Annotated in this window: 44 protein-coding genes and 1 tRNA gene; 19 read left to right on the plus strand and 26 right to left on the minus strand. The window is 60.3% G+C overall.

Features of this window, described 5'->3' with window-relative positions; all coding sequences use genetic code 11:
- A partial coding sequence (locus G5195_RS18150; protein WP_421236368.1) for a hypothetical protein occupies positions 1-216 on the plus strand: 216 nt, incomplete at its 5' end.
- 153 nt (positions 217-369) lie between these two features.
- Positions 370-912 (plus strand): gamma carbonic anhydrase family protein, encoded by a 543-nt coding sequence (locus tag G5195_RS18155; protein WP_421236369.1) that lies wholly within the window; start codon positions 370-372, stop codon positions 910-912.
- An 86-nt stretch (positions 913-998) separates the two neighbouring features.
- Here G5195_RS18155 and polA read toward each other — a convergent pair whose 3' ends face one another.
- Positions 999-3764 (minus strand): DNA polymerase I, encoded by a 2766-nt coding sequence (gene polA, locus G5195_RS18160; protein ID WP_245099245.1) that lies wholly within the window; start codon positions 3762-3764, stop codon positions 999-1001.
- Between the two features lie 400 nt (positions 3765-4164).
- Here polA and elbB point away from each other — a divergent pair, with 400 nt between their 5' ends.
- Positions 4165-4815 (plus strand): isoprenoid biosynthesis glyoxalase ElbB, encoded by a 651-nt coding sequence (elbB, locus tag G5195_RS18165; RefSeq protein ID WP_216976548.1) that lies wholly within the window; start codon positions 4165-4167, stop codon positions 4813-4815.
- Positions 4816-4892: 77 nt separating this feature from the next.
- On the opposite strand, the gene G5195_RS18170 is transcribed toward elbB, so the two are convergent.
- The 4 genes from G5195_RS18170 to G5195_RS18185 all read right to left on the minus strand — a co-directional run bounded on the left by G5195_RS18170 (position 4893) and on the right by G5195_RS18185 (position 8349).
- Complete coding sequence (locus tag G5195_RS18170) at positions 4893-5102, minus strand: cell division protein ZapB (RefSeq protein WP_005342050.1); 210 nt, start codon at positions 5100-5102, stop codon at positions 4893-4895.
- A 246-nt stretch (positions 5103-5348) separates the two neighbouring features.
- The gene (locus G5195_RS18175) at positions 5349-6629 is read right to left on the minus strand and encodes a hypothetical protein (RefSeq protein WP_337073809.1); all 1281 of its coding nucleotides are present in this window, start codon (positions 6627-6629) and stop codon (positions 5349-5351) included.
- 20 nt (positions 6630-6649) lie between these two features.
- Positions 6650-7429 (minus strand): serine O-acetyltransferase, encoded by a 780-nt coding sequence (gene cysE, locus G5195_RS18180; RefSeq protein ID WP_005339552.1) that lies wholly within the window; start codon positions 7427-7429, stop codon positions 6650-6652.
- Positions 7430-7437: 8 nt separating this feature from the next.
- The gene (locus G5195_RS18185; protein WP_216952360.1) at positions 7438-8349 is read right to left on the minus strand and encodes a cation diffusion facilitator family transporter; all 912 of its coding nucleotides are present in this window, start codon (positions 8347-8349) and stop codon (positions 7438-7440) included.
- 85 nt (positions 8350-8434) lie between these two features.
- Here G5195_RS18185 and G5195_RS18190 point away from each other — a divergent pair, with 85 nt between their 5' ends.
- From G5195_RS18190 to trmL, 3 genes are all read left to right on the plus strand, one after another.
- Positions 8435-9130, plus strand: a complete 696-nt coding sequence (locus G5195_RS18190; RefSeq protein WP_227341731.1) for a response regulator — start codon at positions 8435-8437, stop codon at positions 9128-9130.
- On the plus strand, positions 9112-10482 hold the full coding sequence (locus tag G5195_RS18195) for an ATP-binding protein (protein ID WP_408082979.1): 1371 nt from the start codon (positions 9112-9114) through the stop codon (positions 10480-10482). The genes G5195_RS18190 and G5195_RS18195 overlap by 19 nt, the downstream gene beginning before the upstream one ends.
- A gap of 74 nt (positions 10483-10556) precedes the next feature.
- Positions 10557-11021: a tRNA (uridine(34)/cytosine(34)/5-carboxymethylaminomethyluridine(34)-2'-O)-methyltransferase TrmL gene (gene trmL, locus G5195_RS18200; protein ID WP_005339545.1), complete on the plus strand. Its 465-nt coding sequence runs from the start codon at positions 10557-10559 to the stop codon at positions 11019-11021.
- Positions 11022-11034: 13 nt separating this feature from the next.
- On the opposite strand, the gene G5195_RS18205 is transcribed toward trmL, so the two are convergent.
- The 4 genes from G5195_RS18205 to lexA all read right to left on the minus strand — a co-directional run bounded on the left by G5195_RS18205 (position 11035) and on the right by lexA (position 14559).
- The gene (locus G5195_RS18205) at positions 11035-12324 is read right to left on the minus strand and encodes an MATE family efflux transporter (RefSeq protein ID WP_421223737.1); all 1290 of its coding nucleotides are present in this window, start codon (positions 12322-12324) and stop codon (positions 11035-11037) included.
- Between the two features lie 74 nt (positions 12325-12398).
- Positions 12399-13025, minus strand: a complete 627-nt coding sequence (locus G5195_RS18210; RefSeq protein WP_421236370.1) for an SCO family protein — start codon at positions 13023-13025, stop codon at positions 12399-12401.
- 210 nt (positions 13026-13235) lie between these two features.
- Complete coding sequence (locus G5195_RS18215) at positions 13236-13451, minus strand: hypothetical protein (protein ID WP_019446524.1); 216 nt, start codon at positions 13449-13451, stop codon at positions 13236-13238.
- Positions 13452-13935: 484 nt separating this feature from the next.
- Positions 13936-14559 carry a transcriptional repressor LexA gene (lexA, locus tag G5195_RS18220; RefSeq protein WP_005339540.1) on the minus strand — a complete coding sequence of 208 codons (624 nt, stop codon included), beginning with the start codon at positions 14557-14559 and terminating at the stop codon, positions 13936-13938.
- Positions 14560-14763: 204 nt separating this feature from the next.
- Between lexA and plsB the strand changes: the two genes are divergently transcribed.
- Positions 14764-17187, plus strand: coding sequence for a glycerol-3-phosphate 1-O-acyltransferase PlsB (gene plsB / locus G5195_RS18225; RefSeq protein ID WP_107683348.1), 2424 nt, complete (start codon positions 14764-14766; stop codon positions 17185-17187).
- Between the two features lie 69 nt (positions 17188-17256).
- On the opposite strand, the gene ubiA is transcribed toward plsB, so the two are convergent.
- Both ubiA and G5195_RS18235 read right to left on the minus strand, forming a co-directional pair.
- A complete protein-coding gene (gene ubiA, locus G5195_RS18230; protein ID WP_216952367.1) occupies positions 17257-18126 on the minus strand; it encodes a 4-hydroxybenzoate octaprenyltransferase in 870 nt (289 codons plus the stop codon).
- Positions 18123-18659, minus strand: coding sequence for a chorismate--pyruvate lyase family protein (locus tag G5195_RS18235; RefSeq protein WP_005339534.1), 537 nt, complete (start codon positions 18657-18659; stop codon positions 18123-18125). Before G5195_RS18235 ends, ubiA begins: the two co-directional genes overlap by 4 nt.
- A gap of 145 nt (positions 18660-18804) precedes the next feature.
- Between G5195_RS18235 and G5195_RS18240 the strand changes: the two genes are divergently transcribed.
- Together G5195_RS18240 and G5195_RS18245 are read left to right on the plus strand one after the other, a co-directional pair.
- Positions 18805-19245, plus strand: coding sequence for a flagellar basal body-associated FliL family protein (locus tag G5195_RS18240; RefSeq protein WP_216952370.1), 441 nt, complete (start codon positions 18805-18807; stop codon positions 19243-19245).
- Between the two features lie 112 nt (positions 19246-19357).
- Positions 19358-19522 carry a hypothetical protein gene (locus G5195_RS18245; RefSeq protein ID WP_216952372.1) on the plus strand — a complete coding sequence of 55 codons (165 nt, stop codon included), beginning with the start codon at positions 19358-19360 and terminating at the stop codon, positions 19520-19522.
- An 18-nt stretch (positions 19523-19540) separates the two neighbouring features.
- Here the strand turns inward: G5195_RS18245 and G5195_RS18250 are convergent, their stop codons facing one another.
- The 5 genes from G5195_RS18250 to waaF form a co-directional block, all read right to left on the minus strand.
- Positions 19541-19873 carry a DUF2799 domain-containing protein gene (locus G5195_RS18250; protein WP_216952374.1) on the minus strand — a complete coding sequence of 111 codons (333 nt, stop codon included), beginning with the start codon at positions 19871-19873 and terminating at the stop codon, positions 19541-19543.
- 137 nt (positions 19874-20010) lie between these two features.
- Positions 20011-20148: a hypothetical protein gene (locus tag G5195_RS18255; RefSeq protein WP_216952376.1), complete on the minus strand. Its 138-nt coding sequence runs from the start codon at positions 20146-20148 to the stop codon at positions 20011-20013.
- Positions 20149-20222: 74 nt separating this feature from the next.
- On the minus strand, positions 20223-21203 hold the full coding sequence (locus G5195_RS18260) for an MDR family oxidoreductase (RefSeq protein ID WP_216952383.1): 981 nt from the start codon (positions 21201-21203) through the stop codon (positions 20223-20225).
- Between the two features lie 95 nt (positions 21204-21298).
- Positions 21299-22564 carry a lipid IV(A) 3-deoxy-D-manno-octulosonic acid transferase gene (gene waaA, locus G5195_RS18265; protein ID WP_421236371.1) on the minus strand — a complete coding sequence of 422 codons (1266 nt, stop codon included), beginning with the start codon at positions 22562-22564 and terminating at the stop codon, positions 21299-21301.
- Position 22565: 1 nt separating this feature from the next.
- On the minus strand, positions 22566-23600 hold the full coding sequence (gene waaF / locus G5195_RS18270; RefSeq protein ID WP_421236372.1) for a lipopolysaccharide heptosyltransferase II: 1035 nt from the start codon (positions 23598-23600) through the stop codon (positions 22566-22568).
- Positions 23601-23876: 276 nt separating this feature from the next.
- Here waaF and G5195_RS18275 point away from each other — a divergent pair, with 276 nt between their 5' ends.
- Complete coding sequence (locus G5195_RS18275; protein ID WP_421236373.1) at positions 23877-24653, plus strand: glycosyltransferase family 2 protein; 777 nt, start codon at positions 23877-23879, stop codon at positions 24651-24653.
- A 51-nt stretch (positions 24654-24704) separates the two neighbouring features.
- On the opposite strand, the gene G5195_RS18280 is transcribed toward G5195_RS18275, so the two are convergent.
- Complete coding sequence (locus G5195_RS18280) at positions 24705-25742, minus strand: glycosyltransferase family 9 protein (protein ID WP_421236374.1); 1038 nt, start codon at positions 25740-25742, stop codon at positions 24705-24707.
- Between the two features lie 134 nt (positions 25743-25876).
- Here G5195_RS18280 and coaD point away from each other — a divergent pair, with 134 nt between their 5' ends.
- The gene (coaD, locus tag G5195_RS18285) at positions 25877-26359 is read left to right on the plus strand and encodes a pantetheine-phosphate adenylyltransferase (protein ID WP_040069411.1); all 483 of its coding nucleotides are present in this window, start codon (positions 25877-25879) and stop codon (positions 26357-26359) included.
- 106 nt (positions 26360-26465) lie between these two features.
- Here coaD and G5195_RS18290 read toward each other — a convergent pair whose 3' ends face one another.
- The 6 genes from G5195_RS18290 to radC all read right to left on the minus strand — a co-directional run bounded on the left by G5195_RS18290 (position 26466) and on the right by radC (position 30128).
- The gene (locus G5195_RS18290) at positions 26466-27401 is read right to left on the minus strand and encodes a VirK/YbjX family protein (protein WP_421236375.1); all 936 of its coding nucleotides are present in this window, start codon (positions 27399-27401) and stop codon (positions 26466-26468) included.
- Between the two features lie 114 nt (positions 27402-27515).
- Positions 27516-28328, minus strand: a complete 813-nt coding sequence (mutM, locus tag G5195_RS18295; protein ID WP_236563701.1) for a bifunctional DNA-formamidopyrimidine glycosylase/DNA-(apurinic or apyrimidinic site) lyase — start codon at positions 28326-28328, stop codon at positions 27516-27518.
- 24 nt (positions 28329-28352) lie between these two features.
- Complete coding sequence (locus G5195_RS18300; protein ID WP_421207234.1) at positions 28353-28808, minus strand: hypothetical protein; 456 nt, start codon at positions 28806-28808, stop codon at positions 28353-28355.
- A gap of 93 nt (positions 28809-28901) precedes the next feature.
- Positions 28902-29069 (minus strand): 50S ribosomal protein L33, encoded by a 168-nt coding sequence (gene rpmG / locus G5195_RS18305; protein WP_005307500.1) that lies wholly within the window; start codon positions 29067-29069, stop codon positions 28902-28904.
- An 11-nt stretch (positions 29070-29080) separates the two neighbouring features.
- On the minus strand, positions 29081-29317 hold the full coding sequence (gene rpmB / locus G5195_RS18310; RefSeq protein ID WP_005307492.1) for a 50S ribosomal protein L28: 237 nt from the start codon (positions 29315-29317) through the stop codon (positions 29081-29083).
- Positions 29318-29453: 136 nt separating this feature from the next.
- Positions 29454-30128, minus strand: a complete 675-nt coding sequence (radC, locus tag G5195_RS18315; RefSeq protein ID WP_421236376.1) for a RadC family protein — start codon at positions 30126-30128, stop codon at positions 29454-29456.
- 148 nt (positions 30129-30276) lie between these two features.
- On the opposite strand from radC, the gene coaBC reads away from it, so the two are divergent.
- The 5 genes from coaBC (at position 30277) to pgi (ending at position 35674) form a co-directional block, all read left to right on the plus strand.
- Entirely contained in the window at positions 30277-31479 is a 1203-nt protein-coding gene (coaBC, locus tag G5195_RS18320; RefSeq protein ID WP_421236377.1) for a bifunctional phosphopantothenoylcysteine decarboxylase/phosphopantothenate--cysteine ligase CoaBC, read from the plus strand.
- A gap of 81 nt (positions 31480-31560) precedes the next feature.
- Positions 31561-32019, plus strand: coding sequence for a dUTP diphosphatase (dut, locus tag G5195_RS18325; RefSeq protein ID WP_216979843.1), 459 nt, complete (start codon positions 31561-31563; stop codon positions 32017-32019).
- A gap of 68 nt (positions 32020-32087) precedes the next feature.
- Complete coding sequence (slmA, locus tag G5195_RS18330; RefSeq protein ID WP_005339495.1) at positions 32088-32684, plus strand: nucleoid occlusion factor SlmA; 597 nt, start codon at positions 32088-32090, stop codon at positions 32682-32684.
- 165 nt (positions 32685-32849) lie between these two features.
- Positions 32850-33686, plus strand: a complete 837-nt coding sequence (locus tag G5195_RS18335) for a mechanosensitive ion channel domain-containing protein (protein WP_041210774.1) — start codon at positions 32850-32852, stop codon at positions 33684-33686.
- Between the two features lie 338 nt (positions 33687-34024).
- Positions 34025-35674: a glucose-6-phosphate isomerase gene (gene pgi / locus G5195_RS18340; protein ID WP_123174042.1), complete on the plus strand. Its 1650-nt coding sequence runs from the start codon at positions 34025-34027 to the stop codon at positions 35672-35674.
- Positions 35675-35830: 156 nt separating this feature from the next.
- On the opposite strand, the gene ilvC is transcribed toward pgi, so the two are convergent.
- Positions 35831-37312 (minus strand): ketol-acid reductoisomerase, encoded by a 1482-nt coding sequence (gene ilvC / locus G5195_RS18345; RefSeq protein WP_005355979.1) that lies wholly within the window; start codon positions 37310-37312, stop codon positions 35831-35833.
- Positions 37313-37564: 252 nt separating this feature from the next.
- Here ilvC and ilvY point away from each other — a divergent pair, with 252 nt between their 5' ends.
- Complete coding sequence (ilvY, locus tag G5195_RS18350) at positions 37565-38458, plus strand: HTH-type transcriptional activator IlvY (protein ID WP_005342097.1); 894 nt, start codon at positions 37565-37567, stop codon at positions 38456-38458.
- Here ilvY and G5195_RS18355 read toward each other — a convergent pair.
- Positions 38447-39307 (minus strand): hypothetical protein, encoded by an 861-nt coding sequence (locus tag G5195_RS18355; RefSeq protein WP_421236378.1) that lies wholly within the window; start codon positions 39305-39307, stop codon positions 38447-38449. The two genes, ilvY and G5195_RS18355, sit on opposite strands and share 12 nt — an antisense overlap.
- Positions 39308-39496: 189 nt before the next feature.
- On the opposite strand from G5195_RS18355, the gene G5195_RS18360 reads away from it, so the two are divergent.
- Positions 39497-39688, plus strand: coding sequence for a hypothetical protein (locus G5195_RS18360; RefSeq protein WP_005342100.1), 192 nt, complete (start codon positions 39497-39499; stop codon positions 39686-39688).
- A 73-nt stretch (positions 39689-39761) separates the two neighbouring features.
- Positions 39762-42344 carry a GNAT family N-acetyltransferase gene (locus G5195_RS18365; RefSeq protein WP_421236379.1) on the plus strand — a complete coding sequence of 861 codons (2583 nt, stop codon included), beginning with the start codon at positions 39762-39764 and terminating at the stop codon, positions 42342-42344.
- A 265-nt stretch (positions 42345-42609) separates the two neighbouring features.
- On the opposite strand, the gene G5195_RS18370 is transcribed toward G5195_RS18365, so the two are convergent.
- Positions 42610-42686, minus strand: a tRNA-Asp gene (locus tag G5195_RS18370).

A 42686-nucleotide genomic window follows, 5' to 3' on the forward strand; every position in this document is an offset into this window, starting at 1 on the left:
GAAAATCAAAAATTGTTTTTGATGCTCGATGCTGTGAGTGCCCACACAGATTGCTTGATTCAAATTGTTAAAGAGCGACGCAACAGTGTGTTGCTGCGGGAGTGGAATTCTACTCAACCGCCTTCTCGAGTCAAGCCTTATTTTCAAAGGCTTTTCGAGGTTACCGACTTGGCTTTCTGCGTTGCCGCTTGCCCTGTCGATGGAGGCGCATTATAGGGAACAGATTCTTTCTGGCAACCCCTCTCCTGCAATAAAATTGCAAAAAACTGCACTTTTTTAGTTATTCATCTCCAACCACAGCTTTTATACAAACTTATCCACAGAAATGAGTTCCAGGTTGCTAGAATGGCCGAAAACAAGGAGGCCAAGATGGACTTGCGACTGAGACCTTACAAGGAAAAACGCCCACAACTGGGCAAACGGGTGTATGTAGACCCCTGCGCAACACTGGTGGGCGATATCGAGTTGGCCGATGATGCCAGCATCTGGCCCATGGTGGCGGCGCGGGGGGATGTGAACCATATCCGCATCGGCGCCCGCAGCAATATTCAGGACGGCACTGTGCTGCACCTGACTCGCAAGAGCGCCAGCAACCCAACCGGCTATCCGCTGCTGATCGGTGAAGATGTCACTGTGGGTCACAAGGCGATGCTTCACGGCTGCACCATCGGCAACCGGGTGCTGGTCGGCATGGGTGCCATTCTGCTTGATGGCGTCGTGGTTGAAGATGATGTGATGATCGGCGCAGGTTCACTGGTGCCACCGGGCAAGCGACTCGAGTCGGGCTTTCTATATATAGGGAATCCCGTTAAACAGGCTCGCCCGCTCAAACCGGCCGAGCTCGCCTTCCTCAAAACCTCGGCGGACAACTATGTCCTGCTCAAGGATGAGTATCTGCAAGAGACGTTATAGGAACGGCAGAGATGAAGAAGCCCGGCATGATGCCGGGCTTCGCTTCTTATATAGCTATATAGCCGTGCAGAACGGCTGACCGGAAATCAGTGGGCCTGATCCCAGTTGTCACCGGTACCCGCTTCAACCAGCAGCGGCACATGCAGTTCGGCTGCGGCCGACATCTTCTCCTTGATGATGGCGGTGTACTCCTCCAGCTTCTCTTCGCGGATCTCGAACACCAGTTCATCGTGTACCTGCATCAGCATGCGGATCGACTCATCCTCGATACCGCGGATCCAGCTATCCACGTTGATCATGGCGCGCTTGATGATATCGGCGGCCGTGCCCTGCATCGGGGCGTTGATGGCGGCCCGTTCGGCAGCCTTGCGCAGACCGGCGTTGCGGGACTTGATATCCGGCAGATAGAGGCGACGACCAAACAGGGTCTCGACATACCCCTGGGCTTCCGCCTGCTGACGGGTGCGCTCCATATACTCCAGCACGCCCGGGTAGCGCTCGAAGTAGAGATCCATGTACTTCTGCGCTTCGGCACGACCGATCCCCAGCTGCTTGGCCAGACCGAAGGCACTCATGCCGTAGATGAGGCCGAAGTTGATCGCCTTGGCACTGCGGCGCATGTCGCTGGTCACCGCCTCGAGCGCCACCCCGAACACCTCGGCGGCGGTCGCCTTGTGGATGTCCTTGCCTTCGGCGAAAGCGGTCAGCAGACCCTTGTCGCCGGAGAGGTGCGCCATGATGCGCAGCTCGATCTGGGAGTAGTCCGCCGCCACCAGCTTGTAACCGGCGCACGGGATGAAGGCCTGCCGGATGCGGCGCCCCTGTTCGTTGCGTACCGGGATGTTCTGCAAGTTGGGATCGGTGGAGGAGAGCCGGCCGGTCGCCGCCACCGCCTGATGATAGGAGGTGTGCACCCGCCCGGTCTGCGGCTTGATCATCAGCGGCAGCTTGTCGGTGTAGGTGGACTTGAGCTTGGCCAGCCCACGGTGCTCCATCAGCAGTTGCGGCAGCTCATAGGTCTCCGCCAGCTCGGCCAGTACCTCTTCCGCAGTGGATGGGGCACCCTTGGGGGTCTTTTTGATGATCGGCAGCCCCAGCTTGGTGAAGAGGATCTCCCCCAGCTGCTTGGGCGAGGAGAGATTGAACTCCTGCCCTGCCAGCTCGTGAGCCTGTTTCTCCAGCTCTGCCAGACGCACTTCGATCTCCTGGCTCTGCTGATGCAGCAGCTTGGGTTCGATGGTGGTACCGAGCCGCTCCATCCGCGCCAGCACCGGCAGCAGCGGCAGTTCGATCTCGCTGAACACCTTGGCGAGACCCGGCTCGGCAGAGAGCTTGCCCCACAGCGCCTGATGCAGACGCAGGGTGATGTCGGCATCTTCCGCCGCGTAAGGAGCCGCCTGCTCCAGCTCGATCTGGTTGAAGGTGAGCTGCTTGACCCCCTTGCCGGCGATCTCTTCGAACGAGATGGTCTCGGCGTTCAGATACCTGCGGGCCAGTGAATCCATGTCGTGACGGCTGGCGGTGGAGTTGAGCACGTAGGACTCGAGCATGGTGTCGTAGGCGATACCCTGCAGCTCGATACCGTGATTGAGCAGCACGTTGCGGTCGTACTTGAGGTTCTGCCCCACCTTGAGACGGGTCGGGTCTTCCAGCAGCGGTTTGAGCTTGCCCAGTACCACGGCCTCGCTCAGCTGTACCGGTGCCCCCAGATAGTCGTGGCCAAACGGCACATAAGCAGCCTTGCCCGGCTCAACCGCGAAGGAGACACCGACGATCCGCGCCTCCATATAGTCGAGACTGGTGGTTTCGGTATCGAAGGCAAACAACGGTGCCGCTTTCAGCTGTTCCAGCCAGCCGTCAAACTCGGCTTCGTCCAGAATGCAGCGGTAGTCGGTTTCGATGGCGGCAACCGGAGCGGCGCTCTCATCGCCAGCCTCGTCTTGTCCGGCGCTCTCGCTGCCCTCTTCACCACCGGATTCCAGCTCCTTGATCAGGTTGCGCAGCTCGTATTCGCGATAGACCGCCAGCAGGGACTCCTTGTCGACCGGCTTGAGCAACAGCTCTTCCAGACTCTGTTCCAGCTCGACATCGGTCTTGATGGTCGCCAGTCGATAGGAGAGGCGAACCTGCTCCTCCTGCTCGCGGAACTTGTCGGCGAACGCCTTGGAGCCACGGAAGCCGAGCGCAGCTACCTTGTCGAGGTTGGCGGCAATCTCGTCGATGCTGCCAATCCCCTGCAACAGGGCCAGTGCAGTCTTTTCACCGACGCCGGTCATGCCGGGAATGTTGTCGACCTTGTCCCCCATCAGAGCCAGATAGTCGATGATGAGCTCGGGCGGTACGCCAAACTTCTCGATCACCCCTTCCCTATCGGTCTTCACATCTTTCATGGTGTCGATCAGGGTGACATGGTCGGAGACCAGCTGTGCCATATCCTTGTCACCTGTGCTGATCAGTACCGGCAGCTGCTTCTCGGTCGCCTGGCGGGCCAGGGTGCCGATCACGTCGTCAGCCTCCACCCCCTCCACCATCAGGAAGGGGAAGCCCATCGCCTTGATCATCTGGTGGATAGGCGCGACCTGGCTGCGCAGATCGTCCGGCATGCTGGCACGGGTCGCCTTGTACTCGGGATAGATGTCATCGCGGAAGGTCTTGCCCTTGGCATCAAACACCACGGCCACATGACAGTCAGGATATTGCTTGCGCAGGCTGCGCATCATGTTGGCCATGACACGGACGGCGCCGCTTGGCAAACCGGTCGATGTGCGCAGATCGGCCTGCTGGGAGGCGAAGAAGGCGCGGTAAAGATAAGAGGAGCCGTCGACCAGAATAAGGGGGTTGCTAGGGGCCATGAAATCGTCCTGCCAGAGATAAACAGCCGCTAGGATGCCACAGGCCCCCCCTCACACCAAGGGGCGTAGCAACAGTACACAACGCCTGATAAATGGACTCAGCCTGTGGATAACTCTGTGTTCAAAAATGGAGTGCATCAGAGTGAACAGTGACAAAACTGTGCATGAGAATATAAAAAACCATTAAAAACAATATATTGAGATCGCAAAAACCGATCGCAAGACAGTTAGAATGATCTCGATCAATGTGGAAAAAGATTTAAGGGAGTAGGTACGGCAGGATCCAAAACGAAACAATCCTAGCACAGCAAGATGACTTGACCAGCAGATGGCGAGCGATAACCATACAAAAGTACAACAATCCATCTTGGCTCACATTTTCAACAACGAGGAGTTTGCCATGAAAAAAGTGGCCGTGATTTTGAGTGGCTGCGGTGTCTTTGACGGAGCCGAAATCCATGAGGCCGTCATCAGCCTGCTGGCGCTGGCCCGTCAGGGAGCCGCCGTCCAGTGCTTCGCCCCGAACGTGGCGCAGCTCCATGTCATCAACCACCTGACCGGTGAAGTGAGCGAGGGAGAGAGCCGCAACGTGTTGGTCGAAGCGGCCCGCATCTGCCGTGGCCAGATCAAGGATGTGGCCGAGCTGGATGCGGTAGATTATGACGCCCTGCTGGTGCCCGGTGGCTTTGGCGCTGCCAAAAACCTGTGCGACTTCGCAATCAGGGGCGCCGAATGCCAGATCCAGCCCGATGTGCTGAAAGCGTGCCAGAGCTTTGCCAAAGCCAATAAACCGGCCGCCTATATCTGCATCGCGCCCGCCATGATCCCGCTGATATATGGTGCTGGAACGCTGGCGACCATCGGCCATGACGAGGGTACCGCCAACGCCATCGAGGAGATGGGTGGCAGCCATCTCAACTGCCCGGTCAACGAGTTTGTGGTGGATCAGGAGCGCAAGGTGATCTCCACCCCCGCCTACATGCTGGCCAACAACATAGTCGAAGCCGCGGACGGCATCGAGAAGACAGTCAAACAACTGCTGGCGCTGTAATTCCCATCCCGCCAAAACAAAAATAGACGGGCCGCTCATAGAGCGGCCCGTTTTCAATTCTGCCTGAAGGCGATGAATTAGATGGTTTCGCCCATCTGATCCATTTTACCCAGCAGGGCACGCAGACGCTCCTGCCATGCAGCGTGCTCGTTACGCAGCTGATGGTTCTCGTCTTGCAGCTTGCTGTTCTGTTCTTTCAGCTCGTCCAGCTCCATCTTCAGCAGGGAGATGTTGTCGACAGCGGATTGTACTTTGGATTCGAGTTGCTCAAGGACTTCTAGTGACATATGCATACCTGTTTGTTCAATTGCGATGCCCCACAGAGGGCGATTCAAGCGCGTGGAGCCAGCATACCCCGAGCCTATCGGCACAAACAAGCCAGTGCGCTGTAAAATGCGCCTTCCATAGATGTATTGTCTAAATATGCGTCTATTTTTCTCGCATCCTGCGCCAGAGCCGCGACAACACTCTAAACCGTACCTAAAAAGCGCCGCTACCAACGCATCATTGATGCCATCCTGATGGCACGGTCGCTATCCATGCAAGGCGATATAAGCCCCCAGCAACAGACAGGCGACCACATACATCAGCAGGCCGTAAAGCAGGTTCCAGCGCAGGATCAGCCCGGCACTGAGGTTGTAACGGGAGGCCAGCGCCAGATTGGATCCGGAGAGCGGACTGGTGCCGGTGGCAAGCCCCCATCCCAGCAGGAAACACATACCGAGCAGGCTGGGATCCGGCGCCAGCGGCCAGAGCAGTGGCGCCAGCCCGGAGATACTGATGAGCGGATGTACCCCGACGATGGCCACCAGCAGGATCAGCAGCAGAGTGAGGGATGCCTCCAGCCAGCCAAAGTGGTTGAACAGCGGCAGGCCGTGACCGGCACCGAAATCGATGACCGACAGCGCACTGTTGATGCCTGCCGCCAACAAACCGGCCCCCAGAAACAGCACCAGCTGACCGCCGATGGCGGGGAAACGCTCCACCACCTGCCGCTTGAGGGCCGCCTTGCGCCCTGTCCTCGGCATAAAGAGCAGCGCCAGCAGCGGGGCCACCAGTGCGATCACCGCCAGAATGCCGAGCTGGGGCCAGATCTGCTTGATGAGCAGTACCAGCAACGCCAGCGTGACTGGCAACCCCAGTGTCTGCAACCGCAGCGGATAACCGGCAAAGTCGGCCACTCCGGTCCTCTCCACCTGCCAGGCAGTCAGCCCCATCGCCAGCAAGGCGGCGAGGATCCCGAACGGCAGAATATGGGAGAGCTGCAAGCCCGGCGCATAGGTGAGCGCCACCGCCATGGCGACAAAGAAGGGTGACCAGAAGGCGGCGGCACAGAAGATCCGGCTCAGCACCATCACCTGACGCCGCTCCAGGGTGCCATTACGCTCCAGCCGATCGCCGATGATAAAGAGCACCGAGAGATTGATGACCGCCCCCAGCAGATTGAGGCTGGCCATGGTGCTCCACAGCCCTTTGCGCCCGGTCCAGGAGGTGGTGCCGGTCAGCAAGCCGGAAGTGGCAAGGTTGAGGGTGCTCACCGCGGCAAACATGGTGAGCATATTGATATTGGGCAGCAGCCAGTCACCGGCAATGAGGGTCGCGCCCTGCCACCAGGAGAAGATCAACAGCAGCAGGGCGGCACTATACAGGGCCAGCGCCTGCCGCCTGGCGGCCCCTACCAGCCAGGGCCAGGTGAGCAGTGACGCCCCCCAGGCTGCAATGGCCGCGGGCCAGGGGGAGAGACCCAGATAGAGATGAAGCAGGTTGAGCAGCCACATCCCCAAAATCAGATAACCCGACCAGCGTTTGGCCATCGACGCCTCCGGTCAGGAGATCAGAGACACTGATCCATATCCAGTGAAGGCTTGTCGCACTCCGGACGGCCGACGATCTTGGCGGGTACGCCAGCAACCGTGGTATGAGGTGGCACCGGGTTGATCACCACGCTGCCCGCGCCAATTTTGGCACCCACGCCCACTTCGATATTGCCGAGCACCTTGGCGCCCGCCCCTATCATCACCCCTTCGCGGATCTTGGGGTGGCGATCGCCGCTCTCCTTGCCGGTACCACCGAGGGTCACGCTCTGCAGGATGGAGACATCATCTTCAATCACCGCCGTCTCGCCCACCACTATGCCGGTGGCATGGTCAAACATGATCCCCTTGCCGATGCGGGCAGCCGGGTGCACATCCACCCCGAACACCACCGAGATCTGGTTTTGCAGATAAAGGGCCAGCGAGCGGCGCCCCTGACGCCACAGCCAGTTGGCGACCCGATAGCCCTGCAGGGCATGGAACCCCTTGAGGTAAAGCAGCGGGGTGGAGAAGAGATCGACCGCAGGATCGCGCTCCTGCACGGCGCAGATGTCGGCCGCCACTACCGTCAGCAACTCGGGCTCGCTGCGCAGGGCCAGCTCGATCACCTCGCGCAGAGCGATGGCGGGCATGGTGGCGCTGTCGAGTTTGTTGGCCAGCTGGAAGCTGAGGGCCGAACGCAGATTCTTGTGATTTAGAATGGTGGAGTGGAAGAAGCTGGCCAGCATCGGCTCCTGGGCCGCCATGCACTCCGCTTCTTGCTGAATTTTGTGCCAAGTTTTGGCAACCAGTTCATCCATGTTGCAGCCTACTGTTGTTCTGGGTGAGGGCTCTGTTGTTCTTTTGTCAGCACCGAGATGGGGTCCATGTGGATGATGACATCCATCCGCTCGAATGCCTGGCGTACCGCCAGCTCGGCTTCATCGGCGATCTGATGGGCCTTGACCAGGGGGATCTGATCATCCAGTTCCAGATGCAACTGTACGAATCGGGTCGGCCCGGATTGACGGGTGCGCAGGTCATGTACGCCGTGTACACCTTCTACGGCACAGCAGAGCGCCATTATTCTCGCTTGTTCTTCCGCTGGCAACTGACGATCGAGCAGGGCCTGCACCGACTCGTAGCCGATATGTCCCGCCCCCCACAACAGGAACAACCCGATCAGGATGGCAAACAGGCCGTCAGCCCAGTACCACCCCTGCCCCGCCAGCACCAGCGCCAGCAAGACACCGGCGTTGAGCAGCAGATCGGAGCGGTAGTGCAACATGTCCGCCTTGATGGCCACGCTGTTGGTCTTGCGAATAACGAAACTCTGGAAACTGACCAGCAGAAGGGTCAGCACAATGGAACCGCCACTAACCCAGAGACCCGCCTCTAACCGTTCAATAGGTGCCTGTTTGAGCAGGGAGGAGATGCCGTGCATCACCAGCAGCAATGCGGAACCGGAGATAAAGGCCGACTGGATCAGCCCCGCCAGAGACTCCGCCTTGCCGTGACCGAAGCGGTGTTCATCATCGGCGGGGGCCAGCGCATAGCGAATGGCCAGCAGGTTGATGATGGAGGCACTCACATCCATAAAAGAGTCGGTGAGCGACGCCAGCAGGGTCGACGAGTCTGTCATCAGCCAGGCGATCAGTTTGCCGATGATGAGCAGGGTGGCAGTCGTGACGGCCGCCATGCTGGCAAAGGTAACCCAACGGGAATATTGTTGATGGCTCAAAACCGGCTTTCCTCTGGCGATGAAAAACTTATTATACCCTGACCCCGGCGTCAGTTTGGCGCGAAAATCTGCGGAATAACACCCGATGAACAGAATACTCCTGGTCGACGACGATCTTGAATTGACCCAGCTGCTCACCGAAATTCTGACCCTGGAGGGATTTCAGGTCACGGTCGCCGAGGATGGTGAAGAGGGGCTGCAACGGCTGGCGGAGCAGAGCTTCGATCTGGTGTTGCTGGATGTGATGATGCCCAAGCTCAACGGCTTTGCCATGCTGACCAAGCTGCGCAAGACCCATGAAACCCCGGTGCTGATGTTGACCGCTCGTGGCGACAGCCAGGATCGGGTTAACGGTCTGGAAGCGGGTGCCGACGACTATCTGGCCAAGCCGTTCGACGATCGGGAGCTGCTGGCCCGGGTTCGCGCCATCCTGCGTCGTACCCAGAGTGCCCCGCCCCAGCGTGGCAGCTCCTCCGACGAAGTGCACTTCATGGATATCGTGCTGCAACCCGGCCTGCAGCAGGCCCGCTGCGGCGTACAACTGCTGGAGCTGACCGCCACCGAATTCGGGCTGCTGGAGTGCCTGCTGCGCAATCCCGGCCAGATTGTCAGCAAGAGCCACCTCTCCGAACAGGTGCTTGGCAAGAAGCTGGAGCCCTTCGATCGGGCCATCGACATGCACCTGAGCAACCTGCGCAAGAAGCTGCCGGACCGCAGTGATGGCCAGCCCCGCTTCAAAACCGTACGGGGGCGCGGTTACCTGTGGCTAGAGCAAGAATAAAGAGTACCAGCTCCCTCAACGGCATATCGACCCACATCTTCCTCTGGTTCTGGTTCATGCTGCTGGTGATGCTGGCCGCCGTGATCAGCCTGCCCACTCTGGATCCTCGCAACCAGATCCCGCTGCCGACCCATGAGGCGGTGCGAATGCAGAAAAATGTGCAGGCCCTGCTCAACGCTGCCGATCCGAATCAGGATTTCGATCTGGCCAAAACGATGGACAAGATCGCCATGCTCCCGGTGGACAATGTCTACCTGCGCGACGAGAGGGGGCAGATCCAGTCCACCACCCATCCGCGCAAGTTTGTGGTGCGCTTTATGGTGGACGCCGATGACCCGGCCAACCCCATGCTGGGCAACGAGGATCGCAAGGCGATCGCTGGTCCCTTCCTGATGGAACACCGCGGCCATCGCTATCACGTCTATTTCGGCCTCAATGCCGAGAACCCCTACCTGTTCCTGTTCATACAGGTGCTGGATCACCCGATCCGCATTCTGGGCATATCAATGCTGGTCAGCACCCCGCTCTGCCTGCTGCTCGCCTGGCGGCTGACCCGCCCCATCCTGCAGTTGCAGAAGTCGGTCTCCCAACTGGCGGCTGGCAATCTGGAGGTACAGATCCCCAACCTGGGACGGGGCGACGAGATCGGTCAGCTGGCGGATAACGTCAGCCGCATGGTGGAGACACTCAAGAGCATGATCCAGAAGCAGAAACAGCTGCTTTCCGATATCTCCCACGAGCTGCGCAGCCCCCTCACCCGGATGCAACTGGCGCAGGCGCTGATCCGCCGCAAGCAGGGTGACAGCGCCGAGCTGGCGCGGATCGAATCGGAGATCGGACGCCTAGACAAGCTGATCGGCGATCTGCTGGATCTGTCGCGAGTGCAGCAGCATGTGGAGGCGCCGGTGGTACATCCGCTGGCCGACCTGCTGGAACCCATCCTCGAAGATGCCATGTTCGAAGCGAATCAGAGTGGCAAACAGCTCAGACTGCCGCCGCTGCCCGCAGAGTCGATCCAGATGTGGCCCGAGCTGCTGGCCCGGGCCGTGGAGAACCCCCTGCGCAACGCCCTCAAATATGCCCGCGAGTTCATCAAGGTGGACTGGTATCGGGAGGGACTGGAGTGGGTGATGACCATTCGGGATGACGGCCCAGGGGTGCCAGACGAGCAGCAGGCGCTGCTGTTCCAGCCCTTCTTCCGGGTCGATGACGCCCGCAACGCCAAGACTGGCGGCACCGGGCTGGGGCTGGCCATCGCCTCGGAGGCGATCCAGCGCCACGGCGGCACCATTGCGGCCAGCAACAATCACCCGACTGGGCTAACCATCACCATCCGCTTGCCCATCGCCTGATCCTTTTCATCCGGACGGGCGCTGGGTATGCTGGCGCCCCTTCTTGGCTTTACATCTCTTTGCAGGAGCTCGTCATGCTCGATATCGTCCTCTACCAGCCGGAAATTCCGCCCAACACCGGCAATATCATCCGGCTCTGCGCCAATACCGGTTACCGGCTCCATCTGATCGAGCCGCTGGGATTTGAGTGGGATGACAAGCGGGTAAAGCGGGCGGGACTCGACTATCACGAGTTTGCCGAGGTGAAGCGCTGGCCGAGCTATGAGGCCTTTCTGGCCGCCGTGGCGCCCAAGCGGGTATTTGCCTGCACCACCAAGGGGCGCACCGCGCACTCGGCAGCACAATATGCCCTTGGCGACGCCCTGCTGTTTGGCCCGGAGAGTCGCGGCCTGCCCATCGAGATCATCGAGAGTCTGCCATTCGAGCAGCGGCTGCGCATCCCTATGGTGCCCCAGAGCCGCAGCATGAACCTCTCCAACGCGGTGTCTGTCTTTGTCTACGAGAGCTGGCGCCAGCTCGGCTACGACGGCGCCATGTAAGCGCCACCGATGATCAGTGGCGGGCGTCGAGCAGATGCCCGCTGCGCTCCAGCCGCCAGCAAGTGACCCCCAGCGACAGGCCGCGCCCCACCATCAGCGCCGCCATCGCCGCCCATAACGCGGCCACGCCCCACGACTGACAGAGCCACCAGATCGGGAAGAAGCCGCCAAACGCGGCCAGCAACATGCTGTTGCGCATCTCCCGCGCCCGGGTCGCCCCGATAAATACGCCATCCAGCAGGAAGCACCAAACCGCCAGCAAGGGCATGGCGATCAGCCAGGGAAGCTGACGATTTGCCTCCGCCACCACGGCCGGAATGTCGGTGATATAGCCGATAAGGTGGGCACCAAAGAGGGCAAACAGCAGGGTAAAACCACTGGCAATGAGGGAGGCCCAGCCCAGATTGAGCACGATGGCCTCCCGCAGTTTCTGCCGATCCTGCTGACCGATGGCTCGTCCTACCATGGCCTCCACCGCATAGGCAAAACCATCGAGTCCGTAGGAGATGAGCATCAGGAAGTTGAGCAGCACCGCATTGGCGGCCACCGCCACGTCCCCCAATCGTGCCCCTTGCAAGGTCATAAAGGCAAAGCAGAGCTGCAAACAGAGGGAGCGCAGGAAGATATCGCGGTTGAGGCCGAGCAACCGCACCATGGGCGCAAGCTGCCGCCAGCGCTGCCAGCCATCCTGCCACACCATCGGCGCCAGTTGCCGCAGCTGACGGCGTACCAGCCAGATACCGACTGCCAGCGCGCAGTAGTCCGCCATGACCGAGGCCGCTGCCACGCCGCGCACCTGCCAGCCGAGCCCGAGCACAAACAGGGCATCGAGCGCCATATTGACCAGATTGGTGAGGATCAACATCACCATGGGGCTGCGGGCATCCTGCATCCCCAACAGCCAACCCATGATCACCAGATTGCAGAGCGCCGCCGGGACGCTCCAGATCCGCACCGCCACATATTGGCCCGCATAAAGCTGCACCTCGGGCGAGCCGCCACTCAGGGCGATCAGTCGTGGCAACAGGGGGAAGAGCAACAACAGCAGCGCCAGGCCGAGAGCAATGGCCAGCCCCAGCGCCCGCAGCAGGGTATCGAGCTGGGCACGACCGTCGGCGGCGCCGAGCGCCTGCGCCGTCAGGCCGGTGGTCGACATCCGCAAAAAACCGAGCAGCCAGAAGATGAGGTTGATCAGGGTCGCACCGACCGAGACGCCCCCCAGAAACCAGGCCTGACCGAGATGACCGATCACCCAGGTGTCCACCAGCCCCAGCAAGGGGGTGGTGATATTGGAGAATACCATGGGCAGGGCGAGCGCAAAGACGGCGCGGTGGCGAGAGGGATCTCGCCACCAGGGGGCAACAGCTGGGGTCACGCTCAGTTGCCTGTCAGCTTCAGGATGCGGGCGAAATCAGAGAGCATGGTGGCCATCTGCACCCGTGGCACCTGACCCGGCGCCACTTGCGGGCGGAACACCGCCTGCAGCTTGCCCTTGGGATTGATGAGCACGATGGAGGCGGAGTGATCGATCAGGTAATCCTTCTCCCCCTGATTGGCGATGGAGTAGATGAGCCCCAGATTGCGCACGAACGGGAACAGCTTGTCGTGGGGGGCAGTGGCCGCCTTGAACTCGGGATTGAAGAAGGCGGTATAGGTCTTGAGACGTGGAATATCATCACGCTGGGGATCCGCCGAGATAAACACCACCTGACTGTCGGGCGCCATCTTCTTCAGTTGGTCATAGACGGAACGCATATCTGCCAGGGTGGTGGGGCAGATATCGGGGCAGAAGGTGTAGCCGACGAACAGGAAGGTCCAGTGCCCCTTCAGGTTGGCAGGAGTAAACGGCTGGTTGTCCGCATCGGTAAAGACAAAATCGTTGATGTCCCGCCCCGCCGGATAGTAGTCGGCCTGTTCCGGCTGCTCTGGCTGCGTGGCGTAGAACACCAGGATCAGGCAGGCTGTCAGCAGCAGAAAGAGCAGGGGATAGCGGAGCTTCATCATAACAAGAGACCCTTTCAGTTCGAGGCAGATGGCCAGCAGTGACCGGACAAGAGAGGGGCATTGTACCCCAGCGAGCCGCCAAGGTGGTTCAACCTTGTGCAATGCCCTGTCAGGAGTCGACCATTTGGCATAATTAATCGCCAGTTGCGGCCATAAAAAAACCGGCCCCCTCGGGTGCCGGTTATGGATGGATTTGTTTGTCTCTTCTGCTCAGGGGCGAGCGTTACGCCCCTGCTGCAACATCTTGCCGATGGCCCGCACGCCGATGGGAATCACGGGGGCCAGCCAGCCCTCTTCCCCCTGGCGATCGCCATGACCACGCTTGAACAGCAATACCAGACGCACCACCTTCTCTTTCGGGCATCCCAGCCAGAGCGTCCAGTGCGAACCACGATGGTGCAGCCAGAGACCGTAAAACCAGGTCATCCGGCTACCTTTGACGAAACGGGTGATTGACGATTCCGCTGGCGCAGCCCCAGCCTCTGAATCCCATGGCGATCTTGATGCCATACCAGTCCTCCTTGACCGACAGGTCATGTTGCTTCGTCGGCCTGAACTGGGAACAGGCCCGTCACGACTATCTGCAACCATTACGAGTGGTCCCCTTTGCCTGACAAGGTTCGGGATCTCCCCACTCCCCCTTCATATCCCGTGAAGGTGTACTGCCCTATTCTCGTTGTTACCGGCCCTTCCGTACCGACGTATTGTGATGGTCAGAGGGAGGCGCCAAGCCCTGTCTCGGCGACAGGGCACTGATCTGAGCATATATCTGAAATGGATGATTGGTAGCCGGTCGCGCAGGACAAAAATGCCGCCACCGATGATCTGTTTGATATGACAGGGAAAGTGCGCCAGAAACAGCACGGCCTCCCGAAGGAGGCCGTGTGGCAAACGCAGTTGGCGGGGATGATTACATCCAGTCGGCGTTGCGGATCACCCCGACAGCCAGTCCCTCGATGGTGAGCTGCTGGCAGGAGAGGTCCACCTCGATGGGGGAGAGCTCTTCATTTTCCGGCAGCAGCCATACCTGACTGCCCTTGCGCTGGAAGCGCTTGACGGTGACATCCTCATCGAGACGGGCGACCACTACCTGACCGTTGCGCACCTCCTGGGTCTTGTGCACCGCCAGCAAATCGCCATCCAGAATACCGATGTTCTTCATGCTCATCCCCTGTACCCGCAGCAGAAAATCTGCGCGCGGATGGAACAGGGCGGGATCAACCTGATAGTGGCTCTCGATATGCTCCTGAGCCAGAATGGGTTCACCGGCTGCCACCTTGCCGATGAGCGGCAGGCCGCTCTCTTCCAGCACCTCTTCCTCTTCGAGCAACAGGCGAATGCCGCGGGACGTGCCCGGCATGATCTCGATGACCCCTTTTTTGGCCAGGGCCTTCAGATGTTCTTCGGCCGCATTGGCCGACTTGAAACCAAGCTTCTGGGCAATCTCGGCACGAGTCGGCGGCATACCGGTCTCGCTCATGTTCACCTTGATCAGCTCCAGCACTTCGGCCTGGCGGGGGGTAAGGGGTTTCATAGAATTGGCACCTGTCTTTTTATACAGCACACTGGCAGTATATACAGTGCAGTGGCCAAGGCAAGGCGCAGCTGACATTTGTCGCGACCAACCCCTCATTTACTGCTGTTTTGATCCTGCGCAGCCGACTCATCGTACCTCTCGGCGACAAGGGGCTGTCGATTTGCTATGCTCACGCCGCATTTTTTTGGAGAGCAGACGCACATGTCCCTAGGACAGAAGATTTCCAGAGCCATCTTGCAATGGCCGGTCAGCGGCTTGGTCAATCACAAGAGCCTGCCGGAAAATCCCATCACAGAACTCAATCTGGATCCGGCCAGACCCATCGTCTATGCCCTGAAAACCAGTTCGATCACCGACCTGATGACCCTGCAGCAGTGCTGCGAGGATCTCGGTCTGCCCGGTCCCTTCACGCCGCTGGAACTGAACGGCCAGCTGCTGCCGCGCTATGTCTGCCTGGATCGTCCGCCTCCCCTGTTTGGCAAACGCAGCAAACCGCTCCCCTTCCTGCAGGAGTTCCACCAGCTGCTGGATCTGCACAAGCAGGATCCCGAACTCGATATCCAGGTGGTGCCCGTCACCCTGTTCTGGGGCCGCGCTCCGGGTCGGGAAGGGGAAGAAGCCTCCGGCCTCAACATCATCAGCAGCCTGGCGCCGAACCGGCTGAAGAAGGCGCTCATCGTGATCCTCAAGGGTCGCGAGAATCTGGTGCGCTTCTCGCCGCCCCTCTCCCTGCGCTACATGGCGGACAAACACGGCACCGACGAGGCGATCGCCCACAAGCTGGCGCGAGTGGCCCGTACCCACTTCAGCCGTCAACAGCTGGCTGCCACCGGCCCGAAACTGCCGAATCGCAACCTGCTGTTCAAGCAGCTGCTCGACTCCGCGGTGATCCAGCAGGCGATTGAGGAGGAGGCCCAGCGCGAGGGGATCAGCCTCGAGAAGGCGCAAAAGCGTGCCCATGGCTACATGGACGAGATCGCCTCCAACTTCTCTTACCGGCTGATCCGCCTGGGCGAGAGCTTCCTCGGCTGGCTGTGGAACAAGCTCTACCGCGGTTTGTCGGTCAATGGCGCCGAGAAGGTACGCCAGCTGGCGCAGGAGGGTCACGAGATCGTCTACGTGCCCTGCCATCGCAGCCACATGGACTATCTGCTGCTCTCCTACGTCATCTATCACCAGGGGATGGTGCCGCCCCATATCGCGGCAGGCATCAACCTCAACTTCTGGCCGGCAGGCCCCATCTTCCGCCACGGCGGCGCCTTCTTCATTCGCCGCACCTTCAAGGGCAACCCGCTCTACAGCACGGTATTCCGGGAATACCTCAACCTGCTGTTTGCCAAGGGTTACTCGGTGGAGTTCTTCACCGAAGGCGGTCGCTCCCGTACCGGCCGTCTGCTACCGCCCAAGACCGGCATGCTGGCGATGACCCTGCAGGCAATGATGCGCGGGCTGGACAGGCCGGTCACTCTGGTGCCTGTCTATCTGGGTTACGAGCACGTGATGGAGGTGAACACCTACCACAACGAGCTCAAGGGGAGTCGCAAGGAGAAAGAGAGCTTCCTGCAGGTGCTCGGCATCCTGCGCAAGCTGCGCAACTACGGCCGTGGTTTCGTCAACTTCGGCGAGCCGCTGACCCTCAACAGCTACCTGAGCGAACACATCCCCGACTGGAAAAAGCACATCGGGGAAGAGGAGCGTCCGGAGTGGATGGCGGGCACTGTCAACAATCTGGCCGAACTGCTGATGACCCGCATCAACGGCGCGGCCGCTGTCAACGGCCTGACCCTGAGCGCGCTGGCGCTGCTGGCCGCCGAGCGCCACGCCCTGACCCGCGACGAATTGCAGGCCCAGCTCAACACCTATCTGGATCTGCTCAAGGCGGTGCCCTACAGCCCGCAGAGCACCATTCCGGATGAGGATGCCAAGACCCTGCTGGATCAGGCGATGGAGCTCAACAAGTTCGAGGTGAGCGAGGACAAGCTGGGGCAGATCATCAGTCTCGACCGCTATCAGGCGATCCTGCTGACCTACTACCGCAACAACATCCTCCACCTGTTCGCCATGCCCTCTCTGGTGGCGGCACTGATCGAACGGTGCGAGGGGATCTCCCGCAGCGAGATCATGGCCCGCTGCATCGACATCTATCCGCTGCTCAAGACCGAGCTGTTCCTGCGTTATGAAGAGGATGAGTTGCCGGCGCTGGTCGACAGCCTGCTAGACGCCCTGCAGACCCAGCAACTGATCGAGACCCGCGATGACGGCTACTGGGTCAATCCGGCCAACCAGATGCGCCTGCTGCTGCTGGCGGAGAGCATTCAGGAGACCCTGCAACGCTACGCCATCGTGCTGACCCGGGTGCTGGCCCAACCCCATATCGAGGCGGAGCAGCTGGAGGCGGACGGCCTGATGATGGCAGAGCGCCTCGGCACCCTGCACGGCATCAACGCCCCCGAGTTCTTCGACCAGAAGCTGTTCAGCACCCTGATCCACACACTGCGCAAGGAGGGCTACCTCTCTCCCGAGTGCAAGCCGGATCTCGGCCGCTTCCAGGCGCTGGCCGACAACATAGTGCCGCTGCTGAGCAACAAGATCCGCCGCACCATTCAGGCAGGCAATCAGCTCTAATCTGCAACGCAAACAAAGAAGGCCGCATGATGCGGCCTTCATTTTTATCGGAGTCTGCGTGGGAACATGTCACGCCAGCAGGTAATCGAGCACCAGACCGGCAAACACCAGCGCCCCCACATAGTTGTTGTTGAGAAACGCCTGGAAGCAGGCTTCCCGCTGCCGCTCGCGAATAAGCCGCTGCTGATAGACAAACAGCACCGCCGCCCCCAGCAATCCCCAGTAATACCAGCCCCCCAGCGTCATCAGCTGCCCGACCGCCAGCAGCAGCAGCAGAGTCGAGAGTTGCAATGCGCCGATGATCCGTTTGTCGTAACGACCAAACAGGATGGCGCTGGATTTGAGGCCGATCTTGAGGTCGTCATCCCGATCCACCATGGCATACTGGGTGTCGTAAGCCACGGTCCAGAGCAGGTTGGCGAAGAAGAGCAACCAGGCCACCAGCGGCAGGGCATCCGCCTGCGCCGCATAGGCCATCGGGATCGACCAGGAGAAGGCCATCCCGAGCACCAGCTGGGGATTGGAGATAAAGCGCTTCATGAAGGGGTAGCTCACCGCCAGCAGCAGGGCGACAAACGACAGACCGATGGTGAGCGGATTCATGGTCAGCACCAGACCAAACGAAATAAGCGCCAGCACGAAGAAGAGCGCCAGCACTTCCCACGGTTTGACTCTGCCCGTGGGCAAGGGGCGACCGGCGGTGCGCTTGACGTGGCCATCGAAGTTGCGATCCGCATAATCGTTGATCACGCACCCTGCCGAGCGCATCAGAAAGACGCCGACCACAAACACGGCCAGCACCCAGAGATTGGGCAGGCCACCAGCGGCCAGCCAGAGCGCCCACAGGGTTGGCCACAGCAGCAGCAGAGTGCCTATGGGTTTGTCGACGCGGGCCAACTGCATGTAGGCAAGTCCCCGCTCCTTGGTTAACAGATTCACTCCAGCTCCTTGTCACAGACGAGAGAGGGCAGAAACAGCTCGTGCACCAGCAGTGGCCACTGCCCCAGAAACAGACGGGAACGACGCCCCCAGACAGTGGCGGCCGGGCAACGGGGATTGGCGGCAATATCGAAACGGGCCAACTGCAGATGATCGCGGCGGGCAGGCTCATGGCCAAATACCCGCTCACCCAGCGGCTGCTCGCCAAGCTCGGCAATGCCGCTCCCTTGCAATGCGTCATCGGCAAACAGGGTCCAGCCCAGCACGGCGGGCCCACGATCCCCGTGCAGGATCACCTCGCGGCAGGTACCGGCCGGAGAGGCCGAATCCACCAGCCACTGCTCATCGGCAGTAAGGGCGACCGGGTGATTGCCCAGCCACTCCACCGAAAAGTGGCGATTGTGCTGACGCAGCCGCCGGGTCATGGAGCCGGGCTCCAGCAGCCAGGGGCGCAAGCTGGCGGGCAATTCACAACATTCGGGGGCCAGCCACCCGCTTAACGGCGTGAGAGGAACAGTCAACTCGGACTTCACAGCTTCACCATCCAGAGATTTCCGTGTTCAGGTTAAAATCCGGTTTATTATCCGTAAATCAATAGCGAAATGTAAGAACATCCGTGCTTGACGGCCCCGATGGCAACATCAAAAATGGGTTATCTCTTGCTGATGAGCCATCTATATGAAGATCTTCAAAATTCTGCTGGTGTTGTTACTGAGCTGTGGTGCGCTGCATGTACAAGCCTCATCCGAAGAAGAGCCGCCCGCAGAGGGAGAAGAAGCAGCCGCAGCCGCCAAGCCGGGCTTTTCCTACCACGCGCTCGACCCCGACATCATCACCAACTACCTGAGCAACGGCAAAACCCTCGGTTATGTCCGAGTCACGGTGGAGCTAATGGCGGAAAACGAAGCCGACCTCAAGCTGCTGGAGCAGCATGACCCGCTCATCCGAGATACCATCATTCGTTTGATGGGCAGCAAGAGCGCCGAGCAGATCAAATCCCTGGTCAGCCGTGAAGAGTTGCGCAAGGAGTGCGAAACCAAGGTCAACGAACTGCTGGTCAAAGAGACTGGCAAGAAAGCGGTGCGCGAGCTTATCTTCACCAAGTTCCTCTACCAGTAATCCCTCCCGAAACAATCGCTTATTGGCATAACGGCCAATAAGCGAGCTTTACCGATTCACTCGAAATGAAAATCGATTACAATACGGCCGTCGAGTCTTAGAGGTAGTCGTTATGGGCAGCAAGACCCTGTGTGAGTGGCGTCGCCACGAGATCCCCACTGATCTCAAAGCGTTGCGCAAAATTGTTCGCAAGCCGAAATTCGTCTGCGGCAAGTGCGCCCGCAGCGCCAATGACAAGGGTTACCTCTGCCTGCCACTCCGCTTGAAAGAGGAGTAACCCCTCACGGTCAGTGCACTATTGATCGGTCCAACCCTGTCGTCCCTGCTCGAACAATCTGCGCGCCTGGGTATCGTTCGGGCAGACACCGCGATACTCCTCGCCTGAGCGGCCAGCCAGATAGAGATGCTCGGGGCGGCAATACCATGCCAATCCCTTCTGATGTCCCTGCTTCCACAGTTCGGTATCCACCTTCTTGCCACACTGGCCCTGATGGAACTCAACCCGTTCGGTGGTGAAGCCCAGCTTGCCGTCAGCCTCCCCCACTTCGCTCCACACTTTCTCGCAAGGGTCATCGTTGGAGACACAGCCCCCCAGCAGGGCCGCCAGCAATATGATGGAAAGTCGCATAGTCATCCTTGAGTGTCGTTTGAGCTGTTCATTCTTGACCAGCCAGGGGATGACCACAAGCAACTTGCATCCACCCTGTGAGCGCACCAAAAAAATCAGGCGGGCACAATGCCCGCCTGTTCATTCAATGCTATGGATCACGGGTTGTTGAAGGGGTCATCGAAGGGATCATCGTCCTGCCAGCCTTCTTCTTCCCACTGATCCAGCTCTTCTTCCCAGGAATCCGGCTCCCAATCATCATCAGAGGAGTCGTAATCCGGCTTGTGTCCACCCATCTTCACTCTCCTTGGATAGTTCACCCGCACTCCAATTTTATCCGGAATTGTCGGGCTCGCCAGTCAGAGGAAGTTCAAAGTTTGACCAAGGTGCGGCCGGCGATCTGGCCTTGCGTGATGGCCTCGGCGGCCTCCACTACCTGCTCCAGCCCAATCTCGGTGACCGCCTGTTCAAAGAAGCTGGCAGGCAGATCCCGTGCCAGTCGCTGCCACGCCAGTTGACGACGTTCAAACGGGCACATCACCGAATCGACCCCCTGCAACCGCACGTTGCGCAGGATAAAGGGCATCACACTGGTCGGCAGATCGAAACCGCCCGCCAGCCCACAAGCTGCCACAGCGCCGCCATAGTTCATCTGGGCCAGCAGCTTGGCCAGCACCTGACTGCCGACGGTATCGATGGCAGCGGCCCAAAGCTGCTTCTCCAGCGGTTTGGCAGGCACCTGCAGCTCGCTGCGCGGCACGATGCGGCTGGCACCCAGTGCGGTCAGCATGGCGCCCTGCTCTTCGGGACGACCGGTCAGCGCCGCCACCTGATAGCCAAGGGCCGCCAGCAGGGCGACCGAGGTGGCCCCCACACCGCCTGCCGCACCGGTGACCAGCACCTCGCCGCTTTCGGGAGTAATGCCCGCCTCTTCCAGCGCCAGCACGCAGAGCATGGCGGTGAGACCGGCGGTACCGATGCACATGGCCTGCCGTTCATCCAGCCCGGCGGGCAATGGCACCAGCCAGTCCCCCTTGACCCGCGCCTGTTCGGCCATACCGCCCCAATGCCCTTCGCCCACGCCCCAACCGGTCAGCACCACCTTGTCGCCGGGCTTATAGCGGCTGTCGGCAGACTCGAGCACGGTACCGGCGAAGTCGATACCGGGCACCAGCGGCCACTGACGCACAATCTTGCCCTTGCCGGTAATGGCCAGCCCGTCCTTGTAGTTGATGGAGCTGTAAACGACCGCTACCCGCACTTCACCTTCCGGCAACTGGCTCTCGGTCAGTCGGGTCAGGGTTGGAACAGTCTTGCCGTCTTGGTTTTCCAGTAACAGAGCCTTGAACATGGTTGCCTCTTTGATGGGGATTGAAACGGAACGGTTAGCTGCTTTGGCACTTTTGCAGTTGAAAATCCAGAGCCAGTGCGATGCTCGTTATGGGTTCAGTCGTTCTCCAGCGCAGTGAGGCAGTGCGAGAGGGTACGCGCCAGCGCTCCCTGATTGCGCAGCACCACGGCGCGGGCCTGCTCCCCCATCTCGCGGCGGGCGTTGCCGTCGGCAAACAGCTGGTTCACCCGCTCGCCCAGCTCGGCGGCATCGGCCACGATGGCGGCGCCACCCTGAGCCACCAGCTGGCGGGTGATGTCGCTGAAGTTGAAGTAGGCGGGTCCGGTCAGGCAGGGCTTGCCGAGGGCCGCCGGCTCCAGCAGGTTGTGACCGCCAATCTTCACCAGACTGCCGCCAACGAAGGCCACATCGGCCGCAGCCAGCATCAGCGGCAGCTCGCCCATGGTATCGCCGAGATAGACCTTATCCTCCGCATTCACCGCAGCACCATCAGTGCGCCGCACGCAGCCGTAAGGGGCACACAGCTCGGCCACCCGGTCGAACCGCTCGGGGTGGCGCGGCACCAGAATGAGCAGCGCGTCGGGATGGCGTTTGAGCAGCAGATCGAAGGCGGCCAGCACCTGCTCATCCTCACCCAGATGGGTACTGGCGGCGATCCAGACCGGCCGCTCGGCGCCCAGCTGCTGGCGCAGGGCGCGCCCCTTGGTCTGCACCTCGTCACCAAACTGGATATCGAACTTGATGGAGCCGGTCACCGCCAGCCGCGAACGATCGATGCCGAGGCGGGCGAAGCGGTCGGCGTCATCCTGATGCTGGCAGAGCAGATGGGTCAACGGCCGGCTCAGGGCGTCGAAGGCGCCGTGGAAGCGGGCATAACGCTGGCAGGAACGCTCGGAGAGGCGGGCGTTGATGATGGTCACCGGCAGATGGCGCGCCTCGCAGGCGGCCAGCCAGTTCGGCCACAACTCGGTCTCCATCACCCAGAGCGCGCGCGGCTTGAAGGTGTCGAGAAAGGCGGCAATGGCCCAGGGGTAGTCGAGTGGCGCATAGCGATGGATCACCAGATCCCCCAGCCTGGCAGCCTGATCGGCGCCGGTGCGGGTGGTGGTGGTGAGCAGGATAGGCAGATCGGGCCGCTCCGCCTTGAGGGCACGAATGAGCGGCGTGATGGCCAGCGTCTCCCCCACGCTCACCGCATGGATCCAGAGCGGCGCCTCCTGTCCGGTGGCGGGCAGCCGCCCGAGATGCTCGGCCCAGCGCTTGCCAAAGCCGGGCTTGCCTTTCTTCGGCTTGTAGAGGGCCAGCAGCGCCAGCGGTAATCCCAGATGGATCAGCAGGTTGTAGAGCAGACGGTAGGGCATCTTACTGACCCTGCTCCAGCTTCTTGCAGGCATCGACCACCTGCTCCGGCGCCAGATCGATCAGACACTTGAGATGGCCGAACTTGCAGGTGCGCTTGAAGCAGGGGCGACACTCGATGTCGGTGTGGACAATCTCGACCCGATCCGCCAGCGGCGGGGTGTAGAGCGGCGAGGTGGAGCCATAGACGCCCACCAGCGGCCGGTTGAGGGCGGCGGCGATGTGCATCAGGCCGGAGTCGTTGGAGATGACCCGGCTGGCCAGCGCCATCAGATCGATCGCCTCGTGCAGGCTGGTCTTGCCCGCCAGCACGTGGCAGTTGGGGCGAGTCAGCAGATTGACCCGATCCCGGATGGTATTGGCCACCGGCACATCCTTGTTGGAACCGAAGATCCACACCTGCCACCCCTCGTCCAGATGCTGTTGGGCCACCACGGCGTAGTGCCCCTCCGGCCAGCGCTTGGCCGGGCCGAACTCGGCACCGGGGCAGAGCACCAGCACCGGGCGGGCGCGATCCAGCCCCAGTCGCTCCAGCGCCTTGCCCTGGTTGATCAGATCGACATGGAGCGCCGGATGCGGAATGGTCGGGATATCGGCCCGGCTCTTCATCTGCGCCTTGGGATAGGCGAGCGCCAGATAGCCCTCCACCATCAGCGGGAAGGCGGACTTGTTGCTGCGCAGGTCGTTGAGCAGACCGTAGCGGCTCTCGCCCTTCCAGCCGGTACGGACCGGAATGCGGGCAAACCAGGGGATCAGCGCCGACTTCATGGAGTTGGGCTGGACGATGGCCTGATCGTATTTTTCGGCGGCCAGCTGCTTGCCGAGGCGGCGGCGCGCCACCAGTTTGAAGTCACCGTGGCCAAGGGGCATGGTGATCGCCTTGTCCACCTCCGGCATCCGCTCCAGCAGGGCGCAGCACCAGGCGGGGGCCATCACGTGCAGCTCGCACTCCGGATGGTTGGCCTTGATCGCCTTGTAGAGACTCTGGGACATCACCATATCGCCGACCCAGGAGGGGCCGATCACCAATATTTTCATCACGCGTCTTCTCTCGGGACTGGCCCGGCTGTTAATCATCACTGGGCGAGATTATGCCCCAAGAATGACTGGATAAATAACAGAAGATCCTTGGCAGACGCTGCTGTCACCCCATTTTTCCAGCAGTGGCCCTCTTCCAACCGGATGTGACGAGACAGGCAAACAGCTGATAGAAACGGGCAATGGCGGCTCTCTCTTTGGCCCGTTTTTCCGTTAGAATGGCCCATCAATACGCATTCGACCCGCCAGCCGGGCAATAACCGTGAGCCCACATTCGTGAAAAAACCGACTCTGGCTGCCGTTCTGATCGTCAAGAATGAAGCCGATAACCTGCGCAAGTGCCTCGCCTCCCTCGACGGACTGGTGGACGAGATCGTCATTCTGGACTCAGGCAGTCAGGACGAGACCCCGGCCATCGCCGTCGAATTTGGCGCCCGCTTCTTCGTCAACGCCAAGTGGCCTGGCTTTGGCAAACAGCGCCGACTGGCCCAGTCCCACGTGCAGTCCGACTGGGTGCTGTGGCTGGATGCCGACGAGCGGCTCACCCCCGAGCTGAAAACCGCCATCGCCAACGTGATGGCCAATCCGGCCAGCGATACCATCTACTCGATCCCGCGCCTCTCCTGGGTGTTTGGCCGCTTTATCCGCCACAGCGGCTGGTATCCGGATCGGGTGCTGCGCCTCTATCCCAAGGCGCTCACCAGCTACAACGAGGCGCTGGTGCACGAAAAGGTGGAAGTGCGGGCCAACATGAAGATCGTCAATATTCATGGCGACCTGCTCCACTTCACCTATCGGGATCTGGAGCACTATCTGGTGAAATCCGCCGGTTATGCCCGTGCCTGGGCCGATCAGCGCACCGCCCGCGGCAAGAAGGGCTCCCTCAGTCAGGGGCTGATCCACGCCGTCGGCTGCTTCCTCAAGATGTACCTGCTCAAAGCAGGCTTCCTCGATGGCAAGCAGGGGCTACTGCTGGCGATCCTCTCCGCCCACTCCACCTTCATCAAATACGCCGACCTCTGGGTGCGCCAGCAACCGCAGCAGCCGGAATAACCGTCATACGAAACAGGGCCCCGCGGGGCCCTGTTTGCATTGCTGCATACGTTATTTGCGCCAGAAAGGCGCCGCCCAGCGGGCCATCACCGGCACCATGGTCTTGGGATCGAGTTGACTCATATCCTCCGGGTGGTCGCTATCCTCCGGCGGGCTGAAGGCGAGGTGACGCCCTTCGCTGTTGAGGGGCTTCCAACGCAGCGGAGTGGCGGAGCGGCGCATCGGGAAGAAGCCGACGGTCGGCACGTCGAGCGCACCGGCGATATGGAGCGGCCCGGTACTGCCTGCCACGAACAGGGCGGCGTTGGCCAGCACCTGACAGAACATCGGCAGACCGTCGCTGGAGCGGTAGATCCAGCCGTTGCCGCCGTGGGCCAGCAGCTCGGCCGCCAGCTGTTCAGCCATCTTCTCCTCACCCGGGCCTGCGGTCAGCACGCACTGCAGTTCGGGGCAGGCCTGATTGAGCTTGATGATGATGCGGGCGTACTGCTCGATGGAGAGGTTGTTGGCCGAACCGCCGCTACCGGCATGCACCATCAACCAGGGGCGGCTGGCATCGAGCTTGAGCTTGAGTGCCAATTGCTCGCGCACCTGTAGCAGGGTCTCGTCATCGAACTGCAGGAAGGGGGTCTGGGGCTCCACCACGGCCACCTGCTGATCGGCCAGGAAGCGGCGGATCAGCTCCAGATTGTACTCGGACTCCGGCTTCTGGGAGCGGGAGCGGCGCTGCACCAGTCGCTGGTTGTAGAGCACCTGCGCCAGCTTGGTCGCCGGCGCCAGCCGGTAAGGGATATGTGCCTTCCACACCAGCATGGCGTTGCGGGAGTTGGAGAAGAGGCAGATGGACGCGTCGAACGCCGCCGCCTTGATCCGCGCCAGCAGCGCTCGCTGTTGCTCCTTGTCGGCCCGCACGCCCGGATCGATGATCACCTCGTCAATCCAGGGGCAGAGCCGGGCCAGCGGCGCAGTGTAGGCCGGAACCAGGGCAGTCACATGACACTCCATGGAGCCTTTGAGCATGGCGAAACTCGGCCACGCCAGCATGAAGTCACCAATCTTGTCATTGCGAACGACCAGAATACGTTTCATAAAAAATCCCTTTGCTCCCTGTCACCAATGCAGGGAGGCTTGATGCGCGATGGCGTATTCTTGCCTGATGCACTGCTATTCTCAAGCGACGACCTTATAATGCGACCAAATTTCCAGGTTGCAGGACCGCAAAGATGACTACCAGGGTGATCTATCCCGGGACGTTTGATCCCGTTACCAATGGCCACGCCGATCTCATCGGCCGCGCCGCCAAGCTGTTTGACGAGGTGGTGGTCGGTGTCGCCAACAGCCCGAGCAAGCGACCTCTGTTCGATCTGGCAGAACGTGTCCAGCTTGTCCAGCAAGTGACCAGCACGCTTCCCAACGTCAAGGTGGTGGGCTTCTCCGGTCTGCTGGTCGATTTCGCCAAAGAGCATCAGGCCAACGTGCTGATCCGCGGCCTGCGCGCCGTCTCCGACTTCGAGTACGAGTTTCAGCTGGCCAATATGAACCGCCGCCTGATGCCTGAGCTGGAAAGCGTCTTCCTCACCCCGGCCGAGGAGAACTCCTTTATCTCCTCCACCCTGGTGAAAGAGGTGGCGCTGCACGGTGGCGACATCCGCCAGTTTGTCGACCCCGTGGTGGCCCAAGCCATCGCCGCCAAACAGAAAGGGTGATCCCCTTCCACACTGGCCATTCCCGACGGCAACAACGAACAAGGGCTACCCGTGGGTAGCCCTTGTTGTATCTTTCTCGTTATAGAGAGGTCAGCATGCTTGCCGGTTACTGACGGGCAAACCGCTCATTCATCTCCTGCACCAGCAGATCGAGCCACTCGTAGCGGCGCCGGTACATGGCCCGCTTCTTGGAGGCGATCTCCTCCAGCGGCTTGCGCGGCTGGGCTTGCAGGGCGACGAAGTTGGCATCCACATCCCGGGCGCCGAATTCCTGCCACAGCTCGTCATAATCGGCCTGCAAATTGGCTTTCTGCTTGCTGCTGTAGCGCTTGGCCTGAAACACGTGGGCCCGCTTGCGCACCGCCAGCACCTCTGCCGCCCCCATGGCCTGCGCCAGTTGCAGCACCAGCTGCACCAGCAGGGATTTGGGCCGCAGGCCGTGTCCCTCTTTGGTCAGCTCGCGCACCCGATCCTGGGCATTCTCGACCGCAGGCTCCGGCCCCTGCATGGAGCCGATCATCAGAATCAAATGATCGACGCTACCCGCCAGCGAAAAGGCGCAGCTGTAGAGGCGCTGCCCCTCGCCGTTGACGATGGAGAGCGCCAGCTCGGCCTCGCGGCGGAAGGTGCCATCATGGCGCAGCAGAAGGCGGCAGCCACTCTGGGGATAGTGCCCCAACTCGATCCCCTCGCCCAGATAGAGGGGATCAATCAGCTGCGGGTAGCACTCCAGCAGCAAACGGTAGTGATTTTCCAGCATCTCGGCCCGCTCACGGGCGCTGGCACAGGCGAAGCGATAGGGACGCATCGGCTTGTCGAGCAGCTCGGGATAAACAGCTGGAAGCGCCTTGAGCGAGTCGCACTGAAACAGGCTGAAGACCCGGCTCAACGACTTGCGATAGAGCAGGCTGCGCAGCACAAACTTGCCGCGATTGAAGGTTTGGCGCTCGCACCCCTCGGGATAGAGGAAGCGGGCCATGGATTTTGCGCAATAGCGCTCCTGCCGGGATAGATACTCCCAGTCTATTGATTTTAAAGTCATTTCTAGTTCTCAAACCGCCTGAACGGCCGCTGATACTAGTAATGACTGCGCAAATATTCAACAGCCTGGAAATATGCTGTTACAACTTCCCCCGGATCGGGGAAAAAAGTACGCTCAGCGCTGGCAATGACTGCAAAAAACCGTGGTACGCTGCCCCATTCTTGTCTCGGTCAGCAGGGTGTGACAGTGGAAACAGGGCTGACCGCCACGGCCGTAGACCTGCAACTGCTGCACGAAATAGCCTGGCTTGCCATCGGCACTGGTGAAATCCTTGAGGGTGGTGCCGCCCTGCCGGATGGCTTCGGCCAACACCCGCTTGATCTCGGCCACCAGGGTTCCCAGCCGCTCGGCGCTGATATTGCCCGCCGCCCGTTTGGGGTGAATGCCGGCGGCATAGAGCGCCTCGTTGGCGTAGATGTTGCCTACCCCGACCACCACCTGATTGTCCATCAGGAACTGCTTGATGGCAGTGCTGCGCCCCTTGGCACGCCCCTGCAGGTAATCAGCACTGAAGGCATCGGTGAGCGGCTCGGGCCCCAGCTTGGCGAGCAGCGTATGGGCTTCGGCCGGTTCCCTGGTCCAGAGCAGGGCGCCGAAGCGGCGCGGATCGTTTAGCCGCAGCAGCTTGCCATTCTCCAGCTCGATATCCACGTGGTCGTGCTTCTCGGCCGGGGTGCCGATATCCAGTACCCGCAGGCTGCCGGACATCCCCAGATGAAGGATGGCGGTGCCGAAATCGGTCTCCAGCAGCAGGTATTTGGCACGGCGGCGCACCCGATGGATGGTGAGGTCCACCAGCTCCTGAATCTCACCGGGGATCGGCCAGCGCAGGCGGCCATCCCGCACCACCACGCGCGTCACCTTGATACCGGTGAGCCAGGGGGAGATCCCCTGACGGCTGACTTCAACTTCTGGCAATTCAGGCATGGGTACCTCGCAAGGAAAAGGAACTCAGGGGGCAGGGCGCAGCAGATCGCGATACTGCTCGGCTGTGAGGGCGAGCCAGAGACCGGACGGCAGCTGGGCACCATACTGACCGCTATTCTGATAGAGGCCGATCTCGACCGGATCGTTCTGGCCAGCAATCCACACCTTGATGGTCACCGGCGCACCGCGTACCGCTTCACCGGGGGGTAACAACCAGCCCTGCCAACGTGCCAGCCGGGCATCCAGCTGCGCGCTGTCGAGCCCCAGATCCGGCCCGCTGCGCCAGCCCTGACCGATCCGCTCAATCTGCCAGCTCGGCCCCTGCCAGGTGAGCACCACAGCCTCATCAGGCAGCAAGGGGCGAGCGCGCTTGGCGCTATTCTCCTGCTGGGCCAACTCCATACGATGCAACAGGGTGATCACGATCAGCACCACCACGATGATCACGTTATTCCAGCCTTTGCGGCTCAATTTGAACATGGCAAGCCTCCCTTTGAACCGGCAGTGTACTGAATTCGGCGCATAAAAAAACCCGGCACGAAGCCGGGTTTTTGGGAATGCAGCATCAAGTAATTACTTGATTTTGCCTTCCTTGTAGATCACATGCTGACGAACAACGGGATCAAACTTTTTGATCTCCATTTTTTCGGGCATGGTGCGCTTGTTTTTGGTAGTGGTATAGAAGTGACCAGTACCGGCGCTGGAGTTCAGGCGAATTTTCTCGCGAATACCTTTAGCCATGATCTAATTCCTTATACCTTAACACCGCTGGCGCGCAGTTCAGCCAGAACCACTTCAACGCCACGCTTGTCGATGATACGCATGCCTTTTGCGGATACGCGCAGGCTTACGAAGCGTTTTTCACTCTCAACCCAGAAACGGTGAGTGTGCAGGTTCGGCAGGAAACGACGCTTGGTAGCGTTGTTAGCGTGCGAACGGTTGTTACCAACTGCCGGGCGCTTGCCGGTTACTTGGCATACTCTAGACATGTCAGTCTCTCCAAATCTTACTTCATTGCTCGAGCAAATATCTGCCCCGCTGGCCTTCGATTGCGGGGCAAACAGAAGGCGGCATTTTATACAGCATCCGTGATCAAAGATCAACTAATACGGCGCCAGAGCACAGTCATAACCAACCGCGCTCGGCGAAAGAAACCGTGATGCCGTCACCGATCACCAAGTGATCCAGCACTCTGATATCGATCAGGGCCAAGGCGGCCGTGATCCGATCCGTGATCTGGCGGTCGGCCCGACTGGGCTCGGCGACGCCGGACGGGTGATTATGCGCCAGAATCACCGCGGCTGCATTATGTTTGAGCGCGATCTGCACGATTTCTCTTGGCCAGACGCTCGCCGAATCGATTGTGCCGAAAAAAAGCTCAACAAATTGAATGACTCTGTGCTGATTGTCGAGCAACAGCAGGGCAAACACTTCGCGCGGCCGATCCCGCAGCTGGGCTTGCAAATAGTCGCGGGTCAGCTGGGGCGAGGTGAGGGCATCACCCCTTTGCAACTGCTGCGCCAGATGGCGTTTGGCCATCTCCAGCACCGCCTGCAACTGGGCATATTTGGCCGGGCCAAGGCCGTGGGCCTCGCAGAAAGCGCGCTGATCCGCACCCAGCAGATTGCGCAGCGATCCGAACTGATTCAACAGGTTACGGGAGAGATCGACCGCACTCAGGCCATTGACGCCGGTACGCAGGAAGATGGCAAGCAGCTCGGCATCGCTGAGCACCGTCGGCCCCTGTCGCAGCAGCTTCTCTCTGGGACGTTCATCTTCCGGCCACTCCTTGATGCTCATTTGTCTCTCCTCTCTCCCTGTTGAGGAAAAACATAGCAAATATTTGCGTGTTCCCCGCCACAACCCCTTGATGCCAACCCCTGTCGTCATCCCCTGCCTGTGGTATCTTAGCCGACCAGTCAAAGTGAGCCGGATAGAGAAACAGCAGATGAGATTGGCCGATAAACGCATCCTGTTGGGTGTCAGCGGCGGGATCGCCGCCTACAAGAGTGCCGAGCTGGTACGCCGTCTGAAAGATCAGGGTGCCGAGGTGCGGGTGGTGATGACCCGCTCCGCCAAGGAGTTCATCACGCCACTGACCCTGCAGGCGGTCTCCGGCCATCCGGTGGCGGACAGCCTGCTGGATCCGGCTGCCGAAGCGGGCATGGGCCATATCGAGCTGGCCAAGTGGGCCGATCTGGTATTGATCGCCCCCGCCAGCGCCAACCTGATGGCGCGTATGGCGGCCGGCATGGCCGACGAACTGCTCACCACCCTCTGTCTGGCCACCCCGGCACCGGTCGCCCTGGCGCCCGCCATGAACCAGCAGATGTACCTCAACGCAGCCACCCAAGCCAATCTCAAGACCCTGGCCAGCCGCGGCGTCCTGCTGTGGGGGCCGGATGCCGGCAGCCAGGCCTGTGGCGATGTGGGCCCGGGCCGGATGCTGGATCCCCTCGAACTGGTGGAGCGCTGCTGCCAGCAGCTGGCCGCCGAGCCCTTGCTGGCGGGCGTCAAGCTACTGCTGACCGCCGGTCCGACCCGCGAGGCGCTCGATCCGGTGCGCTACATCAGCAACCACAGCTCCGGCAAGATGGGCTTTGCCATCGCCCGCGCCGCTCGTGAAGCGGGCGCCGAGGTGACGCTGGTGAGCGGCCCGGTAACGCTGGCTACACCTGTGGGCGTCACCCGCATCGATGTCGAGAGCGCCGAACAGATGCATCAGGCGGTGATGAGCCGGGTGGGAGAATGCGATCTCTTCATCGGTTGCGCTGCGGTGGCCGACTACCGCCCCGAGCAGGTCGCCAGCCAGAAGATCAAGAAGACCGGTGACAACGATCAGATGGTGGTGAAGCTGGTGAAAAATCCCGACATCATTGCTGCCGTCGGCGCCCTTCCAGACAAACCCTTCACCGTCGGATTTGCCGCCGAAACCGTGGATGTGGAACAATACGCCCTCGATAAATTGCAGCGAAAGCGGTTGGACATGATCGCCGCCAACGATGTATCCCGCGAGGGGCAAGGCTTCAACGCCGATGACAACGCCCTGACCGTGTTCTGGCAAGGGGGCCAGGCGCCTCTGCCGCTGGCCGACAAGCTGACGCTGGCCCGTCATCTGGTTGCCCTGATTGCGTGTCACTATCGGCGCTAAGCGCCCCGAAAGAACAAGACTCACGGCGCCCCGCCTTGCCAAGAGGGGCGCCAACACAAGATCCAACTGAAAAAGCGATTCATGACAACACAAATTGAACTGAAGATTCTGGATGCCCGTATCGGTACCGAGTACCCGCTGCCCGCCTACGCCACTCCCGGCTCTGCCGGCATGGATCTGCGTGCCCTGCTGGATGCACCGCTGACTCTGGCTCCGGGCGATACCACTCTGGTACCGACCGGTCTGGCTATTCACATTCAGGATCCGGGTCTGTGTGCCACCATTCTGCCCCGCTCCGGTCTCGGCCATAAGCACGGCATCGTGCTGGGCAACTTGGTCGGTCTGATCGATTCCGACTATCAGGGTCAGCTGATGGTCTCGGTCTGGAACCGCGGCAAGGATGAGTTCACCATGCAACCCGGCGAGCGTATCGCCCAGCTGGTAATCATGCCGGTGGTTCAGGCCACCTTCCAACTGGTCGATGAGTTCAACCAGAGCGAACGGGGCGAAGGCGGTTTTGGTTCTTCCGGTCGTCAATAACAGACCACACCAACCTGATGGGCGGTGCCTAATAACAGAATCAAGCCATTGTTTTTTTAGGGGAATCCATGGCAAGCAGTAATCAGAAACAGAGTCGGCGCGATCAGATCCTGCAGGCGCTCGCCCATATGCTGGAAACCAGTCCGGGGCAGCGTATCACCACGGCCCGTCTGGCGGCCGAGGTCGGCGTATCTGAAGCTGCCCTCTATCGACACTTTCCCAGCAAGGCGCGGATGTTCGAGGGGCTGATCGACTTTATCGAGGATTCCCTGCTGTCACGGGTCAATCTGATCATGGCGGAAGAGAAAGACACCATGGCGCGCTGCCACCACATCCTGCAGTTGCTGCTGGTGTTCGCCGAGCGCAATCCCGGCATTACCCGCATCCTCAACGGCGATGCCCTGCTGGGGGAGCATGACCGGTTGCGAGACCGCATCAGCATCCTGTTCGACAAGCTGGAGACCCAGATCAAACAGGTGCTGCGCGAGAAGCGACTGCGCGAGGGTCAGGGCTTCCAGCTCGATGAGACCATGCTGGCCAATCTGCTGCTGGCCTACACCGAAGGTCGCATCAGTCAGTTCGTCCGCTCCGAGTTCAAGCTCAAGCCCACCGCCGGCTTTGAGGATCAGTGGCAATTTATTCGCAGTCAACTGCTACAAAGTTGATCGGCAGCGCTTTTCACCTAGCTTGAAGAAGGGAGGCCTTGGCCTCCCTTCTTTTTTGTGGCAGTTTTTTATGGCAGTAAAATAAGCACCAGATGCGACCCGGACTGTCGCGCTGCGATGTTAGATTCATGCGCCATAAACCTTTAGCACCCGAAAGGACATCCTATGGAACCCGAAATCATTACCGAAGCGCAGACCTGGCTGGTCAATAACCAGGGCCTGCTGATCGAGTATGCCGTCAACATCGCGGCCGCCCTGCTCACCCTGCTGGTCGGCTATATCGCAGCCAATCTGCTCAGCGGTGGCGTGGTAAAAGTGATGCAGGCGCGCAAGCTCGACACCACCGTCACCCACTTCGTTGGCAGCATCCTCAAATACGCCATCCTGGTGTTCGTGGTGATCGCCGCGCTGGGCCGGGTCGGCGTCCAGACCGCCTCCTTCGTCGCCATTATCGGTGCCGCCGGTCTGGCCATCGGTCTGGCGCTGCAAGGCTCGCTCTCCAACTTTGCCGCTGGCTTCCTGCTGATCATCTTCCGCCCCATCAAGGCGGGCGAGTTTATCGAAGTGGCAGGCACGTCTGGCGTGGTGCAATCCGTTCAGCTATTCACCACCACCCTCACCTCCGGTGACAACAAGATGGTGGTCGTTCCGAACTCCGCCATCCTCAACGGCACCATCGTCAACTACTCCCGCATGGATACCCGCCGCGTCGACATGACCTTCGGTATCGGCTACGGCTCCGACCTGCGCAAGGCCAAGCAGATCCTTGAGCGTCTGGTGAACGAAGAGCCGCGCATCCTGAAGGATCCGGCCGCTACCATCGCCGTCGCCGCGCTGGCCGACTCCTCGGTCAATATCGTGGTGCGCCCGTGGGTCAAGACCGGCGACTACTGGGGTGTCTGGTTCGACTTCCACGAGAAGGTGAAACTCACCTTTGATGCCGAAGGGATCGAGATCCCCTTCCCGCAGATGGTGATGCACATGCAAAAACCGCAGGCATGATCGCGGTAAAGCAGCAACCCACAATGCCAGCCTTCGGGCTGGCATTGTCATTTCTGGCACGCCATCCGCTGCATAATCAGGCCGGCTGAATGAAAACAATTTCAGAGCTGCGGGCCAGCCCCAATCATGAGCGAGCGCAAGATCCCCCTTGCTTTCGTGACTCATAATCCCGATGTTCTGGTTGTATACTCCCGACGGTTGCCCCATTGCGGTAAAAGACAATCGGTAAAACTCTGTTACACGGGCCGCCCGGCCGGCTCGCTATAATGCTCGGATAATAAGGTTTGGCGGGACCTTGCCTGCAAGGTTCAAACACAACTTGGCATTTCAGGAATCCTATGAAAAACATCAATCCAACCCAAACCCAGGCCTGGCAGGCACTGGAAGCCCACTTTGCAGCAAACAAAGAGACCCGACTCAAGGATCTGTTCGCACAGGACCCGAAGCGCTTTGACAAGTTTTCCCTCACCTTCGGCGGCGACATCCTGGTTGATTACTCGAAGAACCTGATCACCGAAGAAACCCTCAAGTTGCTGATTGATCTGGCCAAAGAGACCGATCTTCGCAGCGCGATCGATGCCATGTTCAATGGCGACAAGATCAACATGACCGAAGGGCGATCCGTACTGCACGTGGCCCTGCGCAACCGCTCCGACCGCCCCATCGAGTGCGACGGCAAGGATGTGATGCCGGAAGTGAACGCCGTACTGGCCAAGATGAAGGGCTTCTGCGAGAAGATCATCTCCGGCGAGTGGAAAGGCTACACCGGCAAAGCGATCCAGCACGTGGTCAACATCGGTATCGGTGGCTCTGACCTGGGCCCTGTGATGATCACCGAAGCACTGCGTCCCTACAAAAACCACCTGCAGATGCACTTCGTCTCCAACGTCGATGGCACCCACATCGCCGAAACCCTGAAGAAGATCGATCCGGAAACCACCCTGTTCCTGGTGGCCTCCAAAACCTTCACCACTCAGGAGACCATGACCAACGCCCTGACCGCCCGCGACTGGTTCATCAACATCGCCGGTGACAAGGCCCACGTTGCCAAGCACTTTGCTGCCCTCTCCACCAACGGCAAGGCCGTGGCCGAGTTCGGTATCGACACCAACAACATGTTCGAGTTCTGGGACTGGGTTGGCGGCCGCTACTCCTCCTGGTCTGCCATCGGCATGCCCATCGCCCTGTCTGTCGGTTTCGAGAACTTTGAAGCCCTGCTGCAAGGCGCCTTCGAGATGGATATGCACTTCGCCACTGCCTCCTATGAGCAGAACGTGCCGGTGCTGCTGGCGCTGATTGGCCTGTGGTACAACAACTTCTACGGTGCCGAGTCCGAAGCCATCCTGCCGTACGATCAGTACATGCACCGCTTCCCTGCCTACTTCCAGCAGGGCAACATGGAATCCAACGGCAAGTACGTGGATCGCAACGGCAAGCCGGTTGACTACCAGACCGGCCCCATCATCTGGGGTGAGCCGGGCACCAACGGCCAGCACGCTTTCTACCAGCTGATCCATCAGGGCACCAAGCTGATCCCCTGTGACTTCCTGGCGCCGGCCATCAGCCACAACCCGATCGGTGATCACCACCCGAAACTGCTGGCCAACTTCTTCGCCCAGACCGAGGCACTGGCCTTCGGCAAGAGCAAGGAAGAGGTTGAAGCCGAGTTCCTGGCTGCAGGCAAAACCCTGGAGCAGGTCAAGGATCTGGTGCCGTTCAAGGTGTTCGAAGGCAACCGCCCGACCAACTCCATCCTGTTCAAGAGCCTGACCCCGAAAACCCTGGGTGCCCTGATCGCCATGTACGAGCACAAGATTTTCGTACAGGGCGCAATCTGGAACATCTTCTCCTTCGACCAGTGGGGTGTGGAGCTGGGCAAACAGCTGGCCAACAAGATCCTGCCGGAGCTGGGCAACAACGAGGCTGTCACCAGCCACGACTGCTCCACCAACGGTCTGATCAACACCTGGAAAGCGTGGAAAGCCTGATTTATCAGACCTTTCTGAATGCAAAAGCCCCGCTCGATGAGCGGGGCTTTTTTATGATTGTCAGGCTGATTTTTCTGGCTGGCCGGTCGGGTGTCCAGTCCGACCGGCGACGGGGATCGTCATCCCCGCCCCTTCATCATCCAGCCCGATGCAGGCTTAACCGCCAACAGCGATGCGTTTCATGTCCTTCATGTAGCCACGCAGTACCTGACCGATTTTTTCGATCGGATGGTTGCGGGTCGCTTCGTTGGCCGCCAGCAGCGCCAGGTTATCCACGCTCTGCCCTTCCGCCTTGCTGGCACCCAGATCACCCGCCTTCAGGGTCGGCATGAAGTGCTCGCGCAGCAAGGGCACGGCGGCGTTGGCGAACAGGTAGTTGCCGTACTCGGCGGTGTCGGAGATGACCACGTTCATCTCGTACAGACGCTTGCGGGCAACTGTGTTGGCGATCAGCGGCAACTCGTGAAGGGATTCGTAGTAGGCGGACTCCTCGTAGATACCGGAAGCCACCATGGTCTCGAACGCCAGCTCGACACCCGCCTTGACCATGGCCACCATCACCACGCCATTGTCGAAGTACTCCTGCTCGGCAATCTTGCCTGCAAACGCCGGGGCGTTTTCGAAGGCGGATTTACCGGTCTCTTCACGCCAGGTGAACAGCTTGACGTCATCTTCGGCCCAATCGGCCATCATGCCGCGGGAGAACTCACCGGCGATGATGTCGTCCATATGCTTCTCGAACAGCGGGCGCATCAGGGTCTTGAGCTGCTCGGAGAGCTCGAAAGCGCGCAGCTTGGCCGGGTTGGAGAGGCGGTCCATCATCAGGCTGATGCCACCCTGTTTCAGGGCTTCGGTGATGGTCTCCCAGCCGAACTGGATCAACTTGCCGGCGTAGGCCGGGTCGGTGCCTTCGGCAACAAGTTTGTCGTAGCAGAGCAGGGAACCTGCTTGCAGCATGCCGCAGAGGATGGTCTGCTCGCCCATCAGGTCAGATTTCACTTCCGCTACGAAGGAGGACTCCAGCACGCCGGCACGGTCGCCACCGGTGGCAGAGGCCCACGCCTTGGCGATGGCCATGCCTTCGCCCTTGGGATCGTTCTCCGGGTGAACGGCGATCAGGGTCGGTACACCGAAGCCGCGCTTGTACTCTTCACGTACCTCGGTGCCCGGGCACTTGGGCGCCACCATCACGACGGTGATATCGGAGCGGATCTGCTGACCCTCTTCCACCACGTTGAAGCCGTGGGAGTAACCCAGCGCGGCGCCCTGCTTCATCAGCGGCATCACGGTTTTGACCACGTCGGAGTGTTGCTTGTCCGGAGTCAGGTTCAGCACCAGATCGGCAGTCGGGATCAGCTCTTCATAGGTACCGACCGCGAAGCCGTTGTCGGTGGCTTTCTGCCAGGAGGCACGCTTCTCGGTGATGGCGGCCTTGCGCAGGGCGTAGGAGATATCCAGCCCGGAGTCGCGCATGTTCAGACCCTGGTTCAGCCCCTGGGCACCACAGCCCACAATCACCACCTTCTTGCCCTTCAGCACGTTGCAGCCGTCCGCGAACTCTTCGCGCTGCATGAAACGACACTTGCCCAGTTGGGCCAACTGCTGACGCAGGTTCAAGGTGTTGAAATAGTTAGCCATGGTGATTGCTCCGTTCGATTGATTCCATGCCGAGTAGCGGCGTTGTCTGAACCACTATAGCGCGGGACACTTATTGCCTGAACTGATATATTCGAAATAGTACGTTGCAATAATTGAAAGATGATTCTTGGCAATTGCGCCCCATGCACGCCCCGTTTCGGCAATATTGCCGCTGAATTGTGCGGGGATGCGATTGCCGGAACCGGACGATACAACATGAATTTATGCCCTGACTGCAGCAGGAAGTGATCAATGGACCTTCGCAATCTCGAGCTGTTTCTCCACCTCGCCGACTCCCTCCACTTCGGCAAGAGTGCCGATGCCATGGCGGTCAGCCCCTCCACCCTGAGTCGCGCCATCCAGCGACTGGAACAGGAGACCGGCTGTATCCTGTTCGAGCGAGATAACCGCTCGGTACGGCTCACCCCCGCCGGCGAGAAGCTGCGGGAGTTTGGCGGCGGCCTGTTGCAGGAGTGGCGTCAGCTCAAGCAGGAGCTCAAACGCAGCGATGAACCACTGCAGGGACGGCTGCGCGTGTTCTGCTCGGTCACTGCCAGCTACTTTCTGCTGCCCGAGGTGCTGGAGCGCTTTCGCCGCCGCTACCCCCAGCTGGAGATCAAGCTGGAGACCGGCGACCCGGCGCTGGCGGTGGACAAGATCCTGGCCGACGAGGCCGATCTCGCTATCGCCGCCCGCCCCGATGCCCTGCCGGCCAAACTCGAATTTGCCAGCCTGCAGCTGGTGCCGCTGGTCTTCATCGCGCCGCGCAATGCCCCGCAGCTGAACCAGTGGTTCCGTCAAGGGGAGCCGGATTGGGAGCAGCTGCCAGTCATCCTCTCCGAGCAGGGACTGGCCCGTAAACGCAGCGATCAGTGGTTTCGCAACAAGGGGATAGCCCCCAACATCTATGCCGAAGTGGCGGGGAACGAGGGGATTGTCGCCATGGTGGCGCTCGGCTGTGGCGTGGGGCTGGTACCGGCGGCGGTGATCGACCACAGCCCGCTCGGCGACAAGGTACGGATCATCGACCTCAAGCCCGCCTTCAAGCCATTTGATGTGGGGATCGGGGTACTCAAGAAGCGGCTGGAGGAGCCATTGATCCGCGCCTTCTGGGATACCGCGCAGAATCAGGGTTCACTGCGCTGACACCGGTTTATAGATGAGTGCCGGATCAGCCATCATGACGCGACTGGGCAACGGCAGGTCGGGATTGTGCAGCTCGAGGCGCACCCGCTCATCCAGTTTTAGCCGCCGAATGGTGCTGCCAAATCCCTCTTCAAAAACCCGATCAAAAGCGCCCGATTGCCGTGCCCGCTGCAGGCCGAGCTCGATACGCTGCGCCAGCTCCGGATAGTTGGGCGAGACAAAGAAGAGCAGCGCTAGCGGATAGCGAAATACCAGACGAGGCTCGATGGCCAGATCCGGGTGCTGCCTGAGTTCATCCTCGATCTCGATGACCGAGCGCAGGAAGCAGTCAAAACGCTTCTTGCGCAGCATGTTGAAAAGCGCCTCATAAAGATTGCCCACCGTCACCTTTAGGCCGTTGGCCTTGAGCAACTGGGTATCGGGCCAGGATCTGTGCTGACCGATGGAGAGTCCGGCGCGATGCCAGTCCACCAACGAGCCGATCGCAGCAAAACGCCCCTCGTCACCCTGCCGAACAAGACACACCCGCCACCCCAGCAGCCCCTTGGCCAGCGGAATGTGGACCGCCAACAGCTCTCGTTCCCGTTCACCATCCGGGGCAAAGACGCCAATCTGAACCAGCTCGCCACTACGCAACTCCTTCACAGCCCGCCCCTGCTCCATCTGGGGGCTGGGGACCAGCTGGTAGGGGCCATACTCCGGTACGGTGAGATCGAGAGAGAGCCGCAGCAACTGGACGACGGCGGGGTTGGGGTGATCCAGCAACAGATTCCAGGCGCGGATAGGCTGCTCGGCTGCCGATACGCCAACCGCCCACAATCCCATACACCACCACCAGACTCTGATCATCCCGTGCACCATCCGCTCCTCATGCACCTCATTCTCCTCGCCATACTATAACGCCAGCCAGCGGCTCAACGGTGCCCTCTCTGAAAGATGTGTGAGCGCTCTCGTGTCAAAAGTGACAATAGGCAAACCATGCAGCTCATCGCAGACTAGGCATTCATCAACAAACACCAAGGCGCAGGGAGGAGAGCCATGAAACAGCATCTGGTAGAGATCAAGGGTTCTACCCTGTTTGACGAGTATCTGCAAAGTATGGGGGTGCCCAGCACGGCGCTGGATAGGGAGCAGGATATCTATCTGCAGGAACGCTACCTGGGAGCCATTCGTCGGGTACAGGGCGAACTGCGCTTTTATCTGCGTGCCAATGCCCTGAACAAACGGTGATCGGGAGCCGGTCACAGAACCCGCAGCAAAGGCGTATTAGACTGGTATCTTCCCCCTTTTGTCGGGAGTGCCCATGAAAGCAAGCGGTCTGGATCGGCTGTTCAAACCCCAATCAATCGCCGTGATCGGCGCCTCGACCGACCCGCTCAAGGCGGGTCATGTGATCGTGCGTCACCTGCTGGCAGGCCAATTCAAAGGGCCCATCCTCCCGGTCACTCCGCGCAACAAGGCCATCGCCGGCGTGCTGGCCTATCCCGATATTGCCAGCCTGCCGCTGATCCCAGATCTCGCCATCATCTGCACCAGACGGGAACGAGTCTTGCCACTATTGGAAGCGCTCGGCCATAAGGGCTCTGGTGCAGCCATCATACTGGCCGCCGACTTTTCCCCCGAGGAGCGGCTGGAGCTGAAACGGGTCTGCCAACAATACGGCATTCGCCTGCTCGGCCCCAACAGCATGGGAATGCTGCTACCCGGCCAAGGGATCAACGCCAGCTTTTCACCCATTGCCGCCAAGCCGGGGCAGGTCGCCTTTCTCTCGCAATCCGCCGCCGTCAGCACCACCATTCTGGATTGGGCCAAGCAGCATGAACTGGGCTTTTCCGCCTTTATCTCACTTGGCGATCACTGCGATATCGACTTCGGCCAGCTGCTGGATCAGCTCTCCCGCGACAGCGTCACCCGTGCCATCTTGATCTATATGGACAAGCTGCACGACGCCCGCCACTTTCTCTCGGCTGCGCGGGCAGCCTCGCGCAACAAGCCGATCCTGGTGCTGAAAAGCGGGCGCCACGAACCGGCCCACGGTCTCGACAACGTCTATGATGCCGCCATCCGCCGCGCCGGCATGTTGCGGGTACGGGATACCCACGAACTGTTTGCCGCGGTAGAAACCTTGAGCCACTCCATGACCCTCAAGGGAGAGCGGCTCGCCATCATCTCCAACGGCCGCGGGCTGGCCAATATGGCGGTGGATGTGCTGCTGGAGCGGGGCGGCAAGCTGGCTCGCCCGCCGCTCGATATTGGCAGCGATGCTACCATCACCACCTATCAGGAGGCGCTGGACAACGTGTTGCAGGAAGATGGCATCGACGCCATCCTGATCATCCACGCACCCTCGCTCACAGCACCGAATGCACCGCTGGCCAGCCATCTTATCGCCCATCTGAAACAGCATCCCAGAGCGCGCCGTTTCAATATCCTCACCAACTGGGCGGGCGAATACTCGGCGCAGGAGGGTCGCAAACTCTTTACCGAGGCAGGTTTCCCGACCTATCGCACGCCGGAAAGTGCCATGGCCGCCTTCATGCACATGGTGGAATACCGCCGCAACCAGAAGCAATTGATGGAGACACCGGCATCACTGCATGGCAACCAGCTCAATGTCGAGCTCTGCCAACATCTGGTCCGTCAGGCGCAGGAGCGCAAGCAGCTGAGGCTGGATACCCATCTGGTGCATCCAATTTTGCAGGCTGCCGGCCTCTCGACCCTGCCAACCTGGATCGTCACCGATGCCATCGAGGCGACCCTGACCGCCGAGCAGATCGGCTATCCGGTGGCAGTGAAACTGCGCTCACCCGACATCCAACACAAGTCTGCCGTACACGGGGTGGTGCTCAATCTGCGCACCTCGGCAGAAGTGGCGCAAGCCGCAGATGCCATTCTGGATCGGGTCAGACAACACGATCCGGGCGCCCGCATCGAAGGCTTGCTGGTGCAACGCATGGCCCGCCGCAGCGGCGGCCTGGAGCTGCGGGTGCGGATCCAGCAAGACGCCATCTTTGGCCCCGTCATCCTGCTGGGTGAGTCGGGCGCCGAACCGCAGGAGATGGTAGCAGCCTTGCCACCGCTCAATCAGGCACTGGCACGTTATCAGATCATCGGTGCCCTCAAGAGCCGCAAGATCCGCGAACAGGCGACGCCGGAACGACTGGATATTGATGCCTTGGGCCAAGTGCTTTGCCAGCTCTCCGAGCTATTGCTCGCCTTTCCGGAGATTCAGGAGCTGGACCTGCACCCGCTGCAAGCATGCGGCGCCGAGATGGTGGTACTGGATGCCAGCCTCACGCTGGCTGACCCCGCCATCACAACCAGCAACCGACTGGCGATCCGCCCCTATCCTACCGAACTGGAGGAAGGTGCCTGGCTTAAGGATCAGCGCCATATCCTGCTGCGCCCGATCCGGCCGGAAGATGAACCGGCTCACAAGCAGTTCGTGCTGCAGGTCTCCGATGAAGACAGATACAAACGCTTCTTTGCCGATGTGGGCGAGCTGGGGCATGAAGAGCTGGCTCGCATGACCCAGATCGATTACGACCGGGAGATGGCCTTCGTAGCGGTGGGGCAAGGTGGCGAGCTGCAGGATCAGATCCTCGGCGTGGTACGCGCTATTTCGACCCCGGACCAGAGCGATGCCGAGTTTGCCATTCTGGTGCGATCGGACTTGAAAGGGGTGGGGCTCGGCAAATTGATGATGGAGAAGATCATCCGCTACGCCAAAGAACAGGGGATTGGCCAGCTATCCGGCATGACCATGCCCAGCAATCGTGGCATGGTCAACCTCGCCAAGCGACTTGGCTTCAAGATCGACGTGCAGATGGAAGAGGGGGTGGTCAATATGGAACTTCCCTGTAGTCAGCAGGCAGCAGAAGGCTGATTTGACCATCTGTAGAGCTGTTCAAATGGCTGTGAATGAAACTGATAAGGCTCAGATATAGCCAGAAAATGGTGGAAATAAACGGCTATCTGGCTCTCTTTTGGCAGGTAAAAACCAAACGTTGGCTGTTTAACACGCTAAAAATACAAAACCCCGGTTATGAAGCCGGGCTTTGTGTCGATTCTGGTGTGCAAATCTGTGGGTCTTATGGACAAAATCGCCCATAGCAAAAAGGCCTTCCCAATCGGGAAGGCCTTCAAATTATTGGCGGAGCGGACGGGACTCGAACCCGCGACCCCCGGCGTGACAGGCCGGTATTCTAACCGACTGAACTACCGCTCC

Origin of the sequence: Aeromonas sp. 601039 (genome assembly GCF_049174415.1) — a bacterium.
Classification (GTDB): domain Bacteria; phylum Pseudomonadota; class Gammaproteobacteria; order Enterobacterales; family Aeromonadaceae; genus Aeromonas; species Aeromonas veronii_A.

Excerpts from the sequence above, each read along its gene's own strand:
- G5195_RS18155 (WP_421236369.1), top strand. The coding sequence starts at position 370 with ATGGACTTGCGACTGAGACCTTACAAGGAAAAACGCCCACAACTGGGC.
- polA (WP_245099245.1), bottom strand. The coding sequence starts at position 3,764 with ATGGCCCCTAGCAACCCCCTTATTCTGGTCGACGGCTCCTCTTATCTT.
- elbB (WP_216976548.1), top strand. The coding sequence starts at position 4,165 with ATGAAAAAAGTGGCCGTGATTTTGAGTGGCTGCGGTGTCTTTGACGGA.
- G5195_RS18170 (WP_005342050.1), bottom strand. The coding sequence starts at position 5,102 with ATGTCACTAGAAGTCCTTGAGCAACTCGAATCCAAAGTACAATCCGCT.
- G5195_RS18175 (WP_337073809.1), bottom strand. The coding sequence starts at position 6,629 with ATGGCCAAACGCTGGTCGGGTTATCTGATTTTGGGGATGTGGCTGCTC.
- cysE (WP_005339552.1), bottom strand. The coding sequence starts at position 7,429 with ATGGATGAACTGGTTGCCAAAACTTGGCACAAAATTCAGCAAGAAGCG.
- G5195_RS18190 (WP_227341731.1), top strand. The coding sequence starts at position 8,435 with ATGAACAGAATACTCCTGGTCGACGACGATCTTGAATTGACCCAGCTG.
- trmL (WP_005339545.1), top strand. The coding sequence starts at position 10,557 with ATGCTCGATATCGTCCTCTACCAGCCGGAAATTCCGCCCAACACCGGC.
- G5195_RS18205 (WP_421223737.1), bottom strand. The coding sequence starts at position 12,324 with ATGGTATTCTCCAATATCACCACCCCCTTGCTGGGGCTGGTGGACACC.
- G5195_RS18210 (WP_421236370.1), bottom strand. The coding sequence starts at position 13,025 with ATGATGAAGCTCCGCTATCCCCTGCTCTTTCTGCTGCTGACAGCCTGC.
- G5195_RS18215 (WP_019446524.1), bottom strand. The coding sequence starts at position 13,451 with ATGACCTGGTTTTACGGTCTCTGGCTGCACCATCGTGGTTCGCACTGG.
- lexA (WP_005339540.1), bottom strand. The coding sequence starts at position 14,559 with ATGAAACCCCTTACCCCCCGCCAGGCCGAAGTGCTGGAGCTGATCAAG.
- plsB (WP_107683348.1), top strand. The coding sequence starts at position 14,764 with ATGTCCCTAGGACAGAAGATTTCCAGAGCCATCTTGCAATGGCCGGTC.
- G5195_RS18240 (WP_216952370.1), top strand. The coding sequence starts at position 18,805 with ATGAAGATCTTCAAAATTCTGCTGGTGTTGTTACTGAGCTGTGGTGCG.
- G5195_RS18245 (WP_216952372.1), top strand. The coding sequence starts at position 19,358 with ATGGGCAGCAAGACCCTGTGTGAGTGGCGTCGCCACGAGATCCCCACT.
- G5195_RS18250 (WP_216952374.1), bottom strand. The coding sequence starts at position 19,873 with ATGCGACTTTCCATCATATTGCTGGCGGCCCTGCTGGGGGGCTGTGTC.
- G5195_RS18255 (WP_216952376.1), bottom strand. The coding sequence starts at position 20,148 with ATGGGTGGACACAAGCCGGATTACGACTCCTCTGATGATGATTGGGAG.
- G5195_RS18260 (WP_216952383.1), bottom strand. The coding sequence starts at position 21,203 with ATGTTCAAGGCTCTGTTACTGGAAAACCAAGACGGCAAGACTGTTCCA.
- waaA (WP_421236371.1), bottom strand. The coding sequence starts at position 22,564 with ATGCCCTACCGTCTGCTCTACAACCTGCTGATCCATCTGGGATTACCG.
- waaF (WP_421236372.1), bottom strand. The coding sequence starts at position 23,600 with ATGAAAATATTGGTGATCGGCCCCTCCTGGGTCGGCGATATGGTGATG.
- G5195_RS18280 (WP_421236374.1), bottom strand. The coding sequence starts at position 25,742 with ATGAAACGTATTCTGGTCGTTCGCAATGACAAGATTGGTGACTTCATG.
- coaD (WP_040069411.1), top strand. The coding sequence starts at position 25,877 with ATGACTACCAGGGTGATCTATCCCGGGACGTTTGATCCCGTTACCAAT.
- G5195_RS18290 (WP_421236375.1), bottom strand. The coding sequence starts at position 27,401 with ATGACTTTAAAATCAATAGACTGGGAGTATCTATCCCGGCAGGAGCGC.
- mutM (WP_236563701.1), bottom strand. The coding sequence starts at position 28,328 with ATGCCTGAATTGCCAGAAGTTGAAGTCAGCCGTCAGGGGATCTCCCCC.
- G5195_RS18300 (WP_421207234.1), bottom strand. The coding sequence starts at position 28,808 with ATGTTCAAATTGAGCCGCAAAGGCTGGAATAACGTGATCATCGTGGTG.
- rpmG (WP_005307500.1), bottom strand. The coding sequence starts at position 29,069 with ATGGCTAAAGGTATTCGCGAGAAAATTCGCCTGAACTCCAGCGCCGGT.
- rpmB (WP_005307492.1), bottom strand. The coding sequence starts at position 29,317 with ATGTCTAGAGTATGCCAAGTAACCGGCAAGCGCCCGGCAGTTGGTAAC.
- radC (WP_421236376.1), bottom strand. The coding sequence starts at position 30,128 with ATGAGCATCAAGGAGTGGCCGGAAGATGAACGTCCCAGAGAGAAGCTG.
- coaBC (WP_421236377.1), top strand. The coding sequence starts at position 30,277 with ATGAGATTGGCCGATAAACGCATCCTGTTGGGTGTCAGCGGCGGGATC.
- dut (WP_216979843.1), top strand. The coding sequence starts at position 31,561 with ATGACAACACAAATTGAACTGAAGATTCTGGATGCCCGTATCGGTACC.
- slmA (WP_005339495.1), top strand. The coding sequence starts at position 32,088 with ATGGCAAGCAGTAATCAGAAACAGAGTCGGCGCGATCAGATCCTGCAG.
- G5195_RS18335 (WP_041210774.1), top strand. The coding sequence starts at position 32,850 with ATGGAACCCGAAATCATTACCGAAGCGCAGACCTGGCTGGTCAATAAC.
- pgi (WP_123174042.1), top strand. The coding sequence starts at position 34,025 with ATGAAAAACATCAATCCAACCCAAACCCAGGCCTGGCAGGCACTGGAA.
- ilvC (WP_005355979.1), bottom strand. The coding sequence starts at position 37,312 with ATGGCTAACTATTTCAACACCTTGAACCTGCGTCAGCAGTTGGCCCAA.
- ilvY (WP_005342097.1), top strand. The coding sequence starts at position 37,565 with ATGGACCTTCGCAATCTCGAGCTGTTTCTCCACCTCGCCGACTCCCTC.
- G5195_RS18355 (WP_421236378.1), bottom strand. The coding sequence starts at position 39,307 with ATGATCAGAGTCTGGTGGTGGTGTATGGGATTGTGGGCGGTTGGCGTA.
- G5195_RS18360 (WP_005342100.1), top strand. The coding sequence starts at position 39,497 with ATGAAACAGCATCTGGTAGAGATCAAGGGTTCTACCCTGTTTGACGAG.
- G5195_RS18365 (WP_421236379.1), top strand. The coding sequence starts at position 39,762 with ATGAAAGCAAGCGGTCTGGATCGGCTGTTCAAACCCCAATCAATCGCC.